The organism is Pedobacter aquatilis, from assembly GCF_032678405.1.
Classification (GTDB): domain Bacteria; phylum Bacteroidota; class Bacteroidia; order Sphingobacteriales; family Sphingobacteriaceae; genus Pedobacter; species Pedobacter aquatilis_A.
Window position 1 is genome coordinate 230,687 of sequence record NZ_JAVTSJ010000007.1, and the last position, 57,671, is coordinate 288,357.

At 39.9% G+C, this 57,671-nt stretch carries 50 protein-coding genes and 2 tRNA genes (2 of these 52 running past the window's edge); 22 read left to right on the top strand and 30 right to left on the bottom strand.

Going from position 1 to position 57,671, the window contains the following annotated elements:
- From R2R71_RS19010 to R2R71_RS19025, 4 genes are all read right to left on the bottom strand, one after another.
- A protein-coding gene (locus R2R71_RS19010; RefSeq protein ID WP_316832868.1) for a TonB-dependent receptor crosses the window boundary here: on the bottom strand, window positions 1-1,150 show its 5' portion. 899 nt of this gene lie to the left of the window's left edge; only the first 1,150 of its 2,049 coding nucleotides appear in the window; it begins with the start codon at window positions 1,148-1,150; its stop codon lies off the left edge, out of view.
- Between the two features lie 274 nt (window positions 1,151-1,424).
- Window positions 1,425-2,756 carry a sorbosone dehydrogenase family protein gene (locus R2R71_RS19015; RefSeq protein WP_316832869.1) on the bottom strand — a complete coding sequence of 444 codons (1,332 nt, stop codon included), beginning with the start codon at window positions 2,754-2,756 and terminating at the stop codon, window positions 1,425-1,427.
- An 88-nt stretch (window positions 2,757-2,844) separates the two neighbouring features.
- Complete coding sequence (locus tag R2R71_RS19020) at window positions 2,845-4,179, bottom strand: ankyrin repeat domain-containing protein (protein WP_316832870.1); 1,335 nt, start codon at window positions 4,177-4,179, stop codon at window positions 2,845-2,847.
- Window positions 4,180-4,188: 9 nt separating this feature from the next.
- Window positions 4,189-5,391, bottom strand: coding sequence for an ankyrin repeat domain-containing protein (locus R2R71_RS19025; RefSeq protein ID WP_316832871.1), 1,203 nt, complete (start codon window positions 5,389-5,391; stop codon window positions 4,189-4,191).
- Window positions 5,392-5,762: 371 nt separating this feature from the next.
- Here R2R71_RS19025 and R2R71_RS19030 point away from each other — a divergent pair, with 371 nt between their 5' ends.
- Complete coding sequence (locus tag R2R71_RS19030) at window positions 5,763-7,982, top strand: NADP-dependent isocitrate dehydrogenase (RefSeq protein WP_316832872.1); 2,220 nt, start codon at window positions 5,763-5,765, stop codon at window positions 7,980-7,982.
- 919 nt (window positions 7,983-8,901) lie between these two features.
- Window positions 8,902-9,309 (top strand): hypothetical protein, encoded by a 408-nt coding sequence (locus R2R71_RS19035; RefSeq protein WP_316832873.1) that lies wholly within the window; start codon window positions 8,902-8,904, stop codon window positions 9,307-9,309.
- Window positions 9,310-9,359: 50 nt separating this feature from the next.
- Here the strand turns inward: R2R71_RS19035 and R2R71_RS19040 are convergent, their stop codons facing one another.
- From R2R71_RS19040 to R2R71_RS19050, 3 genes are all read right to left on the bottom strand, one after another.
- On the bottom strand, window positions 9,360-11,165 hold the full coding sequence (locus R2R71_RS19040; protein WP_316832874.1) for a DNA polymerase III subunit gamma/tau: 1,806 nt from the start codon (window positions 11,163-11,165) through the stop codon (window positions 9,360-9,362).
- Between the two features lie 176 nt (window positions 11,166-11,341).
- The gene (locus R2R71_RS19045; RefSeq protein WP_316832875.1) at window positions 11,342-11,656 is read right to left on the bottom strand and encodes a helix-turn-helix domain-containing protein; all 315 of its coding nucleotides are present in this window, start codon (window positions 11,654-11,656) and stop codon (window positions 11,342-11,344) included.
- 249 nt (window positions 11,657-11,905) lie between these two features.
- Complete coding sequence (locus R2R71_RS19050) at window positions 11,906-12,778, bottom strand: AraC family transcriptional regulator (RefSeq protein ID WP_316832876.1); 873 nt, start codon at window positions 12,776-12,778, stop codon at window positions 11,906-11,908.
- Between the two features lie 172 nt (window positions 12,779-12,950).
- Here R2R71_RS19050 and R2R71_RS19055 point away from each other — a divergent pair, with 172 nt between their 5' ends.
- The 4 genes from R2R71_RS19055 to rplI all read left to right on the top strand — a co-directional run bounded on the left by R2R71_RS19055 (window position 12,951) and on the right by rplI (window position 14,822).
- On the top strand, window positions 12,951-13,544 hold the full coding sequence (locus tag R2R71_RS19055) for a hypothetical protein (protein ID WP_316832877.1): 594 nt from the start codon (window positions 12,951-12,953) through the stop codon (window positions 13,542-13,544).
- A 201-nt stretch (window positions 13,545-13,745) separates the two neighbouring features.
- On the top strand, window positions 13,746-14,102 hold the full coding sequence (rpsF, locus tag R2R71_RS19060; protein WP_188412345.1) for a 30S ribosomal protein S6: 357 nt from the start codon (window positions 13,746-13,748) through the stop codon (window positions 14,100-14,102).
- Window positions 14,102-14,365, top strand: coding sequence for a 30S ribosomal protein S18 (gene rpsR, locus R2R71_RS19065; RefSeq protein WP_056093004.1), 264 nt, complete (start codon window positions 14,102-14,104; stop codon window positions 14,363-14,365). The genes rpsF and rpsR overlap by 1 nt, the downstream gene beginning before the upstream one ends.
- Window positions 14,366-14,378: 13 nt before the next feature.
- Window positions 14,379-14,822, top strand: coding sequence for a 50S ribosomal protein L9 (gene rplI / locus R2R71_RS19070; protein WP_316832878.1), 444 nt, complete (start codon window positions 14,379-14,381; stop codon window positions 14,820-14,822).
- 157 nt (window positions 14,823-14,979) lie between these two features.
- On the opposite strand, the gene R2R71_RS19075 is transcribed toward rplI, so the two are convergent.
- Window positions 14,980-15,684, bottom strand: coding sequence for an SDR family oxidoreductase (locus tag R2R71_RS19075; protein WP_316832879.1), 705 nt, complete (start codon window positions 15,682-15,684; stop codon window positions 14,980-14,982).
- Between the two features lie 220 nt (window positions 15,685-15,904).
- On the opposite strand from R2R71_RS19075, the gene mtgA reads away from it, so the two are divergent.
- Together mtgA and R2R71_RS19085 are read left to right on the top strand one after the other, a co-directional pair.
- On the top strand, window positions 15,905-16,633 hold the full coding sequence (gene mtgA / locus R2R71_RS19080) for a monofunctional biosynthetic peptidoglycan transglycosylase (RefSeq protein ID WP_316832880.1): 729 nt from the start codon (window positions 15,905-15,907) through the stop codon (window positions 16,631-16,633).
- 151 nt (window positions 16,634-16,784) lie between these two features.
- Window positions 16,785-17,177, top strand: coding sequence for a hypothetical protein (locus R2R71_RS19085; protein ID WP_316832881.1), 393 nt, complete (start codon window positions 16,785-16,787; stop codon window positions 17,175-17,177).
- A gap of 2 nt (window positions 17,178-17,179) precedes the next feature.
- Here the strand turns inward: R2R71_RS19085 and R2R71_RS19090 are convergent, their stop codons facing one another.
- The 7 genes from R2R71_RS19090 to R2R71_RS19120 form a co-directional block, all read right to left on the bottom strand.
- A complete protein-coding gene (locus R2R71_RS19090; RefSeq protein WP_316832882.1) occupies window positions 17,180-19,372 on the bottom strand; it encodes a DUF4838 domain-containing protein in 2,193 nt (730 codons plus the stop codon).
- 63 nt (window positions 19,373-19,435) lie between these two features.
- The gene (locus R2R71_RS19095; RefSeq protein WP_316832883.1) at window positions 19,436-21,373 is read right to left on the bottom strand and encodes a YaiO family outer membrane beta-barrel protein; all 1,938 of its coding nucleotides are present in this window, start codon (window positions 21,371-21,373) and stop codon (window positions 19,436-19,438) included.
- The gene (locus tag R2R71_RS19100; protein ID WP_316832884.1) at window positions 21,330-22,790 is read right to left on the bottom strand and encodes a glycosyltransferase; all 1,461 of its coding nucleotides are present in this window, start codon (window positions 22,788-22,790) and stop codon (window positions 21,330-21,332) included. The genes R2R71_RS19095 and R2R71_RS19100 overlap by 44 nt, the downstream gene beginning before the upstream one ends.
- A complete protein-coding gene (locus tag R2R71_RS19105) occupies window positions 22,777-23,826 on the bottom strand; it encodes a hypothetical protein (protein ID WP_316832885.1) in 1,050 nt (349 codons plus the stop codon). The genes R2R71_RS19100 and R2R71_RS19105 overlap by 14 nt, the downstream gene beginning before the upstream one ends.
- A gap of 140 nt (window positions 23,827-23,966) precedes the next feature.
- Complete coding sequence (locus R2R71_RS19110) at window positions 23,967-24,350, bottom strand: response regulator transcription factor (RefSeq protein ID WP_316832886.1); 384 nt, start codon at window positions 24,348-24,350, stop codon at window positions 23,967-23,969.
- Between the two features lie 339 nt (window positions 24,351-24,689).
- Window positions 24,690-27,110, bottom strand: a complete 2,421-nt coding sequence (locus R2R71_RS19115; protein WP_316832887.1) for an AsmA family protein — start codon at window positions 27,108-27,110, stop codon at window positions 24,690-24,692.
- Between the two features lie 98 nt (window positions 27,111-27,208).
- On the bottom strand, window positions 27,209-27,688 hold the full coding sequence (locus R2R71_RS19120) for an ABC transporter ATPase (RefSeq protein ID WP_316832888.1): 480 nt from the start codon (window positions 27,686-27,688) through the stop codon (window positions 27,209-27,211).
- A gap of 51 nt (window positions 27,689-27,739) precedes the next feature.
- On the opposite strand from R2R71_RS19120, the gene R2R71_RS19125 reads away from it, so the two are divergent.
- Window positions 27,740-28,204: a hypothetical protein gene (locus tag R2R71_RS19125; protein ID WP_316832889.1), complete on the top strand. Its 465-nt coding sequence runs from the start codon at window positions 27,740-27,742 to the stop codon at window positions 28,202-28,204.
- Here R2R71_RS19125 and R2R71_RS19130 read toward each other — a convergent pair.
- Both R2R71_RS19130 and R2R71_RS19135 read right to left on the bottom strand, forming a co-directional pair.
- Window positions 28,201-28,989, bottom strand: coding sequence for a (Fe-S)-binding protein (locus tag R2R71_RS19130; RefSeq protein WP_316832890.1), 789 nt, complete (start codon window positions 28,987-28,989; stop codon window positions 28,201-28,203). The two genes, R2R71_RS19125 and R2R71_RS19130, sit on opposite strands and share 4 nt — an antisense overlap.
- Before the next feature lie 130 nt (window positions 28,990-29,119).
- The gene (locus R2R71_RS19135; protein WP_316832891.1) at window positions 29,120-30,415 is read right to left on the bottom strand and encodes a 4Fe-4S dicluster domain-containing protein; all 1,296 of its coding nucleotides are present in this window, start codon (window positions 30,413-30,415) and stop codon (window positions 29,120-29,122) included.
- A 230-nt stretch (window positions 30,416-30,645) separates the two neighbouring features.
- Between R2R71_RS19135 and R2R71_RS19140 the strand changes: the two genes are divergently transcribed.
- Together R2R71_RS19140 and R2R71_RS19145 are read left to right on the top strand one after the other, a co-directional pair.
- A tRNA-Phe gene (locus R2R71_RS19140) sits at window positions 30,646-30,718 on the top strand.
- A 115-nt stretch (window positions 30,719-30,833) separates the two neighbouring features.
- Window positions 30,834-30,906 (top strand) — tRNA-Phe (locus R2R71_RS19145).
- A 43-nt stretch (window positions 30,907-30,949) separates the two neighbouring features.
- Here the strand turns inward: R2R71_RS19145 and R2R71_RS19150 are convergent.
- Window positions 30,950-31,375 carry an SRPBCC domain-containing protein gene (locus R2R71_RS19150; RefSeq protein WP_316832892.1) on the bottom strand — a complete coding sequence of 142 codons (426 nt, stop codon included), beginning with the start codon at window positions 31,373-31,375 and terminating at the stop codon, window positions 30,950-30,952.
- A gap of 280 nt (window positions 31,376-31,655) precedes the next feature.
- Here R2R71_RS19150 and R2R71_RS19155 point away from each other — a divergent pair, with 280 nt between their 5' ends.
- A complete protein-coding gene (locus R2R71_RS19155; protein WP_316832893.1) occupies window positions 31,656-31,847 on the top strand; it encodes a hypothetical protein in 192 nt (63 codons plus the stop codon).
- Between the two features lie 292 nt (window positions 31,848-32,139).
- Entirely contained in the window at window positions 32,140-33,735 is a 1,596-nt protein-coding gene (locus tag R2R71_RS19160) for a S41 family peptidase (protein WP_316832894.1), read from the top strand.
- 40 nt (window positions 33,736-33,775) lie between these two features.
- On the opposite strand, the gene R2R71_RS19165 is transcribed toward R2R71_RS19160, so the two are convergent.
- Together R2R71_RS19165 and R2R71_RS19170 are read right to left on the bottom strand one after the other, a co-directional pair.
- A complete protein-coding gene (locus R2R71_RS19165) occupies window positions 33,776-34,375 on the bottom strand; it encodes a hypothetical protein (protein WP_316832895.1) in 600 nt (199 codons plus the stop codon).
- Between the two features lie 237 nt (window positions 34,376-34,612).
- The gene (locus R2R71_RS19170; RefSeq protein WP_316832896.1) at window positions 34,613-35,254 is read right to left on the bottom strand and encodes a DUF47 domain-containing protein; all 642 of its coding nucleotides are present in this window, start codon (window positions 35,252-35,254) and stop codon (window positions 34,613-34,615) included.
- 22 nt (window positions 35,255-35,276) lie between these two features.
- On the opposite strand from R2R71_RS19170, the gene R2R71_RS19175 reads away from it, so the two are divergent.
- The 7 genes from R2R71_RS19175 (at window position 35,277) to R2R71_RS19205 (ending at window position 44,021) form a co-directional block, all read left to right on the top strand.
- Complete coding sequence (locus R2R71_RS19175; RefSeq protein WP_316832897.1) at window positions 35,277-35,825, top strand: GNAT family N-acetyltransferase; 549 nt, start codon at window positions 35,277-35,279, stop codon at window positions 35,823-35,825.
- Between the two features lie 91 nt (window positions 35,826-35,916).
- On the top strand, window positions 35,917-36,924 hold the full coding sequence (locus tag R2R71_RS19180; protein WP_316832898.1) for a sensor histidine kinase: 1,008 nt from the start codon (window positions 35,917-35,919) through the stop codon (window positions 36,922-36,924).
- Window positions 36,921-37,634 carry a LytTR family DNA-binding domain-containing protein gene (locus tag R2R71_RS19185; RefSeq protein ID WP_316832899.1) on the top strand — a complete coding sequence of 238 codons (714 nt, stop codon included), beginning with the start codon at window positions 36,921-36,923 and terminating at the stop codon, window positions 37,632-37,634. The genes R2R71_RS19180 and R2R71_RS19185 overlap by 4 nt, the downstream gene beginning before the upstream one ends.
- A gap of 74 nt (window positions 37,635-37,708) precedes the next feature.
- Window positions 37,709-38,179, top strand: a complete 471-nt coding sequence (locus R2R71_RS19190; protein ID WP_316832900.1) for a nucleoside triphosphate pyrophosphohydrolase family protein — start codon at window positions 37,709-37,711, stop codon at window positions 38,177-38,179.
- Between the two features lie 11 nt (window positions 38,180-38,190).
- Complete coding sequence (locus tag R2R71_RS19195; RefSeq protein WP_316832901.1) at window positions 38,191-39,051, top strand: alpha/beta hydrolase; 861 nt, start codon at window positions 38,191-38,193, stop codon at window positions 39,049-39,051.
- Window positions 39,052-39,088: 37 nt separating this feature from the next.
- Complete coding sequence (locus tag R2R71_RS19200; RefSeq protein ID WP_316832902.1) at window positions 39,089-42,475, top strand: DEAD/DEAH box helicase; 3,387 nt, start codon at window positions 39,089-39,091, stop codon at window positions 42,473-42,475.
- Between the two features lie 70 nt (window positions 42,476-42,545).
- Complete coding sequence (locus R2R71_RS19205; RefSeq protein ID WP_316832903.1) at window positions 42,546-44,021, top strand: TlpA family protein disulfide reductase; 1,476 nt, start codon at window positions 42,546-42,548, stop codon at window positions 44,019-44,021.
- 40 nt (window positions 44,022-44,061) lie between these two features.
- Here the strand turns inward: R2R71_RS19205 and R2R71_RS19210 are convergent, their stop codons facing one another.
- Entirely contained in the window at window positions 44,062-44,856 is a 795-nt protein-coding gene (locus R2R71_RS19210) for an SDR family oxidoreductase (protein ID WP_316832904.1), read from the bottom strand.
- A gap of 484 nt (window positions 44,857-45,340) precedes the next feature.
- The gene (locus R2R71_RS19215) at window positions 45,341-45,922 is read right to left on the bottom strand and encodes a thymidine kinase (RefSeq protein ID WP_316832905.1); all 582 of its coding nucleotides are present in this window, start codon (window positions 45,920-45,922) and stop codon (window positions 45,341-45,343) included.
- A gap of 302 nt (window positions 45,923-46,224) precedes the next feature.
- Here R2R71_RS19215 and R2R71_RS19220 point away from each other — a divergent pair, with 302 nt between their 5' ends.
- Window positions 46,225-46,476: a hypothetical protein gene (locus R2R71_RS19220; RefSeq protein WP_316832906.1), complete on the top strand. Its 252-nt coding sequence runs from the start codon at window positions 46,225-46,227 to the stop codon at window positions 46,474-46,476.
- A 161-nt stretch (window positions 46,477-46,637) separates the two neighbouring features.
- A complete protein-coding gene (locus R2R71_RS19225; RefSeq protein WP_316832907.1) occupies window positions 46,638-47,804 on the top strand; it encodes a hypothetical protein in 1,167 nt (388 codons plus the stop codon).
- Window positions 47,805-48,019: 215 nt separating this feature from the next.
- Here the strand turns inward: R2R71_RS19225 and R2R71_RS19230 are convergent, their stop codons facing one another.
- From R2R71_RS19230 to purH, 8 genes are all read right to left on the bottom strand, one after another.
- Complete coding sequence (locus R2R71_RS19230) at window positions 48,020-48,250, bottom strand: hypothetical protein (RefSeq protein ID WP_316832908.1); 231 nt, start codon at window positions 48,248-48,250, stop codon at window positions 48,020-48,022.
- Window positions 48,251-49,811: 1,561 nt separating this feature from the next.
- Window positions 49,812-51,074, bottom strand: coding sequence for a rod shape-determining protein RodA (gene rodA, locus R2R71_RS19235; protein ID WP_410478246.1), 1,263 nt, complete (start codon window positions 51,072-51,074; stop codon window positions 49,812-49,814).
- Window positions 51,074-53,077, bottom strand: a complete 2,004-nt coding sequence (mrdA, locus tag R2R71_RS19240) for a penicillin-binding protein 2 (RefSeq protein ID WP_316832910.1) — start codon at window positions 53,075-53,077, stop codon at window positions 51,074-51,076. The genes rodA and mrdA overlap by 1 nt, the downstream gene beginning before the upstream one ends.
- Window positions 53,077-53,592, bottom strand: coding sequence for a rod shape-determining protein MreD (locus R2R71_RS19245; protein ID WP_316832911.1), 516 nt, complete (start codon window positions 53,590-53,592; stop codon window positions 53,077-53,079). Before R2R71_RS19245 ends, mrdA begins: the two co-directional genes overlap by 1 nt.
- A complete protein-coding gene (mreC, locus tag R2R71_RS19250; RefSeq protein ID WP_316832912.1) occupies window positions 53,589-54,428 on the bottom strand; it encodes a rod shape-determining protein MreC in 840 nt (279 codons plus the stop codon). The genes R2R71_RS19245 and mreC overlap by 4 nt, the downstream gene beginning before the upstream one ends.
- Window positions 54,429-54,631: 203 nt before the next feature.
- Window positions 54,632-55,000 (bottom strand): four helix bundle protein, encoded by a 369-nt coding sequence (locus R2R71_RS19255; RefSeq protein WP_316832913.1) that lies wholly within the window; start codon window positions 54,998-55,000, stop codon window positions 54,632-54,634.
- Between the two features lie 37 nt (window positions 55,001-55,037).
- The gene (locus tag R2R71_RS19260) at window positions 55,038-56,060 is read right to left on the bottom strand and encodes a rod shape-determining protein (RefSeq protein ID WP_056092903.1); all 1,023 of its coding nucleotides are present in this window, start codon (window positions 56,058-56,060) and stop codon (window positions 55,038-55,040) included.
- Between the two features lie 190 nt (window positions 56,061-56,250).
- Window positions 56,251-57,671, bottom strand: the 3' portion of a protein-coding gene (gene purH / locus R2R71_RS19265) for a bifunctional phosphoribosylaminoimidazolecarboxamide formyltransferase/IMP cyclohydrolase (RefSeq protein ID WP_316832914.1). The gene runs 106 nt beyond the window's last position; only the last 1,421 of its 1,527 coding nucleotides appear in the window; its start codon lies off the right edge, out of view; its stop codon occupies window positions 56,251-56,253.

Below are 57,671 nucleotides of genomic sequence, written 5' to 3' on the forward strand. Positions count from 1 at the left end.
TAAAACGAAGGAAAGCAAAATTCTGGTTGGCCTTCAAATCATCATAGGCCATCATTGCCGCAGGATTACCGGCATTATTTGCGAAATTTTTTACTTGTGTTCGCGTGCCTGAACTTTCAATTCCGCCCTGCGCATTCCATTTAAAATTTTCGCTTTGCCGGGCATATTCCAGGAAGCTGCGCAGGCCAAGCGTGCTTTCATAACGCTTTTCGTAATTGGTAATAAAGGGGTTTTTAAAATCGGTATAGGTAGTAAATAAAGCAATTACATGCCTGAAATTTTTATTCAGCTGATAAGTATTCGATAAGCCTGCAAAAACGGTTTTATTGTAAATCGCTGCCTGCTGGCTAATGGCACCGGGAATCGTTGGTGTTGCTGGCCGGGCAAGCTTCGGGTCTTGCTCCATTTGTGCGGCTGTTAACCCGCCAGGGGTTTTATAGGCAAGGTCGCTATAGAACACAAATGCCTTTAAGTAACCCGATGGCGTGTAGTTCCACTGCTGCGTACTTTGAAAGTATTTTCTGTCCATCGCACTGTTCTGCCGGTAACCATCGCTTTTCTGGTAGCCCTGGTTAAAACTGAAACGATAATTTTTGAACTGATGCTGCAGACCTGCTGTTTGATGAAATAACCCATATGAACCGGCTGTTAAAGCGGCTTCAACTTTATTTTCAATATCCGGTGTGTTGATCAGGACTGTCCCGCCGGTATTGGCACCAAATACACTTGCTTCCGGGCCTTTATAAATTTCCATGGTGCCTAAAGTACCGGCATCAAGGAGGTTAAGATAGGTGTTTCCCCCCGCATCGGTTAAGGGAAAATCATCCAGGTAAATTTTAATATTCCTGATCCCGAAAGGGGAGCGTAGCAAACTGCCCCTTAACGATAACCGGTAGCTTCCCGGCGAACGCTCCTCCATTCTTACCCCGGCAACTGTATTAAAAGTGCTTACCAGCGAGCTGTTTTGCTGATTTTGGAAAATGCCACTATCGATCAGGCTCACGGCAGATACCGAACGCAGTAAGGGCTGCTTATTGTAATAACCTTTAATTACAACATCACTTAGTTTTTTTATGGTATCTGTTTTTAAATCTTGTGCGTTAACGGATAAAACAAAAAGCGACAGGATAAGGGTAAAAAATGCTTTCAAAAGGAACGGATTAGGAGGAGGATTAAATTAAAAGTAAATTCACTTCTTGCGATAAAATTACAATTAAAATCTGTAAATTAGAGATGATCACGTTAGGGTAGCAAATTCCTGGCCTGCTGCCATAAGTCCACCTCAAGTCCATATCATATCCGTGTCCGGTCCGTGTCAAGTCCACGTCCGCTTCATCTCTAATTCACAGTTATCTCAGTGCTTATTTATCAATACTTTAAGGTTTCTTCAGCTATATTACTGATTAAGCTGCACCGCCGCCCCTTTATTTGGCAGCTACTTTCCAGATAACGCCACTCACATCATCGGCTACCAGTAAAGCCCCGTCAGGGCTTAAAGTTACACCAACCGGACGTCCGTAAACTTCTCCTTTATCTGCATTGGCAATAAACCCCGTCAAAAAATCTTCGGGTTTACCCCTCGGCTTTCCATTTTTAAAAGGTACAAAAGCAACTTTGTAACCGGCCAGCGCCGATCGGTTCCACGAACCATGCTGCCCGATAAATGCGCCACCCTGGTATTTTGCAGGGAATTTTGTGGCTTTGTAAAAGGCAAGCCCTAACGAAGCGGTATGCGAGCCTACTGGTACATCGGGAACAATGGCTTTTTTTACCAGCTCCGGATTTTTACCTTTCATTCTCGGGTCTTCGTTTTGGCCGTAATAAGAAAATGGCCAGCCGTAAAAAGCACCCTCCTTAACGCTGGTAATGTAATCGGGTACCAGCTCATCGCCCAGGCCATCGCGTTCATTAACGGCTGTCCAAAGCATATTCGTACCGGGTGCCCAGTCTACACCCACAGGATTTCTTAATCCGCTTGCATAGATTTTTTCTCCGGTACCATCAGGGTTTATTTCGAGTATATTGGCCCTTCTTCTCTCGTTCTCCATCCCGTTTTCGCCAACATTGCTTCCTGAACCTACAGTGATGTAAATTTTGCTCTTGTCTGCGTTGGCAATCAGGTTACGTGTCCAGTGGTTATTATAGCCGCCTGCAGGAAGACTTAATATTTTCTTCCCCGTTCCGGTAATTTTAGTGTCGCCTGCTTTATATGGATAAACCATGAGGCCATCCGTATTGGCTACATAAAATTTATCACGGATGATAAGCATACCGTAAGGCTGGTTGAGGCCACTCAGGAAAGTGCTTACTGTTTCTGCTTTTCCATCTTTATCCGCATCGCGGTAGAGCAAAATGGTATTAGCGCTTTTTCCCGGAACTTCAGATTTTGCCTTACCCGTAACGGTATTGGCTACTACTTCTGCGGTACTTCTTTCCGAATTGGTAAGCACAACCAATACATCGCCATTTGGTGCAATGTAAGTGTTTCTCGGACTTTTAATCGCCGAGGCAAAACGCGTAACGACAAATCCTTCAGGCGCAATGGGTGTTTTGCCCTCGGGCCAGCCAATTACTTTGCTGAACTTGCTTTTTGCGCCTTTTTCATCAGGAGCTGGCAGGTTTAATTCGGCGGTATAGGTTTCTACGGTGGTGTCACCTGAAATACTATCTTTTTCATTCCGGGTGCTTGAACCCGACTGACAGGCAGTAAATAATACCGGCGATAGGAGCAGGGCATATAAAATCTCTTTTTTCATAGGGTTATAATTGATATTGCTTCTTTAGAACACTATAAAACAGAAATATGTTTGTCCTTATCTGCCCTTGCCCTGAAAAATCATTGTCTCAGCTACTCAATATTTTTGTTTTCTCCGCATCAAATTCACCCTGCGATAAAATACCTGCATCAAGGAGTTCTTTCAAATCAAGTAGTGCTTGTTTCTTTGTGCTGATGTCTTGTTGTGGAGCGGTGCTTTGCTGTGCTGTTTCGCTTGTTTTTTGGGCCGATGTAGCCGGACCAAATTTAAGCAGTAGTTCCGTTATTTCGTTAAAGCCTTTAATGTTCGAATAATCGATGGCTTTTTGCTCTTTAACATTTACCATAGCCGGATCTGCAGCATGTTCCAGTAAAAACTTTACGGCGTCCTTTTTGCCGTTGGCTGCTGCATAATGCAGGGCGGTATTTCCGCTTTCATCCTGAATATTAACACTTGCTCCCTTTTCAAGCAGTAATTTGAGCATACTGAGGTGGCCACTTTTGGCGGCAACATGTAACATGCTTTCACCACCGTAATTGTAATCATTGTTGAAAGAAAAGCTGGCAGAAATGGAAATGTTGTTGGCGCTTTCTACCCATTCCAGGTACGAATACATCGAATCGTCATTACCCGAAAGCGGCTTGGCATAATTCACATCTACACCATGCTGCAAAAATAATTCTACAAGCTCTTTCTGATTGTTTGCGCAGGCATACCATATTGGCGATAGCCCGTTTTTTGAGGATACAAAAACATCAGCCCCCTTTTCAACCAGCGATTTCGTGAGCATCCGGTTCCCGTCATAACAGGCTAGGAGCAAAGCCGATTCCCCATTGTGGTTGATATGGTTGATGCTGGCTCCTTGTGCTAAAAGTAAATCAACCATTGCTGTGTTTTTAGAACGTACCGCAAATAGTAAAGGCGAATCACCCTGTTTGTTTGTGGTGTTAATGTTTGCACCCGAATCCAGCAACTTGTTAACTACCTCTTTATTCCGCCAGGCGGCAGCAATAAGTAACGGGGTTTCGGCTTCATTGTTTTCTAAATCAACTTCCAGTCCCTTATCAAGCAACTTTTCCAGGATTTCAATTTGGCCGCTTTGCGCTGTTAAATGTAACAGACTGTTGCCTTTAAGGTCTTTTATAGCTACACGTGCACCTTGGTCTAACAGGTAAAGTGCAGTTTGCTTTTGCTTTTGTAAACACGCGAAATAAAAAGGTGTTTCACCATCGTGATCCTCGTAATCTAAATCGGCACCGCGTGCTATTAAAATCTTAACCAGGTCAAGGTAGCCATGATGGGCTGCATAATGTAAAGCCGTACGGCCTTTTTCATCTGTATAACCTACTTCAACTTCATTGTTTGCCAGTAATAATTCGGCTATTTTCCTTTTGCCGCTTTCGCATGCAATTATAAAAGACATCGACATATTTTAAGATTGTTTCATTAGAAGTTCTACAGTTTTTATTTTAAGGTTATCATCTGAAGCCAGCATGAGCGCCGTTTTATCCGCATCGTTACTTATAGTGGTATCCGCTCCGTTTTCAATTAACAACTTTACTTTGCGATAAGTTTCTTTGGCTTTGTCAGCTTCGTAGTTGACATTAAAACCGCAAACTTTATGCAGCAAGGTATTTCCCTTATCGTCGGTCCGGTTAATTTCTACCAGCCCGCTTTCTAAAACAGCAGCTAAAATTCCGGCCTGTTTCTCGGCAATTATGTCAAGGGCTGTTACTGCTGCACTGTACCAGCTGCTGGCCTGATACAGATCAGCTCCGTCATCAAGCAGTTTTTTAAGAAAACCAATGCCGCTGTCTCTGTCCGACATCATCCGTACATATTCAAATAATAATGTTGTACCGCTTTTGTTTACCTGATCAAAATGTGGTGTAGCTGCATCACGCAAGGCATCGTAAATATTTTCGCTCTGTGCATGGGCTACTGCATAGAAGAACGCAGAATTCCCTTCCCGGTCGGTCTGGTTAGGATCTGCACCCTTTTCAAGCAGGTGTGGAATTAGGTTTTTCTTATTAAACTTAATCGCTGCAATTAAGGGTGTTTCCTGAATGATGTTTCCTTCATTTATATCAAGGCCTTCATTAACAAGAATATCGATATAAGTTTTCAGAAGTTCAGTGGTTTGTTCATCATTTAGGTTGTACCTTCTGAAACTGCTTTTTACCACCTGGTGCAGGTAATTTTCTTCCGCGTTATTTTTGAAGCTTGCAGAACAGCCCGCATCAATGGCCGCTTTAATTATAGCTGAATCTACACCATTTTCGAGCAGATATCCCAGTAAGGTTTTGGCATTTACTTCATCGTTCAGGTTGTCGAAATGTGTAATGAACGCATTAACGAAAACAAGATCCTCTTCATCATTGCCCAGGTTACGCACTATGCTTTGAAAAATGCTTTTATCAAAATTATCCAGTTCGTAAATGTCTGTTTCAATGGTTTTATCCTTTACCATAAGGTTTATGATTTCGTACTGCTTCTCGCGGATAAGGTTGTCGAAAATTGAAGATTTCTGATGGTCTTGCAGGTTTTTGGAGAGTTTTTCGCCTTGCTGTAACAGGCTTTTAGCTTCATCGAATTTACGGGAGTTTAGCTGTTGATCTAAGGTAGGTTCGGTCATTTCAATTAAAGTTTAAAATAGATATGTGAGCTTAAATGCTAAACAAAAGTTTGGCCAAAAAGCGTTCGTCAAATGAAAAATGTGAGATGTTTTAGCAAACAATAATCCAAGGGCTGCTAAAATTTATAACCTGAAAACTGGGCTAATATTACCGGATAACGAATATATTACCCGATTGCTTTATCGCTTTCCTCACAAAATAGCTTTCGGTATAAATAGTTGAAATAAAAGCGCAATCTGTTTTATAAATAACATTACGGTGTTCCTTAATTCAATCGATTCTTTTATCTTTAGGCGATTTTAAAAAAAGGACCGGTTTTAGCCGAAAATCCTATTGTTTCATTAAATAATCAGTAAAAATCAAATAAAATATGTCAAATACATCAAAAATCATCTATACCAAAACAGATGAAGCGCCAATGCTGGCTACTTATTCGTTGTTACCTATTGTGCAGGCTTTTACCGCATCAGCAGGTATTGATGTAGAAACCAGAGATATTTCTTTAGCGGGAAGAATTTTGGCAAACTTTCCGGAGTATTTAAAAGACGATCAGAAAATTGGCGACGCTTTGGCTGAACTTGGAAGCCTGGCGACAACGCCTGAAGCAAACATTATAAAATTACCAAACATTTCGGCTTCAATACCGCAATTGGTTGGTGCAATTACCGAATTACAGGCACAAGGTTTTGCCGTTCCGAACTATCCGGCTAACGCACAAACTGAAGAAGAAAAAGAGATTAAAGCTAAATATGCTAAAGTTTTAGGTTCTGCTGTAAACCCGGTTTTACGCGAAGGTAACTCAGATAGGAGAGCACCGAAAGCGGTTAAGAATTATGCAAAGGCAAACCCGCACTCAATGGGTAAATGGTCGGCAGATTCTAAAACAAAAGTGGCCAGCATGAGCGAAGGCGATTTTTACGGTTCTGAAAAATCGACAACCATCGAAAGTGCTACACAATTTAAAATTGAGTTTGTAGCTGCTGATGGTACCGTTACTGAATTAAAAGGCTTATCGCCTTTAAAAGCAGGAGAGGTGATTGATAGCTCGGCATTGAGCTTATCAGCATTAAAAACCTTCGTTGCCAAAGAAATTCAGGAAGCAAAGGCAGCGGGCGTTTTATTATCGGCGCACTTAAAAGCAACGATGATGAAGGTTTCTGACCCGATTATTTTCGGTGCCATTGTGGAAGTTTACTTTGCTGATGTTTTTGCAAAATATGCTGATCTGTTTGCTTCATTAAATATCGACACCCGTAATGGTTTAGGCGATGTTTATGCAAAAATTGCAGGAAATGAAAAACAGGCAGAAGTTGAAGCGGCTTTAGCACAAGCTATTGAAAACGGACCAGCTTTAGCAATGGTAAACTCTGATAAAGGAATTACTAACCTGCATGTGCCTAGTGATGTAATTGTTGATGCTTCAATGCCGGCAATGATTCGTACTTCAGGCCAGATGTGGAACAAAGAAGGAAAACCTCAGGATACAATTGCATTGATTCCGGATCGTTCTTACGCAGGTGTTTATACCGCAACGATCGACGATTGTAAAGCACACGGCGCTTTTGATGTAACCACAATGGGCTCAGTGCCAAATGTTGGTTTAATGGCACAAAAAGCTGAAGAGTATGGTTCGCACGATAAAACTTTCCAGGCTACAGGTACTGGCATAATCCGCGTTACGGATGCTGACGGTAAAGTTTTCTTCGATCAGAAAGTAGAGCAGGGCGATATTTTCCGCATGTGCCAGACTAAAGATGCACCAATTCAGGATTGGGTAAAACTTGCTGTAAACAGGGCTCGTTTATCAGAAACACCAGCGGTTTTCTGGTTAGATGAAAACAGGGCACACGATAGCCAGATTATTGCTAAAGTGAAAAAGTATTTGGCAGATCACGATACAACAGGATTGGATATTCGTATTCTGGCACCTGTTGAAGCAACTAAATTTACTTTAGATCGTATCCGTAAAGGTGAAGACACCATTTCGGTAACCGGTAACGTATTGCGTGATTACTTAACAGATTTATTCCCGATTTTAGAACTTGGAACTTCTGCTAAAATGCTTTCTATTGTTCCCTTGATGAATGGCGGCGGTTTATTCGAAACCGGTGCTGGTGGTTCTGCCCCTAAACACATCGAACAGTTTATCGAAGAAGGTTACCTGCGTTGGGATTCTCTTGGTGAGTTCTTAGCACTTCAGGCTTCTTTAGAGCATTTATCGCAAACACAAAACAATGCAAAAGCGCAGGTTTTAGCAGATGCTTTAGACGAGGCTAACGCTAAATTCTTAGCTACAGATAAATCTCCGGGTAGAAAACTAGGTACAATCGATAACCGCGGTTCGCATTTCTATTTGGCTTTATATTGGGCTGAAGCATTAGCTGCACAAACTAAAGATGCTGCATTGCAGGCGAAATTCGCTCCATTGGCAAAGGCTTTAAAAGAAAATGAAGCCAAAATCAATGAAGAATTAATCGGTGCGCAGGGTAAACCACAAGAAATTGGTGGTTACTATAACCCAAGCGATGAATTAGCAGGGCAAGCAATGCGCCCTAGCGGAACATTAAATGCCGCTTTGGCAAGTTTATAAGTTTAACTCTTATTTATAACGAAAAGCGTTCTGATGTAAAAATCAGGGCGCTTTTCTTATTTTGATGACCTCATCTCGACTGGCGTGCAACGAAACGGAGAGATCTTTTCAAATAACTATATATTTATTTAAGGCTGCTTTAAAGGATTTCTCCACTACGGTCGAAATGACGTGCAGTTGAAAATCTTCGTAATCTGCGGGAAATCCTATTGCCCCTGAACTTTACAATAAAACAGGTTCACTAATACAATAGAAATGATCTGCAATTAAAAAATCTGCGTTTATCAGCGAAATTTGCGGGAAATTCTATTGCCCCTGAACTTTATAATAAAATAGGTTCACTAATACAATCGAAGTGATGTGCCATTATAAAATCTGCGCTTATCAGCGTAATCTGCGGGAAATTCTATTGCCCCTGAACTTTATAATAAAACAGGTTCACTAATACAATTGAAATGATGTGCCATTAAAAAATCTGCGTAATCAGCGAAATCTGCGGGAAATCCTATTGCCCCTGAACTTTACAATAAAACAGGTTCACTAACACAATCGAAATGATGTGCAATTAAAAAATCTGCGTAATCTTCGTAATCTGCGGGAAATCCTATTGCCCCTGAACTTTACAATAAAACAGGTTCACTAACACAATCGAAATGATGTGCAATTAAAAAATCTGCGTAATCAGCGAAATCTGCGGGAAATTCTTTTGCCCCCTGAACTTTACAATAAAACAGGTTCACTAACACAATCGAAACGATGTGCTATTAAAAAATCTGCGCTTATCAGCGAAATTTGCGGGAGGAATTTCTTGCCCTGCAATAATACCTAAGATTTCGTTTAATAAAACAGCTCACATTCACAAAAACCATCTTCCAATCCATTTGTTATAACACTATAATTAAAAATAGGAGACACCATTATGGCTACCAACGAAAATAAAGGCTCGCAGGATAAAATACACAGCACAACAGAAAACAGCGAAATAAATAAAGAAAACTTATCATACGATAAGCATAAACAAAGTTACGAGCTCGATGTTAAAGGCACAGATAAAGATTATGATCACCCGATGGGATATGAAACGGTAGCCGCCGGCGCCGTTGATGATGATTCTACTTACGACGAGGCGAACCCTTATGTTGGCGATGAATATGCCCGCAATGATGAAATTGCCGAAGATAATTTGGAAGAGCTGGGCATGCATGTAGATAACGGCGAAAGTGTAAAACTAAATCCGGAGGATGAAATCCTTGCCCGCACACCCGAAGATAACCGCGATGATTTGGATGAAGAAGGTTACCCGGTTAATGATATACCCCAAAAATAGTTTCAGTAAATGTTTTCAGTTTTCAGATGAGAACTGAAAACATAATTTTATTAAGGATTAACATCTAAATTAAACCTTCTGCGCAATTCTTCCAGCTTTGGGTTTTTATTTACCAGGTAATCATATTTCTCCCTGTTGCCATATAGCCTGTTTTCTATCTTACGTTCTACCTGTTTGAAAATAATATCAACCGCATAGTTTTGCAATTCATTTCTCAGGTAGTTCATCAGTTCAACTGATTCCTGGGTAATTAATTGTTCCTGCGTTTTACTTTCAACCGAGATTTCTATTAAAATAGGGCTAACCAGTGTTGGCGCAAAATTATTGAGGATGGTATAAAGGTTAATTCTATCCGTCGATTTCAGGATCTGGATGTAACCGTTCCAGACTTCCAGAAGCCTGTCGTAACTAAAAGTTTCCCTGGCCTCGCCCGTAGCTTTCTTTGGTCCTGAATCTTCTTCCCCATTAGCAAGACGCTCCAGATCGTTTAACGATGGGATAAGTGTACTGGCCGGATTCTTTTTGGGGATATTAATACTGATCGAAGTTGCCGATGGAACAGGGGCGACCCTTGGTAAATCCTTAGGCTTATCTTCTGCAGGCGATGGAACAGGTATTTGACTAATCGGTTGTGGAACTTCGCTTTCCGCTTTCCGTTCTCTGCTTTCCGCTTTTTCAGCTACGACATTAGTTTTTTTTTTATCCTGATCTGCGTCAGTTGCTGTGTTATTAAGGTTTAAAGGCTGTTGGGCTAGGTTTACTACCGACCGTATGTGGCACATCTTAATCAGCGCCAGCTCTACCTGCAAACGTTGATTTTTGGAATTCTTATAGTTTAGATCGCAACTATTCGCCAGGTTTAAGGCCGTAAGCAAAAACGACAGTTCGGTTTGGCGGCATTGCTCCAGGTATTTCTGTTTAATGTTTTCGCTAACCTCTAAAAGCTTTATCGTTGCGGCATCTTTACCAACCAGCAGGTTCCGGAAATGTGAAGCTAAGCCATTGATGAAATTATTTCCGTCAAAACCATTGTTCAGGATCTCATCAAACAAAAGCAAGGTATTACTTACATCAGCTGCGGTTAAATAACCCGTAAGCTTGAAAAAGTAGTCGTAATCTAAAATGTTAAGGTTGTCGATTACGGCCTTGTAAGTGATATTCTTATTGGCATAACTGGCAATCTGGTCAAACATCGAAAGCGCATCACGTAAACCACCATCGGCCTTTTGGGCAATAATATGCAACCCATCCGGTTCAAAGGCAATCTGCTCACGCTGTGCAATAGTAGCCAGGTGACCTGAAATATCTTCAACCTGAATACGATTGAAATCAAAAATCTGACAACGCGATAAAATGGTCGGCAGGATTTTATGCTTTTCGGTTGTGGCAAGAATAAAAATCGCGTACGATGGTGGTTCCTCAAGTGTTTTCAGAAAGGCGTTAAACGCACTTTGCGACAACATGTGAACCTCATCAATAATATAGATTTTATATTTTCCGGCTTGTGGCGGTATTCTAACCTGCTCAATCAGGCTGCGGATATCATCAACAGAGTTGTTTGATGCCGCATCCAATTCGTGAATGTTGAAAGAATGACCTGTTTGAAAAGAAACACAGTTCTCGCATTGTCCGCAGGCTTCCATCTCAGCCGTAGGATTTGTACAGTTGATTGTTTTGGCCAGGATACGGGCACAGGTAGTTTTACCAACCCCACGCGGACCGCAGAACAAAAAGGCCTGCGCCAGCTGGTTGTTTTTAATGGCGTTTTTTAATGTGCCGGTAATGTGCTGCTGACCAACAACGGTTTCGAACGTTGCCGGGCGGTACTTACGGGCTGAAACAATAAAATTTTCCATCGGCACGAAAATAGGAATTTTTTGTTGAGTTGGTAGGTTGTAAAGCCGGAATGTTGAAAAGTTGGTTATCCGCTTTGCCTAACATGTTTACCGTTGTTCGTTTAATGTTTTCAATTATTAAATTTGATTAAACAACTAAGCATCTAAACAATTTTGCCTAAACCCTAAACCCTTATCTACTTAATCACCGCTTTCAATTCCTGCCGGTACTGCGAAGCACTTTTACCCGTAAATTCTTTAAACAGCTTATTAAAATGGCTGAAATTATTAAAACCGCTTTCAAAACAGATATTGGCAATACTGATCGGTTTTTCAGCCAATAGCTTGGAGGCATGTACAATACGGTATTCATTTACAAACCGCGTAAAGGTTTTCTTGGTTATCTTTTTAAAATAGCGGCAGAACGAAGGAACCGTCATGCTTGCCATCTCTGCAACATGTTCTAAGCTGATTTCCTCCAGAAAATGATCTTTAGCATTATCAAACTGCAATGGTCAATTAATATACTCGCCTTGCTAAGCCTTAGTACTAAATCTCCGTTTCACTTAAAACCGGCCTAATAAATTTTTGGGGATCCACTGCTTAAGCCGAAGTAGAAACTTAAATACAAAAATTTTCAGCCGGCAATTTATTAATTAGCTTTTATTATTTTCTTAAAGGCATTAATGAGCTCGCAAATGCTCGGTTTTGTTTCTTTTTGTTGTCAAAAAGAAAAAGCCTGTCTGGCTAAGACAAAAAAATTACTTAATCACCGCTTTCAATTCCTGCCGGTACTGCGAAGCACTTTTACCCGTAAATTCTTTAAACAGCTTATTAAAATGACTGAAATTATTAAAACCGCTTTCAAAACAAATATTGGCAATACTGATCGGTTTTTCAGCCAATAGCTTGGAGGCGTGTACAATACGGTACTCATTTACAAACCGCGTAAAGGTTTTCTTGGTTATCTTTTTAAAATAGCGGCAGAACGAAGGAACCGTCATGCTTGCCATCTCTGCAACATGTTCCAAGCTGATTTCCTCCAGGAAATGATCTTTAACATAATTAAAAATCATGTTGATCCGGTCGTTATCCTGAACCTGCATTTCAAGCGAGAAGTTTTGTGCATTAAGTAGTTTATAATCAGAGGCCTGCTCTAACTCCCGCAAAACACCCAATAAGGCCAGTAGTTTTTCCAGGGGCCAGGCATTATGCATTTTTTCCAATGCCGGGCCAACAAGCTTCATGGTGTCTTTACCAAAGGCAATCCCATATTTGGCCTTTTCAAATAAATTCGCAATCCCCCTGGTTTCTTTAAGCGCTAAAAATTCCGCACCTAAAAAGTCGGGCTTCATTTGGATAACCACCTCTGTTTTATTTCCGGTATGGGTATCGGTAAAACCACAGTGTGGCAGGTTGCTGCCAATTAAAATTAAATCGCCGTCGGTATAATAGGAAACGTGGCTGCCGATTTGGCGTTTGCCGGCACCGCCATTTACAAATACCATTTCAATCTCCGGATGATAGTGCCACACGTGTGCCTTATTGTTCTCGTTTTCGGTATACTTTGAATAGTAAAACGAACTCCCGAAAGAGGGCTCTACAATTTCGAAACTGGGCTTTATTTTTTTCATTTTCTATTCAAAATTACCTTTAAAAATATACTTTATTGTTTGTTTAATATCATAATCAGATTTTTGAGGGTAAAATAGCATATATATTGGAAAATATGCAATCAACTATGTGTATTAAACTGTAGTAATTTAGCATCATCAAATAATTAGCAACCCTATAAAATTATTGATTATGAAAAATCTATTAAAAATCAGCCTGATTGCAGCAACAATGTTTACTGCTTCTGCAACATATGCAAACGACGATGTATACACCTTAAATGTTAAAGGTGATGATAGCAAAACCATCCGTTTTACTATTGATGAAGCATCTGATATCAATTTATCAATTAGAGAATTAAATAGCCAGATCGTTTTCGAAGAAAGCATTCATTCAACAGGAGCTTCGGCAAAAAGTTACGATTTAAGTGCATTACCTGATGGTGAGTACACTTTAAATGTTGCTTCAGACGTACAGTTTTCGGAATATAAAATTGTAATTGCAAACAATAAAGCTGTGGTATCAACACCAAAGGTAACACCTGTTTTAAAACCGGTATTTACACAAGAAAAATCCATCGTTACACTTTCGTTGAATAATACTGATAAAGGACCAATTGAAGTTCAGGTGTTAAACGAATACAATGATGAGCTTTACAGTGAAACTTTTACTGATCAGTCAAAACTGGTAAAGAAATTCAATACAGGAAGAGCTTATGGTAAAGAATTAACTTTCGTTGTTAAATCTAAAAACCAGGAAGTTTTAAAAACTATCGCAATTCGCTAATTCAGTTAAATATTAAATTGATTAAGGCCATCTGAAAAGATGGCCTTTTTTGTGGCTTATAGTGTGTTTGTATAATCCCGCTGGTAATTAGTTAATTAACATCAAACTTTTTCTGATTAAGGGTTTGATTTTAAGAAATATATTATTACTTTTGCATCCCCGTAATATACCTCGGGATTAAAAAAATAAATTTATATAACAATGAATCAGTACGAAACTGTTATCGTTCTAACCCCGTTGTTATCAGAAGAAGTTGCGAAAGAAGCATTAGCTAAATTCAAAGCTATTCTTACTGATGGCGGTGCCGAAATTGTCCACGAAGACAATTGGGGTTTGAGAAAATTAGCGTATCCGATCGCTAAAAAATCTAACGGATTTTTCAATTTAACCGAGTATAGTGCTCCGGGCGACTTGATTGCTAAATTAGAATTACAATTAAAACGTGATGAGCGTGTGCTACGTTTCTTAACCATCAGGTTAGATAAACATGCAGTTGCTTATAACGCTAAAAAACGCAGCGGTGCGTTCAACAAAAAAACTAAGGAGGTTGCAGCGTAATGGCAAGAGAACAAATTCAATACGTTACTGCCCCTAAAGTAGAGGATAACCGTAAAAAATATTGCCGTTTCAGAAAAAACGGTATTAAATACATTGATTACAAAGACGCAAACTTTTTGTTAAAATTCATTAACGATCAAGGTAAATTATTACCACGCCGTTTAACTGGTACTTCGTTAAAATTTCAACGTAAAGTGGCTCAGGCTGTTAAACGTGCTCGTCACATCGGTTTGTTACCATTCGTTGCAGATCAATTAAAATAGGAGGCTCAGAAATATGGAAATTATTTTAAAACAAGATATTAAAGGCCTTGGTGAGAAAGATGATGTAGTTACTGTAAAGCCAGGTTTCGGCCGTAACTATTTAATCCCTCAAGGATTTGCTGCTTTGGCTACTGCTTCTGCTAAAAAAGTTTTAGCTGAGAACTTAAAACAAGCTGCATTTAAACAAGATAAAATTAAGAAAGATGCTGAAGGTATTGCTGAGCGTTTAACTGAAGTTAAACTTTCTATCGGTGCTAAAGCTGGCGAAAGCGGAAAAATCTTCGGAGCGGTTAACACCATCCAGATTGCTGAAGCATTAAAAGCACAAGGCTTTGATGTTGACCGTCGTCGTATTACTTTCGAAACTGAACCAAAATTTGTTGGTGATTATATCGCTAACTTAAACTTACACAAAGAAGTTAAAGTTCAGGTTCCTTTTGAAGTAGTTGCTGAATAAGCATTCTTATAAGAATCATAAAAAAAGTCCTTTCATTAATTTGAAAGGACTTTTTTTATGATGTAAAATGTAATGATGTAAGATGGATGATGGAAAAGTACATCATTGAGTCTACATTTTCCATCTTACATTCCCCATCTTCCATCATCCATCTTTTCTACCCCTTAGGTGTAGTTGGTCTTATCTCTATTTTACTTGGGAGTGTTCTGGCTGGCATGGCAAGCAAATCAACCACTAATTTACCCATGTCTTCAGGTTGTATTTTCCATGCATCTGCTTCAGCATCAGGATGATGCTCGTTAAAATGACTGGCAACCGATCCCGGCATAATGGTACTTACCCTCACGCCATATTTTCTTAAATCAAGCATCACCGATTGGGTAAAGCCGGTAAGGCCAAATTTACTGGCATTATAAGCTGAACCACCGGCAAAGAAATTGGTGCCCGCCAAGCTGGAAATGGTGATGATGGTGCCCTTTACCCGTTTAATTTCTTCAACAGATGCCTTTATGCTGTAAAATACACCGGTTAAATTGGTATCGATAATTTCATTCCAGTGTGTTACATCAAACTCATCAATTGGTGCAAAATAACCAACACCCGCATTGGCAATCAATACATCCAACTGTCCCCATTTTTCAATGATAAGGTTTATGGCATCCTGCTGCGATTTGAAATCTTTAACATCGGCTTCAATAGCCAGTACATCGCCAAACGAAACCAGGCTGGCTGCAGCACTGTTCGCCGCGTCAATTGTTCTGCTCGTAATGGCAACTTTATAACCGTCTTTTAATAAGGCTTCGGCAATGCCATAACCTATTCCTTTACTTCCTCCTGTGATCAGGGCTACTTTAATGCTCATGATTTGTTCTTTTTGATTCAACACTTCGAAGCACAAATATGTTTAACTCAAACCTTATTTTAGTTTTATAATTGTAATTGTTTTCATTTGATTTTTGTGTGAAGCGTTTTTGATTATGGCGTTATAGTAGGTTTAGCGCATAAGGATGGAGACTGGCTTTAGCCAGTAAACCATTTTTAAAACAGAATTCAGGTTTTTAAGATTTTATTAACTTTGCTACATGGCGAAATCCCGGAAATCAAGAAGTAAAACTAAATCGAGGCATCCTTTATTGAAAAAGGTAATAGATATTGCCACAAAGGTATTTATCTACTTTCTGTTGGTATCAGTTCTATGGGTAATTGCCTATCGCTTTATCAATCCGCCAATTACATTGTTAATGGTTTTGCGGAATATCGAACGCAAGACTGATGGTAAACCATTTAAGACTGAAAAAAAGTGGGTTAAGTTTGAAGAGATTTCTGACAACATGAAACGGGCTGCTGTATCTGCTGAAGACCAGTTGTTCTTAAAACACCTGGGTTTCGATTTCAAATCCATAGAAAAAGCTTTTGCCAATAATGCTAAGGGGAAAAAGGTAAAGGGCGGAAGCACCATTTCACAACAAACGGCGAAAAACGTTTTCTTATGGCCGGGACGCTCCTGGATTAGAAAAGGCTTTGAAGCATACTTTACCCTTTTGATTGAATTGTTCTGGAGTAAAGAGCGTATCCTTGAAGTGTATTTAAATGTAATTGAAATGGGAGATGGGATTTATGGTGCAGAGGCTGCCGCTCAGGAATATTATGGTAAATCCTGTACTAACCTAAGCAGAAACCAGGCTGCCTTAATCGCCTCCTGTTTTCCGAATCCCCGCCGCTGGACACCTAAAAATGCTACACCTTACATCAGGCACCGCCAGTATCTTATTTTAAAGAATATGAGGAGATTAGGTCCGCTTGATTTTTAATCTGTTATACATTTCCGGATTTATTTTGGGTTTTGCCTCCACATTAGAGACTGTTTGTGTAAGAAAATGCGGCGCTTCGTGTAAAATAAATGTTATAAAGTACTAAAAGCAGTATCTTTGTTTCATTAATTTTCGCAGCACTAAGGCTTCAATGACAACTTATAATTCATTCATTAAACTGGTTTCTCAGGAAGAAACTGCACCAGAAAACCCAATCTGTTTTTACCTAAGGATGGAACTGGCCCTTTATAAGTTGCAGCTTTGCCGTAGTTTGTTGCATTTTGGATCTCTTAAATCAGCCTATCAGGCTAAATTTCAGGCTTTAACAAATTACGTTATCCTGAGTGCAGAGAAAATGCAGCAGAAGCTTTGTTTAACGATAACTGCTGAGGATCAGCATCTTTTAAATATTATCCTCTCAGATATTCAGCATTGCGATGATGATAAGGACATTCTTGATGGTCTGATAGCTCAGCTGAACCTTATCTTCGTACAATATCAGCCGGAAAAAGCAGATAATATCATTAATTTTCTTTCAGCTTAATATTAGTAAACTTCCAGCTCATCGCAGAATAACCAGGGTTTACGGTTCGGATAATCCCGCCATTCCGGTAGTTTTTTCAGGTTTTCAGCTTTAATTTTTATAAAACGTGCTGTTGCGATCCCTTTTATATCAATGCTAATCCGGTGGGTTTCTTTCTCGTAGTTTTCTTCAGGTAATGACTGGACAGATTCATTTAAGTTCCCAAATGCAATGTTATCTTTTGAAAAGGAAACAGAAATTTTAACCGGTAAAAAGGCCCAGTGTCGCTGGTCTTCCAAAAAGCCGGCTGTAATTTTTTTAATGGCTTGTTCTTTTCCTAAATCGATTACTACTTCCATATCATTTCCAAGCCAGCCTAAATAGTTGTACTGAAAATTGTTATAGCCCCTGGAGCCATCCGTTAAGGTACGTGAACCTTTTGCAGGATAGTCGTTGTTAAATGCACTTATTGTCTTTACTGTTTTTCCAACAGCCAGGTGTAAGGCGGGACCTTCCATAAAAGTTTTTTTCCATTCCGATGCATAGGTTTCAAGGCTAAGGCCATCTTCACTCAGCTGCTTTACACCGTTCGCATTGGCCATTTCGATAAACCTGTTTATTTTTCTTTCGATACCCGGATTTATACGCCAGTTTTTACCGTCCGTCGAGAAAATACCATGCCGCTCAAGTCCATAAAAGCGGGCTTGCTGTAAAACGGCATACTCGAGTGCCAGGCGCTCTGCTACCACATACTCGTGTTGAGGATGCACATTTGAAACGGCCAATTCTGCCGCATCAAGCGTACTGCTATATTGATCGATGTTTTCAGGACTAAGCCAGCTATTCCATTCATTTACCGGATCTCCATAAATATCCAGTACCCTGTTCGATTTGGCCAGCGAAGCTTCCATATCCCCGTTGTATTTTTTTAGCAGTGGCGTAGCCTTACCATAGTAAGCCTGCATAAATTCATCCCTTTCTTTAGACAAATTAGCAGCCGGATTCCAGGATGCTTTCACTAAAAGATAAGATTTTAGTGATGAAAACTCACCTAAATTATTTTCTGTTCCCTGAATAAAAATCCCCGACACCTTATACTGATCAAAATAATTCATATTGGCAGCAAGCGTGTTCAGGTTTGGGAAAGGACTTAGGTAATTGGTAAATTGTACAACGTAATCCCATATCATTAACTGCCCTGTTAATTTTGCCCATCCCTGCAAGTCATTTCTGAAACCATTGGCAGCCGGATTACTTGCAATTGGTTTTGCCCGGTCAACATCAATAGTAGAAAGCATAATGCTTACGTTGTCCGCTGGCTTTATTCCTTTAGGCGGGTGTTTGGTATAAAGATAAGCCAGCGTAGAAATTGTTTTATCAGGAAAATTAGCGGCAACCTTGTTTACAAAGCTGATTAATGAACCTTGTGGGCCGCCGAATTTTAAATCGGTGGCACTACATTTATCACAGGTGCAAAATCCAAAACCATCATTCTGACTAACCGACCAGTATTTTTTTTCAGGATGTGCCGCAATCAGCTCTTTTAAGTTTTTAACCAGGATTCGGTACACGTCCGGATTACTCAGGCATAACTGCGTGGCCTTTCTTTCGCCATTTACTAAGGCAAAATATTCGGGATGTTCATCAAAATAGGTTTTGGCTGGTACCAGTTTATCAAAAGTATGCCCCCATAAACCCCATTCATCTTCCAGCAGCTGTAGCTTATGCCAGTCACGGTATTCTTCATCATACTGATCGGGGTAATATACTTGCCTGAAAGCTAGCTTAGCGTGCTGTACATCATTAATGTTATTAATTTTGATGTTGCTGCTTTTTGGGATAAAATTGACTTTGGCACTAAACTTTCTGCACCCAAGATATTCATCAAGAAAATGATAAACGCCATAAAGTGTCGACTTCCCGTTTTCACCCCAAATCAATAGTTTTTTATCGGCAGTTTTAATTATAAAATCGTCGTTCACCAGTTTTTCTGTGCTGTTTGTCCGGTTGGTTTTTCCGATACAAATCTCTAAAGGCTGTTCAGGTGTACGGTCGGTTATAATCTCAACTGTTGCATTCGATATTTCGCTAATATATTGTTTTAGTACCGATGCAGCTCTGTTTTCTACTGCACTTGCCGCCGAAGGGACAACAATTTTATAAGCCGATTTTGAATCCTGTACCAGGTTAAGCTGGGCATGCGCATTCTTTAACATACAAAACGTAATTAATAACAGAAATAAACCGGTTTTAAAATGCTGGGGAATCATCATCAGGGATTAAAATTTGTGTTGAAAGGAAATCTGTGCATCAAATTCATTTCTTTTCCTGCCCGGAACATATTCCTGATTGTTCCAGGTGCCAAAAAGGCCAACAATATTTCGTTTCCATAAAGTGCGCTGATAACCCAAAGTAAACCTTACCGATTGGAGATTTAACCTTTCGGTAATTTCAAAATTTCTACCACGGTCGTCGGGAGAGAATCCATAGCCGGCAATGGCCGTAAAATAATCATCAGGAGATCCGTTAATCAAGTATCTTCCAGATAAAATATACGAACCCGCAACTTTTTCTCCGTTTGGGGTAATAAAAGTTTTTCCGTTTAACCAGAAGTTACCAAAATACTTGCCTAAACCTGCAGTTATGCTGTAGTAATTTAGGTAACTGTTTAAATAACGTACACCCATTTCTGCCTCCCAACTATTGTTAAAGGGGAGAAAATAAGAATAGCCAAATTTAAATCTCGGAAAGATTAATGCATTCGAATAAGCAAGGTTGATGTATGAATATCCTGTGTTATGCTTAGGGTAGGCTTCAACTTCAAACTGGTAACCTTTGGCATCACGTCTGTCAGCATAATTTAACCTTGCCACTAAAGCACCACCTTCTTCCGAACGCATATACCAGGCACTATAGAGATTCCATGGTTTTCTGCCTTGCTGGTCAAAGGCTGTGATTCCATAATTTAAGCCTATTCTGTTTTGCCTGGTTAACAGAAAAAGATCATTATTTATTGTTCTTATTTTTTCACTTTCAGGATATTGCGCTGCCAGTGATTTCGAATACTGATAAGCCGTTTTTTTATCCTCCGAATCTTGAAGGATGCCTAACTTTTTCAATTGAATTGATTCTTTGTCTGCATAATACTGCTGGCCCTCATCAATTAATAGCAATGCATTATTTCGCTCGCCTTTTGCTACAGAAAGGTTGATGAGCTGATTTCTTGAAAAAGTATCAGCCGGATATGCTTTTAAAACACTTCGATAACTTTTGCTGGCATTTAGTGTATCTTTTTGCTCCAGGTCTTTTTTTGCACTGCTAAAATGGATATCCCGATATAAGGACGCCACTTTTTCATCATTCGGATTTTGATTTTTCAACTGCTCTGCCAGAATTTGCGCTTCAGCAAAACGATTCATGCTGCTTAATAAATCAGCCTTCCTCATTGCAATAGAAGTGTTCCCGCTACGCTCGAGTAAAGTAGCATAGCTTAGGGCCTTTTCTTTATCGCCCCTTTGAATTTCAAGATTGTAAAGGGCTTCCAGGCTTTCCTGATCTGTTGGTCGCAGGGCTAGTATTTTTTCATATTCCGCTACTGCTGCTGGCAAATCTTTATTGTCACGATAGTATTTTGCTGCTATGGTATGCGAATCGATATACAAATTTTTAACATCCTGATCTGCAGGGAATTTTTCGTAAAGATTTGCTAATGCAGGCGCTCCATTTGTAAAATCCTTTATCTGGTAAAGCATAGCAATCCTTTTTTGCTGCATACTTTTATCATCAGGGAAATATTTTAGGTAAGCTTGAGCATACGAAATGGCTTTTGGCAAATTGTTTTGCTCATAGTATAGGTTAAGGAGATAATTTAAAGCATCTTTCTGGCCTGGCTTGGTACGCAGTACCTCATTAAGCGTTTTAGCCGCGGCCTCATTTTGATTAGTTAAAATGTATAGCCTGCCCAATAAAAGTTTAATATCAACATAACCCGGGCTCAGGGCCAGGCCTTTTTTGGCCAGTTGAATTGCCTTAACATAGTTCTTAGAGATATTGGTTTCTTTAACTGCCTGTTTCAAAAGTTCATCGGATGATACTTTCTGGGCAAGTGCAAATCTGCTGAACAGGCACATAAATAATATGAGCCCGATCGTTTTAATTCTTGATCTGTACATATTATAATTTCCGTTGTTCGTAATCTGATATTTTACTTTTTTCATTTTTGAAACCATTTCTGGTCATAATTCCCCAATCTAATTTCCGCCCGGTTAAGAAAAACCAGTTGCCGCGTATGGAAAAAAATAATACTAAAGGGTGGTAAACAAATGGCTCAACAATTGCAGCCAGGCATAGTTTCAGTACCTCAGATTTTTTCTGGTATTTCATGCCCGATATTTCATCCCATAACACAGAAATAATTGTGATCATCACTGAGAAGGAATAAATAAATATCAGCAGAAGTATGGCGTATTGCCAGGTAATTTGCCCGGTTACAATGATGTAGATATAATAGATAATACCACCAAATTCGATAATAGGGGCAAGCCATTCGAAAAACACCCAATATGGGAATGATATTAAACCAAATACTTTATACTTGGGGTTTAAGAATACTTTTTTATGAAACCATAGGGTTTGTGCCAGCCCTTTTGTCCATCGCGTTCTTTGCTGCGAAAAAACACTCAGCGTTGATGGTACTTCGGTATAGCATAAAGACTCGGGAATGTACCTGACCTTATATTTCTGTTTCTGATCATCCATGTAAACGCGCATCCGGGTTACCAGTTCTAAATCTTCGCCAAAAGATTCATGGCTGTAACCACCGGCTTTAAGTACTATTTCTTTGTCAAAAAGACCTAAACCGCCCGATACCAGCATAAGGCCATTGATTTTTGACCAGGCCATTCTACCCATTAAAAAAGCCCTGATGTATTTCAGCTCCTGAAAAAGTGGTAAAAACTGCTTTGGTACTTTAACTTTCTTCAGAAAACCATTCTCCACTTCACAGGAATTACTGATTCTGATAACTGCACCCGTAGCAATTACCCTCGTCTTTTCCTCAACAAAAGGTTTTACCATTTTGAGCAATGTATCTTTGTGAAGGATACAATCCATGTCAGTGCATAGAAATAGTGGATAAGTTGCAGCATTTATACCTGCATTTGAGGCATCAGCTTTGCTTTTACCATTCTCTTTATCAATGACCATTAATTTGGCATAAACCGGGTTTGTAGATTTATAAATAGTTTTTACCGGCTGCGTTACAATTTCCTCATGATAAGCAAAACTTACCGGAACCAGTTCATACTCATCAATAAGCTGTTGAAGCGAATCGTCGGTACTTCCATCATTAATAATAATGACTTCGAATTTCGGATAGTTAAGTGATAACAGGGTGTGCACGCCCGTCCTGATAATTTCGCCTTCATTGTAGGCAGGAGCAATTACCGTTATGCCGGGTGTAAACTGCGATGCCAGCAATGAATCGTAACTGATAAAGCTGTTTTTTCGGCTATACTTAATGATTTCGCTGATACTAAAGATAATCAGCGTTAAATAAGTAGCCATTACCAGCAAGCCATAGTAAAAAATACCATGTTCAAAGGTGAATCTGATGCCCTCTTTAATGTATTCCATGCAGTTTAATTAAAGGGTCTTCGAAATGTTTAATCATTGCTTTTTGTTCTTCATCAAGGTTGTTAAGGCTTTCGAGAATACGATCTCTTATGGCTACCGGGTGCGACATGATTGCTGCTGCCGCACTTTTTAAAATGGTGTAGTGGTCGGCCTTTAAGAACTTATCACTTAGAAAACTTAACGCCTTCCCACTAGCAATACCTCCAATGGCTAAAAGAATCTGCGATTTGTTTTTATTATGCTCAGTTGGATAGATCGAAATAAGCTTTTGCTCGGCATCTTCGGCATCAAGTTCACCTAAAGCACAAATTGCCTGATTCCTGATCGTTTCATCGCTGTTATCTAATAGACGCATCAGCTCAGGTATAGCATCAAACTGCTTATAATACAATAATAACTTGATGGAAAGCTGTATAATGCTTTTATTATTGACTTTCAAAAACGATCCGAATTCAGGTACTTCTCTATGTTCCGTTTTGGTTACGGCATCGAAAAGTACGATCTGGTGCCAGCTGCTCAAAGCTTCCTGTTCTTCCTCCAGAAAAGCAAACGATTGGGGTGTTTGGAGTTTAATCAATGCTGCATAGGCTTCAACCCTTACATCCAGATTACCGCTGTTTAACAGGGGAATAATGTAGTGCTCAGCATCATTGTAATTTATATCCTGCAATTCTTTAAGCCCCTGGGCCTTAGTGAACCAGAACCGGCTTTTTAACTTGTTAATCGTTAGCTCATTAAGTCTTAGCCTGAAATAAGTAGCAGTAATCAGGCTTGAAATATTACCTGTTAAATTATGCTTGAAATAGATAAACAACCTGATCATTACTTGTCTGAAAACAGGGTTTTCATTCCTAATGCCTTCAAGGTTTTTAACGGTAGTGTTCAGCTCGCTTTCAGGTATATCTTCTGAGGAATCGTACATTAAAATATGCTCGTTTAATTCGTCAAGAATAATGGCTTCAGCCGAGTGTGCAGCTTTAAGCTGCTGCTGTTTTATTATCCTGTTGAAAAAAATAAAAGCCAGTGTAAATAACACTACACCTATGGCTACAATACTTACAATTATGGCAAGCTGTATAATCAGGGGGTAGCCGGAAGGAATTATGCCATTAAAAATCAGGCATAGTCTTCACGGCAGAACGAAATTGATCTGCATAAAATTTAAAGTTTAAAGGTTTAAGCTGCTGATCTTTTCAGCTGAATCAGTTGTTTAATTTTTGCCAGTACAACATTTATTGAAAAGGGTTTCACGATATAATCCTGTGCACCAATGGCAAGCACATCTACTATGATATCCTCGGCAGATAAAGATGAAAGTACGATTATAGGGGTTTGTGAATTGTGTGCAGATTTCTTGATTTTCATGATTAATTCTACACCTGCAACATATGGCAGAATTAAATCGGTTAAGATGAGGTCGTATTCACGCTCATTAATTTTCTTTTCAGCCTCAATTCCATCAAAGGCAATATCAACATCCAGTTCTTCTTTAGTTAGTCTCGATTCTAAAAATTTGTTGATCAAGGTTTCGCTGTCAACAATTAAAACGCTGTCTTTCATATTAATTAATTTAGGAGATTGTGGGAGCGCTAAAAGAAGATGACTTGTCTGAAAAAAGACAATTGCTGTGCCTAAAAAGAATATTTTGTTAAATTTTAACATTTAAAAAAAGTGTTTTATTTTTTTAAATGATTGTTTTTTAGTGATTTGAGTTTTTTGAAATAAGAATACTATGGTAATCCATTGAACTAGTAGCTGTATGGGATAAGACTGAAAAATGTATAGAAATTTAATCTCTTTAGCTGTTTTTATGCTTGTGCCACTTTTTAGAATTATTCAAAATAGCTATACTTTTTGGAAAAAAAACAAAATGATGAATTCGCTAAAAGAAAAAATCCTTTAATCATGGTCTTTATTCCACCTGATTTTTATGCCGCCTTTTTCATCATCTATTGCCTTTAAATGCAGTACAATGCCCCGCATACGGGCTTCACGGCGCTCTTTGTTTGTTAAGTTTTCATCACCCTTCGGATTTCTTAAGGGAATATCCATCTCCACATTGGTGCCGGTGTTCAAAGCATAAATGCCTTTAACATTAAAATTCAGTGCACTAGAATTTACCTGCATTGGCATTATTTCTACTTTATCTCCTTTTACTAAAAGTGTCCCATCCAGATTATTAATTTTTACATCTGATAGGTTACGGTTTGCAAAGGCAAATTTACCCACCTTAACTATAGGCTCAAAGTTTACCAGGGCAGCATTTTTGAGGTTAAATACTACTTTCCCATTTATAGAACGGGGAAGGATTTTTCCGGAATGCGAAATCCTTCCTGAAATGTTAACCAATGAAGAAAGATATCCCTGAAGGTTTTTGTTGGTGATTGTCGCTTGCCCAAAATTATCAAATGAATAGAAAAAATCTTTCACACTTACATGGCTGATTTTTGAATTGATTTTAAAAAGGTTTGAGCCTGTTTCCTGAATGATATTTCCATTTAACGATAATAAACCACCTGCATGAGCTACGCTGATTTTGTTGAGATAGATGCCTGCACCGCGAAGTGAAATATCTGCATCTAAATTTTTGGCCATAAACTTATCATATATTGCTTTATCAACAGTTAAGCGGATATTCATCTTCGAAACTTCCAGGACATTGCTGAGTTCTTTGGATGCAGTTTTTATCGAACTTGTCGATTTGGCCTTTTTCCTCGTTGTCCTGGGACCCAGAAATGGTAAAAATTCATTCAGGTAAAGCTGAGGGCTGTGCATTTTCAGGTTTACCAGAATCTTATCAGGATCGGTATAATATAAATTAGCAAAATTGGCGATGCTGCAATCAACATTCAGGATGCTTTTTCCCAGTTGAAAATGCCCGTTTTGTATGGATAAATCATTTTGGTTAAAATTGATGTTCAAAGCACTTTTTACCAGGTGAAGTTTACGTGGTACATAAAGGATATCGGCATTGGCAACCTGAATTTTTCCCGAAACAACAGGTTTGGTAAACCTGAAGTTATCAATATCTGCTTTACAATATAAGCTTAAGTTTGCCGTCCCGTTTTTAAACTCAAAGTCGTTCGTACCAATGGAATTATTCAGGTTGGTTAATGGGAATTGCGAGGTAACCAGTCCGGTAGCAATAGGACGCGAAAGGTTATTAACCGTAAAAGTGTCTATTTTTAATGGTGCATTAAAATACTTTGCTGTTAGCCTGTGGAACTTTATTGATGAATTTTCATCACCTATGATGCCCCCAACCGTATCCTGATTGGTAAAGGAACCATCGAAATTCGCTTCAGTAAGTGTGCCTGCAGGAATGCGCACCACATTGTCTCTAACCTTAATGCCAACTTTTATGAGCGGGTCGCTAAATTTACCTGATCCATCATCAATGATATTTCCCCTGATATCAATTGGTTTTTCAATGCCGAATTTTAAAAGTTTCGATGAGATATTTGGGGATAATAACAGGGCAACTTCTTTAAATAAAACCTGATCAACGGCAATACTGATATTAAAACCTGATTTGGCCAAATCTATCTTTGCACCGATTTTAAATGGATGTTCACCAATGTTCAGTATTTCCGGATCTAAAATTACGGCTTCCTGTGCTTTACTGTAATGTGCGGAGAGTGTTCCTTCAAGCATTTTATCTTTTAAAAAGCTCCCTTTCCTGGTGTTGAAGGCAAAACTGTTTACAAGAGTTTTCAGTTTGATCTTGCCAGTCCAGCCACTATCTGGGTATTTTAATCTTCCCTGAACCTGATCGATGTTGAAATTAAAAAGCTTAAACCTTTTTTTATTGTCAACAACAAGGTTCACCCGGTTAAAATCTATTTTCTTTACGGCAAAATCACTTTTTGATTTAGCCTCTGCCTTCGCTGGTTTCTGCGATTTACTTTTGAAAATGCTGGTATTGCTATAACCGCTGGAGTCAGTATAAATATAGATGGAAGCATCATTAAGTGTAATCTGGTTAATATTTACCGATCCCAGAATAAGCGATAGCACGTTTAATGATACATCGATATCCTTTGCTTTCAGTAAATCGTGTTGATGCCTTGACCATAAGCTATCCCTCAGCAAAACGCCATTTAGTGATACTGAAACACCCGGAAAACCTTTAAGCAGGGTAGGCTCCATGCTCGTGGCGGTGATTTCGCCATTCAGGTTCTTGTTTAACTGAGATAGTATGGAGTTTAATACTTCTTTTTTATTTCTGCTGATGTAGAATGCACCCGCAAGCCAGGTTAAAAGGATCAGGATAACAAATGCCGCAACTACTTTTAAGGATATTTTTAACCAACGTGCCATAGAGATCGTTTTATATTAGGTAATATAAAGCTTTTCCCGGCAAATTTGTTTTGCTTATGGCAATAAATTTAAGAGATAAAAAGGGTAGGGTGAGGCAACTAGAGCAGGTGGGCAAATACAGTAGAATGCCAGCTATCTTTAAAAGGCACTTCCCATTTGCTTTCCAATTCCTGTAAGTTTTGAACCATATTATTAAAAACGATGGTTTCTGGCGTTACGTTTTTAATGTTCACCAGTGTTTCGAAATCTTCTTTACCCTGTACATGAACTTCTCCATCAGCAATATAAGCAATGTTAAAGCGATTGAATAAATCAACATGGTAAGTTTGCTCAATATCTTTAATTATCCTCACCGAGCTATCAATAGAACAGCCGGTAACACCTGCTTGGCTTTCATCAACTGTTAAGATAATAAAGAAACCATAACGGATTTCAGCTTTCGCCATCAATTCATTCCCATGGGCTTTCCATTGACTGGTAAAAGCCTCAAGCTTTTTCAGGATTGCTGTTTCTTCTGCTGAAGTGAACTTCCTGTTGCTTTGGTAGATCCAAACTCTTGATTGTGGAGAAAAATTCATATTACAAATTTATCATTTTAATTAACTTGGTCTAATCAAAACGCTAACCTTATGAAAAAGTTTACATTCTGCTTGAAATTAGCCCTAATTCCTGCCTTTTGTCTACTTTTAACCGCTTTTTCCCTGAAAGATTCGCTCGAAGAATATGTTGTTTTTCTTCAGAAAAGTCTTACTGAACACTATGATTCCAGCCAGGAAAATACACAAATAAAAAAGTACGAACTGAATGTTACTAACAATGGCTTTTGCCGTTATAAGCGCTATTTTAATAACGGCAAAATTGAATATTTCGCATTTAAGCTCGCTAAATTTAAAGATTTAGATTATTATGGAACCACCGCTTCCGGCCTCCTTTATCTGAGAACCAAAAACGATGATGTAATTGTGCAAACTTACAACGACAAGAAAGGTGATGTAGACTCTATGGGCACAGCTATGATTATTCCGCTCAAAAATATCGAAGCCGAAGATTTAAACCGCATCAGGGAAAGCCTCACTAAAATTACACTGCCTTAAAGCCCATTAGCCCTTGCAGTAATTTCTGCGATGTCCAATACCTTAACTTCCTGTTCTTTATCTTTAAGTTTAACGCCATCGCTAAGCATCGTCATACAGAAAGGGCATCCTGCAGCAATAACCTGTGGATTGGTTTGTAAAGCCTCGTCAACACGTTCTACGTTAATGTCTTTGTTGCCTTTTTCCGGTTCTTTAAACATTTGTGCACCACCAGCTCCGCAGCATAATCCGTTACTTTTACAACGTTTCATTTCTACCAGTTGCGCATCTAAAACTTCAAGTGCTTTTCTTGGTGCTTCGTATATACCGTTTGCCCTGCCCAGGTAGCATGGGTCGTGATAAGTTATTTTACGGCCTTTAAAGCTCTCGCCACCTTCGGCTTTAAGTTTGCCCTCGTTAATTAAATCCTGGATAAGCTGGGTATGGTGAATCACTTCGTAAGTGCCGCCTAAGCCAGGGTATTCATTTTTTATGGTATTAAAGCAGTGCGGGCACCCAGTTACTATTTTTTTAATGTTGTAGGCATTTAACACCTCGATATTGGTCATTGCCTGCATCTGGAATAGAAATTCGTTTCCGGCACGTTTTGCAGGATCACCGGTACAGCTTTCTTCAGTACCCAACACGGCATATTTCATACCTACATGGTGAAGGATTTTACAAATATCGCGGGTTATTTTTTGCGCCCGCTCATCATAACTCCCAGCACAGCCAACCCAAAACAATATTTCTGGTTCTTCTCCTGCAGCCATTAGTTCTGCCATTGTAGGTACTTTAAATTCCATATTTTTGTATTAAGTGTTAAGTGTAAGGAGTCAGGTGTTAATTATTAGTATCGAGTATCGAGTATCGAGTATCAAGTGTCAAGTATCAAGGCTGTGGAACTACAAACTGTAAACTGCCAGCTTAAAACCCTTAGCCCTCATCTGCCCAGTTAAAACGGTCGGCAGGCGAATATTTCCAGGGTGCCTGGTTATTTTCAATATTGCCCATCATCGCGTTAATGCTTGCCGGTGCCTGCGATTCTTCCATTACGGCAAAACGGCGTAGCTCTACAATGATCTGTAGGGGGTCGATATTTACCGGACAAGCCTCAACACAGGCATTACAGCTGGTACAGGCCCAGATTTCTTCTCTTGTAATGTAATCGTCTAACAGTGATTTTCCATCCTGATGCTCCGCTCCATGTTTGTCGATGTTTTTACCCACCTCGGTAATCCTGTCGCGGGTATCCATCATTATCTTTCTTGGCGATAATAATTTACCTGTGATATTTGCAGGGCATACCGATGTGCATCTTCCACATTCAGTGCAAGTGTACGCATTCATCAGGTTAACCCAGGTCAAATCAGTCACATCTTTTGCCCCAAATTTTCCTGGTTCAGTTTCAGCAGGAATAAACGAAGGATCAAGCATTGCTTTAACCTCATTGGTAACCGAAGCCATATTGGTGAATTCCCCTTTCGGCTCGAGGTTTGAAAAGTAAGTATTCGGAAAGGCAAAAAGAATATGAAAATGTTTCGAATATGGCAGGTAATTCAAAAAAGCCAGAATCCCGATAATATGAAACCACCAGCAGCCTCTTTCCAGTATAATCAATGCATTTTCACCTTCAGGTAACAGGTTTAATAAAAACTGGCTTACCGGAAAAGCACCGGCACTAACATAATGACCTGCACCCAAAGCCTGTAATTTTGCATCAGCAGCATTCATTAAAAGAAATGCCGACATTAATAATATTTCTGTGATCAGGATATAGTTGGCATCTGATTTTGGCCAGCTGCTCATTTCAACGCCGCTGAAACGCTTAAGCTTTAAAATGTTCCTCCGGATCAAAAAGATGGCACATGAAAGCCATACCGTTAAAGCCAGGATTTCGAATGAGCCGATTAGGAAATTATATAAGCCGCCCAGGCCATGAAAAATACGATGTGTACCAAAAAGACCGTCGATCATAATTTCGAGTACCTCGATGTTAATGATTACAAAGCCAACATAAACGAAAAAGTGCAGGAAAGCTGGGATAGGACGGACAACCATTTTCGATTGACCAAAAGCTACACGCAACATGGTTATCAACCTTTTTTGAGGCTGATCGTTGCGGTTTACTGCTTTTCCCAGGCGAATGTTACGTATAATCTTGCGAAAATTAATCGTAAACAGCGCTACTGCCGCCAGTGTAAGTAGAAGAAAAAGAATTTGACTTACCATGTGTTTTACGTTTGTAGCGCTAAATTATGATATTTAATTCAAATAAATTACTATGCATGCATAAAAAAATAACTAAATAACTTAGTTTGTAACGATTCTAAATTCTCTGTTTCAATACGATGAAAAAAGGCTGTAAAATTAATTCGTTGATAATCAGCTGGTGAAAGGCTTTTTTGAAAAAAAGTTTTGCTTTTGAAAAAAGAACACTACATTTGCAATCCCAAACGGGAGGTGCCATAGCTCAGTCGGTAGAGCAAAGGACTGAAAATCCTTGTGTCCCTGGTTCGAATCCAGGTGGCACCACTTCCAGAAGCCTTTCAGAAATGAAAGGCTTTTTGTTTGAGAAACGGGAATATTTTTTTTAAAAGCCTTCTTGCATTTGAAAAAAAGAATACTACATTTGCAATCCCAAACGGGAGGTGCCATAGCTCAGTCGGTAGAGCAAAGGACTGAAAATCCTTGTGTCCCTGGTTCGAATCCAGGTGGCACCACTTCCAAAAAAGCCTTTCAGTAATGAAAGGCTTTTTGTTTTTATTATTCTTCAGCAAGCGCCGCTACTTTATCTAAAGCCTGTGGCCAGGTTTTATCCATAAACTCAACCCAGTCTTTTATAATACTCAGGTTTATGCTTAGTGTTGTAACGTTATCATGCTCCTCAAGGGTATAGTTTTCAAAGGCATCGCCCCAGTTTTTATTTAAATCTTCTTTGCCATTTTTAATTTCACCAAGGTGTTTTATCGATAAGAATTGATGAGGAATATTTTCTTCTATTCTCGAAACCATACCATTGCCCGTTCCGTCGTGGAATATGGCTTTACTTCCTTTTTGCCAGTCGGTATCGGCAGCAGAGTTTTCCGCAAAAACAGCAGTCCACTCTGGGTAAGTGTCTTTTCCTAATAAAATAGCCCACACCTTTTGTGCAGGGGCTTTAATGTTTTTTTTGAATGTTAAGTTTTCCATAGTTATCATTTTTTACAACGCTAATATGCACTAAAATAACCGGCGTATTCAGGGGCGTAAGCGACAAATTACAGGGTAAAAGAAGCAGCTGTTTCAGTTTTTGTTTATTAAAACAAACGTTTGATTAGTGCTTTAAACAAAGATTTTATATATTTGAAGAAATATTGATGATGCATATCTTCGTGAGGGCTTGCTACTTCGACTAAACAAGGTGTTTCATCTACTTTATAAAGAGAACCTGGGCTAATTAGCTATTTTTATTTCATAAACAAACTAGCTTATGATTAACGTCAATTACACCACGCCATCCAGAAAATTGAATAAAGTTAAAGTGGGCGATGAGATCGCCGATGATTATGAAAATCAAGGCAAGGTGGTTAAAATAAATAAAACCAAATCGAAAACAGGTAGCGAGTACTTGTTTTTACTGGATAACAGACAAATGATTTACATTTTAAGCGAAGCAATTTAATCCTCAATTGATATTATATAACGCTCCCTATAAAAACAATTCAGTTAGTAGAAGGACTGGATTCAAACTGTAGCATCACATCCCTGTAAGTTACAGCAAAAGCCTTTCAGAAATGGAGGGCTTTTTTGTTCATTGATCGTTAAATTTTTCCTGTTTAACGATTCATTTATGCTAATTCGGATAATATCACTTACATTAGTTTATCTGTATTATGTAAAGTTCTTTTTGAGCGAACTTTTAAGCTTAAATTAACGTATATATAGTATTGCATAATTTTGATTATCAATTTACTATGAAAAAAAACTTATTTAAATCAGTTTTTATAATCGCGATTGTGGCCGTTACATTTTTAAATGCATGTAAAAAAGCCAGCACAACGCCAGAAGTTACCCCAACAACACCAACTACAACTGCCACGGGCACCCGTGATGAATTAACTAAAGATTCGATTTTCCTTTATGCCAAGGAGTTGTATTACTGGAATACCTCATTGCCAACTTACGATGCTTTCAAGCCACGTAGTTTTAGTTCAAATGAAACTGAATTGTTTGCCTTAACGCAATATTCAAATAATCCGGAAACCGGCAAACCTTACGAATATGTGAGCAGTACGGCTACCTCCCCGAAATATTCTTTCTTTGATTATGGCACAACCGGTAAAACAGCCTCGCTAAAGGCCGATGTAAATGGCACGGAGAACGATTATGGTTTTTCAGTACTATATAATACCACTACAGATTTACGCGTAAAGTATGTTTATGCCAACTCACCGGCAAGCCAGCAAGGCTTAACCCGCGGTTGCCGTTTAACAGCCGTAAACGGAAGAACCAGCTTAACCTATACTTCTGCCAATGTTACTTTTTTAAATGATGCCTTATTCGGTACCAATGCCTCAGTAAGTTTAACTTTTGTCGATTTGGCTGGCGCAACTAAAACGGTAACTGTTACCCGGGCAACTTATACCGTTAACCCAATTCTTTTTACCAATGTGTATACCGCCGGAACCAAAAAGGTTGGTTATATCGTGTTCAACAGTTTTACCAATAATGCTTCGGCTGCCATAAGCACTGCATTTTCAAACTTCGCAACGCAAGGTGTAACAGAAGTTGTTGTCGACTTAAGGTACAATGGTGGTGGTTATGTAAGTACAGCTACGCAAATTATAAATATCCTGAGTCCTTCCGCACAAACCGGAAACACCATGTTTACCAGCTATTATAATGCTTACCTGCAAGGTTTAACAACTGCTCAAAGAAAAGCTTCTGTTTTAGCCCATCAGCCTTTATTGGATGGTAGCGGTAAGCTGCAGACTTTTACCACAGGGGTTAATGGTAAATATGCTACTTACGCCGATCTCGATTACTCGGCTAGCTCATCTGATAATATTGAGAAATTTGCTAAGTCGGGTTCACTGAACTTAAGCAGGGTTTATTTTATCGTAACCGGTTCAACAGCGTCTGCAAGTGAGCTTACGGTAAATAGCTTAAAGCCGGTAATGGATGTTAAATTAATAGGTACTACAACCTATGGCAAGCCTGTTGGATTCTTCCCGATCAGGATTGATAAAGTTGATATGTACATTCCGGAGTTTGAAACGAAAAACCAGGCTGGTACAGGTGGCTACTACTCGGGTTTAACTGTTGATAAAGAAGCTTACGAAGATTTAACAAAAGCCTGGGGCGATGAAAGTGAAACGTTGCTGGCCTATGCTTTACTGTATGCAAAAACAGGAAGCTTTGTAACCTCGGCCGCCAAAACATCAAGCTTGAGCGCCCAATCTACCACCATGCCCGAAAGGTTATCGGTTGCAGAAATTAAGCTTGTTTCCGATCAGCTCGATCAGAACAGTTTTAAAGGAATGGTCTTCGAACCACATAAAAAGTTTTAACAAAAAAGGCTCCGGTTAATCAACCGGAGCCTTTTGTATTTTACAATAAAATTTTACTGCTGATATCTTTATTAATGGTAATATAACCCGGATATTTTACCGGAGTGTTACCGATCATAATGGTAGGTTTTATTTTAATCGTTAGCAATCCGAGCTTTTCATCACTTTTCGAACCTTTTTGTGCAGCCTTAATTACATCATTTAAAACATTTCCATTCGATATTAAACTGTAAATGTTACTACCCATTTGTACAGGAACAGTTACGGTTTGCCCTTGCGGGATACTCACCGCCTGGTTAACAAGCCCCTCCGCCAGGTCGGTATTGTTCACCAGAATTTTATATTCAAACTGGTTTATGGCTGCCAGGTTGCCTGATGGATTGGTAATCTCGAGGTTCAGGTTAGCCCTTAAAGGGATATCTTTTCTAAGCAAGCCCAGGGCAACACCCGGTAAGCTGGCCAGGTTAAAATCCTGTTGGTTAATCAGCTTGGCTAAGTCTGCCCCGGCCAAAGTAATCTGATTTACGTTTTTAACTTTATAGGTACATGCTTCAAGTGCCTTAATCTGCTGCGCCTGCTGGTTAATGCCACAACCCGTAATAGATAGGGCTAACAGGCAAAATAGAAATATTTTTTTCATGCTTATCATAACGCCAAAATATAAATTCTATTTCAGCATGTTTTTTAATTTAAGATAAGCTTAACAATTATGAGGCCACAGTTTCAATTTTATCACCCGCATCATCATTTTTATCTTCCCGGTCTTTATCCGCTATTTCCGGTGTTTCTGCTTCATCTGCAGCTTTAGCGGTTTCGGTTACTGGTTATTTAACTTTTGTTCTGAATCTGAAATTTTAAAGAAATGCCCGGTAAATGATCAGGCGTTTTTAAGAAATATGGTTTCGATTATATTGGCCAGGTCATCACATTTATCGGTTGCTTTTTCCAGCTGGCTTAAAATTTCCGATTGCCTGATTAAGGATATCGCATCAAGCTCACTTTCAAATAATATCGATATAAACTGCTCATATAACCTGTCGGCCTTGCTTTCCAGCTGCCCAACTTCTTTGCAGATGTCGATAATAAGCTGCTTGTTTTTAAAGTGTTTGATTTCTTTAATGGCAATGCAAAGCCTGTTACACATTTTCGAAACGATTTCACTTAGTTTTATGATTGCTTCACTGGCAGTGTCGAGCTGATATAATTCCATATTAAGCACAATGGCAAGAATATCATCTGCAATATCATCGATCTTGGTCGCCAGTGAATGAACGTCCTGCCTGTCGAATGGAACAATGAAACTCTTATTCAATTCTTCATAAATCGTATCCGTTGCTTTATCACCAATCAGCTCAAGGTCTTTAATCTCCTTCGCCATACGGGCTTTTTCCTGCTGATCGGTTGATCGGATGAAAAGTACTAGGGCCTCAGAAATATTCGATAAGTTTTCTGCGCCTTTTTCAAACAGGGGCTGAAATGTTTTGTCCTTTGGTATAAATAAACTAAATATTTGATTCATGCTTTCTTTAAAATATTAGTAAATGTACCTTTGGTATATTAACACAACATCAAATATGTATTATGATGTTAAATTTTTGCAAAAGGATATGAGCATTACCATTCGTAAAATAGAAGAAAAAGATAACGCAGAACTGGCCGAGTTGATTAGGGTTGTTTTCAGGGAATTTAAGATCGATAAACCCGGAACAGTATATACCGACCCAACTACCGATCATTTATCGGAAGTGTTTAAGCAGGAAGGTGCTGTTTACTGGCTGGCAGAAGAAGATGGCGTTTTACTGGGTGGCTGCGGTATTTATCCAACCGATGGGTTACCTGAGGGATGTGTAGAGCTGGTTAAATTCTATTTATCTGCCAATGCAAGGGGTAAGGGATTGGGCAAAATGTTAATGGAAAAGAGTATTGAATCGGCACAGCATTTTGGTTATAATGAGGTTTACCTTGAATCCTTTCCCGAGCTTTCTACGGCCATCTGGCTTTATGAACGTGCGGGATTTAAGAAACTTGAGGCCGCGATTGGTAATTCCGGTCATTATGCCTGCAATGTATGGATGCTCCTGGTGCTGTAACTAAAACTTTAAAATACACCGTTGGGATAATTTATCGGGCAGTTGGCATAAGAAAATGTGCGTCCGGTACAACATTCCTTAGTTTTAGCCTATGAAAAAAACCAAAACTGTATTTATACACCTGATTTGCTGGATAGCTTTACTGACTTATTTCTATGGCGGGGCATTAATAAGGGGCGTTACCTTTAAGCAGGCCGCATTTGATATTTCGATGAACTTCATTCAGATAGTAGAATTTTACATTTGCTACCTATGGCTTTATCCATCATTTCTAAAAAGGGAGAAAGCATTTCAGCTGATCATTGGCGCCCTGTTTGTCATTGCCCTTTTTATCGGCATGCGCTACCTGATTGAGCAAATCCTTTTCCTCCATTGGTTTGGAATTAAAAACTACCCTGACGAAACACTTAATATGCGTTATGTTTCGGATAATATTTATTACAGTATTTCCTTTCTGGTTATCCCTGCGGCAATTTACGGGGCACAGCAGAGCTTTAAAGCTGAACAGGCAAACCGTAAGCTGAAAGAGGAAGTGGTTAAGGCAGAGCTGGCATTTTTAAAATCGCAGATTAACCCACATTTCTTATACAATACCTTAAACTATGTGTATTCACTGGCCATTCCGGTTTCCGATAAACTGGCCAACGCCGTTTTAAGGTTATCCGACTTAATGCGCTACACCTTAAATGAGAGTCCTGACGGCATGGTTAACCTCGAAAAGGAAATAGAATACCTCGAAAGTTTTATCGAACTCTTTAAAATGCGTTTTGAACCGAATTTCTATGTCGATTTTACCGCCGATGGGGTATTGGATCAAAAAATTGCAGCCCTCGTATTAATCCCCTTTGTAGAAAATGCCTTTAAGCATGGTGTGGTAAATGATGATACTCACCCGGTGCGCATCCGCTTAAAAGTGCAGCAAAAAAGACTAAGCTTTGAAGTGAGTAATAAAATCAGCCATGCACAGAAAGACCACTCAAGCGGTGTTGGTCTGGTAAACGTGCATCGCAGGCTGGATTTAATCTATCCCGACAGACACGAGCTTTTGATTTCGAATAACGGTAATACCTATAAAACAACCTTAATCTTAAATTTATGATCCGCTGTTTAGCTGTTGACGATGAAGCCTACGCTTCGGATATTATTGCTGCTTTTATTAATAAAACACCTTTTTTAGAACTGGTTGGAACCACAACAAATGCTTTCGAGGCTTTGAACATGGTTCAGGAAGGGAAGGTCGACCTTGTTTTTCTGGATATACAAATGCCCGAACTTACCGGTATTCAGTTCCTTAAAATCTGTGGCGATAAATGCCGGGTAATTTTAACTACTGCCTATCCCGAATATGCATTGGATGGCTTCGACTTAAACGTTGTTGATTACCTTTTGAAGCCAATCTCCTACGAACGTTTTTATAAGGCAGCTGAAAAAGCGCAGCAGATCATTTCACCGGCACAATATGAAGTGGTGAATGCCCCAAATCCTGCCAACGACTTTATCTTCATTAAAGGCGATACTAAAAATAAATTCATCAAGGTAAAATACGATGAGATTTTATACATCGAAGGCTTAAAAAATTACGTTTCGGTTTACACGGCAAACCAGCGTATTATTACGTATCAGGCTTTGCGTGAACTGGAAACACAATTGCCACAGCCACCTTTTTACCGGGTGCATAAATCCTATATCGTGTCTATCAGCCACATTAAAATGATTGATGGCAACACGCTTTACATTAACGACCAGTCGATCCCGGTAGGCGATACCTATAAGGAAGAATTCTTTAAAATGATCAGGGAAAAGAAATAAGGTGTTTATAAGTTTTCACGATATTTTAAGCCGATTTTTTTAAGTTTGCTCACAATAAATAATCGAACAAAATCATGCAAGAAACCAACTCGCTAAACCAGGTTGCTGAATTCCATACCACCTTTAAACATCCTATTTTAGAATCACCTGTTATTCCTTCAAAACAAAGGGCTAATTTGCGTATTTCGCTATTGGCTGAAGAACTGAAAGAACTTCAGGAAGCGGTTGAAAACGATGATTTAATAGAAGTTGCCGATGCACTTTGCGATTTGCAGTATGTGCTTGCAGGTGCTATTCACGAATTCGGTTTAGGCGGAAAGTTTAAAACCCTGTTTGATGAGGTACATCGTTCGAACATGAGCAAAGCCTGCAAAACGGTTGAGGAAGCAGAAAAAACCATTCAGTTTTACCTTGATAAAGACGGAACGGAATCTTACTACAAAGAAATCGATGGCTTGTTCCTGGTATTCAGAAAAGGCGATGATAAAACCTTAAAATCGATTAATTATTCGCCAGCCGATTTAAAAGGCTTGCTGGCACAATAAAAGGCTAAAGGTTGAAAAGGCTTAAGGAAATTGTAAATGCGCTCAAAATCTCAGCGGAAAACCAACATCAGGATGCCGAGAAATTAATACGCGAATTTATTTTTTATTCACCGAAAATGCCCTTGCGCCTGCACCAGGAGCAACTTCTTGCCGAAGCTAAAAGGTTCAGTTTGCCCGTTTTTGATACTTATTTCACCGCTAAAGCATTAACCATTAATTGCTTTAGCTGGGGTACAGGAGCGGTAAAAGTGTTGCTTACACATGGCTGGGCATCTAAAGCGGCCGATTTTTACGAGCTCATCACTGCACTCCGCAATATAGATGACCTGGAAATCATTGCCTTCGATGCGCCCGGAAACGGAAGTTCGGTTTCCGAATTTTCTAACCTGATGCTATATGCCGATTCGGTTAAAGCGATTGCCGCCGATTATGCAAAGCCCGATTTTTATGTAGGTCACTCGCTAGGCGGTATGGCAAACGTTATCGCCATTCAGGAAGCTGGGCTTAAGCCTAAACAGTTAATCAGTATTGCGCCGCTCATCAGGCTAAAGGAAAATTTCGAACAAAGCATGCAGTCTGTAAATATTGGTGTTGAGGCACAGGCAAACTTCTTTCACAATTTCAGTAAAGAGTTTCCCGTAAAAGCCGATCATTTTAACCTCAGCAGCCTGTATCACCTTAATCCGGCGATACAACATTTTCTCGCTTACGATGTTGAAGACCATATTTCGCCTTACGCTTACCTCAACACATTTCTGGAACAAAACCCGCAAATAAAGGCAAAAGCTTATCCTGATGCCGGGCACTATAAAATACTCAAATCGCCTGAAGTAATTGAAGACGTAGTGGCGCTGATAAAATCTGCACTTTAAAAATTGCCTGATTTATTTTCTTGTTATATTGCATTAAATGAATGACCAAAACTCAAGTTCGGCAGGGGCGAATAATCCTTTTGATTATGTTATAAAGGATTTCAACCTCAAAAACCTGAGCAATCTGTTTATTTTAAAGCACCTTAACGGGCAGGTAGATACACAGGTAAAAGGATTTTTCAACATCTTCCCCGAGCAGATTGAAATCGATTATGCTGCCTTTAGTCATGAAGCTGCTATAACGCCTTTTCCACTTGTTCTGCTGCAGCAAAATGAAAATGAGGTAAAACTTTCCTGTCGCTGTGCAGCACCAAAAAATAAACTTTGCGCTCATCAGGCACAGGTTTTATACAATCTCTTACATCGCCAGGATTTGCTTATTTTCTTTGATGAAAACCTGCGTAGCCAAAGGCTTTCGAAAATTGCCCTTGATTACGGACTAGAAAAGGAAGAAAACCTTGATGCACTTTTTATGCTTAGCCTGACCGATGACCAGCTAAGCATAAAACCAAAAATGGCTAACCTGCAGGCCTTTGACAAGGAAGCACAGCAACAGCTGGAAGCAGTATTGCTTCCGGTAGCCAGAAAGGTTCCTTCATCAGTTAAGCAGGTGCAGCATCAGGAAAATATGGTGCTGGTTCTCGGAAAGCACCGTTATTATAGCAACCTGAACATCGAACTTTTTCATGCAGGCTTCAGTAAAGGGGATAAAATTAAAAACCCTTTCAAAGCCATTGCCGTAGAAGATTTGATTTTTAAATCGGACGACAATAGCGAGCTGAAGTACTTTAGCGGGATTAGCAGGTTTCAAAATAATTATACCCCAGGTGATGTTGAAGCAGAACTTGAAGCTTTAAGGGCCGTTGTTAAAAATCCGCTGGCTATTCCGGTTTACCTGCATGAGGGTAATCAACAGGCCAATATCCAGGCAGCTACGGTAACACCTGTCGTGCTTAGCCTGCTGGATACCGACCTGCGCTTATCGGTTAACCAAAAAAATGATTTTTTCGAAATCAACGGCCGACTGATCATCAATGGCCATACTTATGCCTTAGATAACCTCCTTATCCGCTTTAACTATTTTATCCAGCTTAAAAATCAGTTGTATCTGATCGGAAATGCTGATTTGGTTAAAGTAATTGGCTTTTTTATTAAGCAGAGTAACAGGCTCGTTATCCATAAAAGTAAGTACCCTGAATTTCAGAAAAATATCCTGATCCAGCTGGAAAAGTACATCCATGTCGATTACTCTTTCCTGAAACCCGCTACGCCAAGGCAGATAGAGGAAAAAGGTTTCGATCTGGAAATTGAGAAGTTGGTTTACCTTTCAGAATCGGAAGATTATATTTTAATTACCCCGGTGATGCGTTATGGAAACCTCGAAATTCCGGTACTCTCCAAGAAGAAGATCCAGGCCCAGGATAAATTCGGGAATCTTTTTACACTACACCGTGATGAGGAGGCCGAGCTGCAGTTTACCTCCGAAATTCTGCGCCAACACCCATACTTTTATGATCAGGAAACCAATGATGCCTATTACCTGCACCGTAAAAGGTTTCTCGAAGAGCTATGGTTTTTAGATGCTTTTGAAGCCTGGCGTAGTAAGGACATCCATATTTTAGGCTTCAATCAGCTTAAAAACAATAAGCTTAATCCACACAAAGCCGATATTAATATTGAGGTTTTAAGTGGTACTGACTGGTTCGAAACCAAGCTGGAAGTAAAATTTGGTAAACAGCAGGTGGCACTTAAACACCTGCACAAATCCATCCGTAACAAGAGCAAATTTGTTACGCTCGATGATGGTACCGTGGGGATCTTACCCGAAGAATGGATACAAAAGTTCATCGGATACTTTAGCGCCGGTGAGATTGTTGATGATACCCTGCTTACCCACAAGATAAAATATGCTTCGATAAGTGATTTGTACGAAGATGCACTGCTGGATGGTGAAGTAAAGAATGAACTTAAAAGTTTCAAACAACAATTTGAGGGTGATGATTTTGTGCAGGATGTTGTTATTCCGAAAGGATTAAAGGCCACGCTTCGCCATTACCAGAAAGATGGCTTAAACCGCCTCAACTTCCTCGATGATTTTAACTTTGGCTCGATACTGGCCGATGACATGGGGCTTGGAAAAACCATTCAGATCATAGCCTTTATCTTGTCGCAACGCGAGAAAGTAAAACACAATACAAACCTTGTTGTTGTTCCGGCCTCCCTTATTTTTAACTGGCGGGAGGAGCTGAAGAAATTCGCACCCTCTGTAAAGGTAAAAACGATATATGGCGCAGAACGGATCAAGGATACCGCCGATTTCGATGCCTTTGAAGTGATTTTAACTTCTTACGGAACGCTGCTCTCCGACATCAGGTACCTGAAAAATTACCGCTTCAATTATATTTTCCTGGATGAGTCGCAACTCATTAAAAATCCCGAATCGCAGCGGTATAAAACCGTCAGGATGCTGCAATCGAGGAATAAGGTTGCCCTTACGGGAACACCGATAGAAAACAACACTTTCGATTTATACGGGCAGCTGTCTTTTGCCTGCCCTGGCCTTTTTGGTACCAAGCAGCAGTTTGCCGATTTGTATTCCACACCCATCGACCAGTTTAAAGACCGTAAGCGTGCGGCTGAATTGCAGCAGAAAATCCGTCCTTTCATTTTACGCCGAACCAAAGAACAGGTTGCCAGGGAACTGCCTGATAAAACTGAGATTACGCTATACTGCGAAATGGGAGCGGAGCAGCGTGAAGTGTATGAAGCAAACAAGAAGGAAATCCAGGACTATATTTTGGGTAAAACAGAGGATGAGCTACCTAAAAGTTCTATGCATGTGTTAAAAAGCATTACCCGTTTAAGGCAGATATGTAATTCAGCAGCCTTGCTGGCCGATGGGAAATCTTACCTGCAGGCTTCCTCAAAAATCGATGTGCTGATTGAGCAGATAGAAGCAAAAGCCAGTGGGCATAAAATCCTGGTGTTCTCTCAATTTGTAAGCATGCTGGAGCTGATTAAAAAACAACTCGATGCCAGAGGTATCGGTTATGCCTTTTTAACCGGGCAAACCAGAAACCGGGAAGAAACGGTAAAATCCTTTCAGAATAATACGGATATACCTGTTTTTCTGATCAGCTTAAAAGCCGGGGGAACCGGCTTAAACTTAACACAGGCAGATTACGTTTACCTCGTCGACCCATGGTGGAACCCAGCGGTTGAAAACCAGGCCATCGACCGTGCTTACCGCATCGGGCAGCATAAAAATGTAATGGCAGTAAGGTTAATTTGCCCCGATACCATTGAAGAGAAGATCATCAAACTCCAGTCTGTTAAAAAGGACCTCGTGAAGGATTTAATTCAGAACGAAAGTAACCTGTTTAAAAATCTGACTAAAAAAGAGTTGTTGGGCTTGTTGAGTTAGTCTTTTGTTAAAAATGGTTAACGTTTTTCTTTGCCGGGATAACTTAACTATCTTCAACAAAAGGAAAACAATGAAATGCTATCTTACGCTCTATCTCTTACTATTTATCAACTATAGCTACGCACATGCACAGCGTACTTTTGATGTGAAGGATTCTACGACGATTTATGGAAAAGTGGTCGACTTCAATCCTTTGCGAAATGATAAACTAATAAATTTTTATGTAAATGATATTCTAGGGACTGAAAATGTCCAGTCTGTTCAAATCAAAAATGATGGTTCTTACCGATTCACTTTTTTTAGGCCATTTGACAGCGATATGCAGATTGAATATAACAACGAGATCTACATTATATATGCCTCATCGAAAGAGCCTCTACAGTTGAATATATCAGCAAATTTGCCCATTCCAAGTGTTCAAGCGATTGGAAATAATGCAACTTCAGTGCTTAGTAATTTAATTACAACTTATTCGGTAGAATTTTACAAACATGATTTTGAAATTAAAAATATTTTAGGGAATAAGGAGCTGACAGACAGTTCGTTTAATAAAAAGAGAATAGCGTTATACCAGGAGCAAGTTAAATTTGCTGAACAATTCAATGCCGAATATTCCGTTTCAGACAAAAATTTTCTAAACTGGCAAAAAAACAATCTTATTTTTTCGCTGGCTGAAGATTTAGCAGCTAACCCCTTTTATGGCCGTATTAATACGAGAATTGATTTTCCAGAACTATTTGTCGAACTCGATAAACTTAAACTGAATAGCTTTACTAGCAATGTCAATCGTAATTATTATAAGTTTTTAAGATCTTTAGAAGGGGCTTTTGAGATAATTGTTAACATAAATCCAAATTACGAAAGTGAAAAGTTAAAAAATGGAAAGAACCCTTTGCCGGTTTACTTAGGCCAAGTTGATAAATACCTTAGCGGAGTGTTGAAACAGCTTTTATATTATCATTTGTGTTATGTAAATTCTGCTGATATTGACTTAGATAACAGCGATTTTAAACATATAAAAGCGATTTTAATAAATGATTATTTAATTAATTCCATTACCAACAAGATAAAAAGTATCAAAAGTAACTTTCAAAGTTTTGATGTTCTCGAAAAAATCAAAAGCTTAAAATTTGAGGACAGCCTAAAAGTCAAGATTTTAACTTTATTTGAAAAGTATAGTGGCAATAATATTTATTTAGACTTTTGGGGCGATTGGTGCGGCCCATGTATGAGTGAAATGCCACATTATAAAAATTTAATCAGCAGGTTAAAGCCCGAAAAGATTATAAATATGTTTATTTCTGCTTATACTAAAGACGAAAGTGTACAGGATATAAAAAAGAAGTTTGCCATTGATGGTGTTTTCTATAATCTTTCTAGAGATGAGATTTCTATTTTACAAAACGTTTTTAGTTTTCACTCCTATCCAAAACACTTCCTGATTAAGGACAATCGAGTTTTTTCCGAAGCAGGTGGGATAGGTGGAAATAACATTGAAGCTATTTCTAATGAGATAATAAAGAAATTTAATAGCATTGGTAAATAAAATCGTTTGCCATAAGAATTCTCTTTGGTTAGGAGGTTTGTTAAATGTACACTACAAATTGGTAATCTAAATACCTTGGTACATTAATACTCTCCACTACTTTCCAGCTTGTTTTTTCTGCGATAAACTCTGGTGGTTGCAAACCAGAAACTTCGGCGGCTTTGGTATAGAATTGCATTTTATCAGGGTGCTGCGGCGCACAGGCATGGTAAATGTGCCCGAAGGCCTGTTTTTCCAGCAAGCGGATGGTAAGGCCTACGGCATCAGTCTGGTGGATTAGGTTCACCGGAGCCAGTCCGTTTGGGATTGCCGTTTTACCAGCAAAGAAACGTCCGGGGTTACGCTCCGGGCCAATTAAACCCGAAAAGCGGATAATCGTATAAGCGGAAGGCTGTGCGCTCATAAAAACCTGTTCTGCTTCCAGCATCACTTTGCCCGATGAGGTGTCGGGCCGTGTTTCACTGCTTTCGTTTACCGCCTTATTTTCATCGCTGAAAACACTGGTGGAGCTAATTAAAATAACCTTAGCCTGACCTTGTGCAGCGGTATCCAGTATAGCCTTAATCTTGGTTGGGAAATCGTTTAATTCAGCTGAATTCCTTTTCGGTGGAATACAAATCAGCAACACGTCTGTATCGAAGAATTTTTTATCCGCTTTTATTCCTTCGCCTGTAAAGTTGATGAGGTAAGCATCGATGCCTTCAGCAGTCAACGTTTCCAGCTTTTCCGGCGTTGTGGTCGAGCCTTTTACCCGATAACCCTTGGTAATCAGTTGCTTCGCCAAAGCAAAGCCAAACCAGCCACAGCCTAATATAGAAACGGTTTTTATATTCATGTGCTAAATTAAAGGGATTAATATTTAATAACCAAAATATTCAATAACCAATGCTCAATAACCAATTATCAAAAATGTTAACGAAGAGATTATTAACGTCAAACGTCATGCTGAATTTATTTCAGCATCTTATGAACGAGAGACCCTGAAACAAGTTCAGGGTGACGGACTGGAGTGGTGTTTTGCTCTGAAGGAATCGTCCCTACTCAATCTGTCATACTGAGCCTAGTCGAAGGACTAACGCATTCGTCATTGCGAAGCCGGGAATGAGCGAGCTGAAGCAATCTATATCAATCAGTGGTATAATTAGAGATTGCTTCGTACCTCGCAATGACGACTTGTGGAGACTAATGAACCAATCAAGAAATGTTCAATAACCAATAACCAATTTTCAATGAAGTTAATGAGGAGATTGCTTCGTACCTCGCAATGACGACTTGTGGAGACTAATGACTAATGAACTAATGACAAATGAACCAAATGATTAGCCCTTATCAATATTATAACAAGCCCTGCATCGCGGTTCATAGCTTTCCTTTTCACCCAGCAGCACGGTTGCTTCATCGGCGACGGTTCTGTAGCTGTATAAGGCCGGATTACCACAACAAACGCATACCGCATTTACCTTGGTAACGTGCTCCGCTATGGCCATGAGTGCCGGCATTGGCCCGAATGGCTTACCGGTAAAGTCCATGTCCAGACCGGCAACAATTACCCTGATGCCCCGCATGGCGAGTTTATTGCATACATCAGGCAGTTCATTATCGAAAAACTGGGCTTCATCTATACCTACCACCTGGGTGTTGGTACCTAAAAGTAAAATTGCCGAAGCACTGTCGACAGGTGTAGAATTTATTGAATTTAAATCGTGCGATACGACAGCACTTTCGTGGTAACGCGTATCGGTACGGGGCTTAAAGATCTCGACATTTAATTTAGCAATCTGTGCCCTTTTTAATCTGCGAATCAACTCTTCGGTTTTTCCCGAAAACATAGAGCCACATACAACCTCTATACTACCTGAAAATTCCCCTCTTCTTCTAAAATTTTGTTCGCTGAATAACATTTTACAATAATTCTTTAGCTGTTTGCGCCGTGGTTTAGTGAGTGCCAAAGGTATTAAAATATCTGATTGGAAAGGTTATCTGCCTTGCTCAAAATATCAACACCTAAAGTTTTTACAGCGTGTTGTTTTATTTTTTCTTCCTGATATTTAGTGATTTGCAGAAAATAATTATTCCTAAAAAATCTAAACTTAAAATACTTACGTATTTATAGCCAACACTTGTTAAAAGTGTTTTAAGCCTATATTTAATCATTGCCGTAATTAAAAAAGACTGCTTGCCGGTTTATTTTAATTAATATTTTATGAAAAAGCACGAAAAAATTAAAACACTGGATAGTTTTCTTGCCAGGGTTAAACAACTCCGCGGTTATGGAGATATGAATTCTTATACTTTAGTGAAGGAACTGAAAAACCTGGAGGGGATTTCTGAAGCTTCTGAGAATGAACTTATTGAAAATCTCGCTTCGCCGGAAACCTGGAAGGCCGCCAAAAGAAGCCTGGTGCAAAATGTACAAAGTGCCATACACGATGTACAGGAAGATCAGGCGAAATAAGTGCACACCCGGTTATTTCCCATCTGTTAAAACAATAAATGGTTTCTGATTGTGTTTAAAACGTTAGCTCTTTTTTGCCGATAGCGTTTAATTATCATTTATTAAGTGTTATTTTTGAAAAGCGCTAACAACATAAACCGCTAAAAAATCGTTTAACACTTATGATGAATCAACAGGATATTTTCAGAAAAATAGGCAGTATTTTAACCGAACTGAACGAGCAATACCAATTCTTAGCTCAACACCCTGAAAAACTCAATGAACTGGAGGTAGAACTTTTTCTGGCCAATGCCGACTTCCTTTCTGATCATGTTAGAATTGCACAAAAGTTAAACTCTTTAAATGGCGAAAACCATCCGGCAGAAACGGATACCGGTTTATTGCTTGAAGAACAAAATACGATCATTTTACCCGAACAAAGTTATACACAGGAAGAAGCTGCTGTAGCAGAAACGCCTGAGCTTGAAGAAATCGCTACAGCGGAAGAAGAGGAAGAGCGTGTTGATATTATCCCTGAAACAGAAGCAATCGAAAATGAAAGCATTTATGAAGAAACAAGTGAAGAAGTTTTAGCACGCGATTTCTTTAAACCTGACCAGGAGTCGAACTCTTTTGAATTTGTTTTGGGTAACCACAGCGATGATGATAAGTTTGATTATGAAGAGAAATCAGTTGATGAAATATTCGACAGGCCTTTAAGTAAGGAGGAAGAAGAAATCCTTGCCCAAAAGAAAAGAATACACGAAAAAGAGCAGCAGCCTGTACCGAACGAAGCGGTAGCTACTGAAGATGATGAAATCGGACCTGAACCTTTCCTGATTCCGCACGAAGAGGAGCAGGAAGAAAAGCCAACGCAGGAGGAAACGTTATTTACCCAGGCGAAAAGCGAACCTATTGAAGCATTAAAAGACACTAAACTCGACGAGCCTATTATTTCTCCGCCGGTAGCGGATGAACGTCCGGCTTTCGTTCCTCATGCCATACCTGTGAAGCCTGTTGAGCAACCCGTTTCATCAAAGCCTGCACCTTCCTTGAATGATTTGCTTGCCAAAACAAACAGCAGTCCTGAGGAGCCCGCTAAGGCACCTATTGCCGATTTAAAGCAGTCCATCAGTCTGAATGAAAAGCTTTTGTTCATAAAAGACCTCTTTAGCGGTTATAACATGGCTTATTCTGAAGCACTGGACATTGTAAACAAAATGCCAAACTTTGAATCCGCTGACAGCTTTCTGCAGAATAATTATGCCGTTAAAAATAACTGGGCGAATAAACAAAGCTCTGTTGATCAGTTTTACGAATTGCTGAACAGAAGGTTTAGTAGTAAGTAGTTGGCAGTTTTCAGTTGGCGGTTTGCAGTTTTCAATGACTAATGAACTAATGACCAATGACTAATGAACTATTGAATTGTTGGCGGTTAACACCGGCTTCGCAATGACGGTGTTAACTGAAAACTGATTATTTGCTCGCCGCCGCAAGGGCTCTTTCTTTTGGCTTGATCCAAAAGAAACAAAAGATCAAGGCTTGCCCCACTTGTTGCATAAAGCTAAGGGAATACCAATGGCGGTAATTTGAGGCCTGGCTTACGCACATTCCCCCCTAGGGCTGCAAATTCCCTTGGGTTGTGGGGAAATGAAAGGGAGTTCAAATATTCCCTTGCTTTCTGCTTTCTCGATGGGCTAGGCCGGATAGCAGGGTGCAGGGGTGTTGTGGAGAGCAATAAATTATTTGTCCTACTCAACCTGTCATCCTGAGCGTAGTCGAAGGATTGACTCATTCGTCTTTGCGAAGCCGGATTAGTGTGAGCTGAAGCAATCTATATATGTAAGTGGTATAATTTAAGAAGAGATTGCTTCGTCGTTCCTCCTCGCAATGACGACTTGGGGAGAGCAGTGAACTATTTCGTCCAACTCAAACTGTCATCCTGAGCGTAGTCGAAGGATCTTTTTCATCTTACAACAGCTCCAAAGATCCCTCTATTCCGCTGCGCTCCAATCGGGATGACGACTTGTGGAGAGCAGTGAACAGTTTTCAGTTGGTAGTTTTCAGTTGGCAGTTCCCAATGACTAATGACCAATGTTCAATAACCAATTATCAAAAATGTTAACGAAGTGATTATTAACTCCAAACGTCATGCTGAATTTATTTCAGCATCTACTGGAAAGGAGACCCTGAAACAAGTTCAGGGTGACGGACTGGAGTGACATTTCGACCGTAGCGGAGAAATCTTTTCGAAGCGAATGCCGAGTTGAGGAATCGTCCAACTCAACCCTGTCATCCTGAGCGTAGTCGAAGGATTGACTCATTTGTCTTTGCGAAGCTGGGTTAGTGCGAGCTGAAGCAATCTATATATGTAAATGGTATAATTTAAGAAGAGATTGCTTCGTACCTCGCAATGACGACTTTTGGAGACCAATGAACAGTTTTCAGTTGGCAGTTTTCAGTTGGCAGTTCCCAATGACTAATGACCAATGTTCAATAACCAATGTTCAATAACCAATTATCAAAAATGTTAACGAAGTGATTATTAACTCCAAACGTCATGCTGAATTTATTTCAGCATCTACTGGAAAGAAGACCCTGAAACAAGTTCAGGGTGACGGACTGGAGTGTCATTTCGACCGTAGCGGAGAAATCTTTTCAAAGCGGAGTGCCGAGTTGAGGAATCGTCCTACTCAACCTGTCATCCTGAGCGTAGTCGAAGGATTGACTCATTCGTCTTTGCGAAGCCGGGTTAGTGCGAGCTGAAGCAATCTATATATGTAAGTGGTATAATTTAAGAAGAGATTGCTTTGTCGTTCCTCCTCGCAATGACGACTTGGGGAGAGCAGTGAACTATTTCGTCCAACTCAAACTGTCATCCTGAGCGTAGTCGAAGGACCCTTTTCATCCTACAACAGCTTCGAAGATCCCTCTATTCCGCTGCGCTCCAATCGGGATGACGAGTTGTTGAGACTAATGAACTAATGACAAATGAACTATTGAACAGTTGGCGGTTGGCAGTTTTCAGTTAACACCGTCATTGCAAAGCTGGGTTAGTGCGAGCTGAAGCAATCTATATATGTAAGTGGTATAATTTAAGAAGAGATTGCTTCGTCGTTCCTCCTCGCAATAACGACTTTTGGAGAGCAGTGAACTATTTCGTCCAACTCAAACTGTCATCCTGAGCGTAGTCGAAGGATCTTTTTTATCTTAAAACAGCTCCAAAGATCCCTCTATTCCGCTGCGCTCCAATCGGGATGACGACTTGTGGAGAGCAGTGAACAGTTCTCAGTTGGCAGTTTTCAGTTGGCAGTTCCCAATGATCAATGAACTAATGACCAATGAACTACTGAACCCTAAATAAATCCCATCCGGTTCGAATCCAGTTTCAGGAATATAAACAGCAACATGGTAAAACTCCAGAGCGAGGAACCCCCGTAGCTGATAAAAGGAAGCGGAATGCCGATTACGGGAATAATACCGATCGTCATTCCAATATTAATGAATACGTGGAAGAATAAAATACAGGCCACGCAATAGCCATAAACCCTTGAAAAGGTCGAACGCTGCCGCTCGGCAAGGTTAATGATCCTTAAGAGCAGGAAGATAAACAAACCAATAATTACCGAACAGCCTACAAAGCCCCATTCTTCTCCAACCGTAGAGAAAATAAAGTCGGTACTCTGCGCCGGTACATAACCATATTTCGTTTGTGTACCCTGCAAAAAGCCTCTGCCCGTGGCCTGTCCGGAGCCAATGGCAATCTGCGACTGGATTACATTGTAACCCGCACCACGGTTATCTGTTTTTAAGCCCAGCATCAGTTCAATACGGCTTCGCTGGTGTGGCTGAAGTACTTTCTCATAAGCAACTTTAACCAGGAAGAGATAAGCTATGGCTACCAGGGTAACGAATACCGTGGTGATAATGAGCTTCTGCTTGCGTTTGTTGGCATAGATAAACAAGGCACAAATGCTCACCAGGATAACGATCAATACCGATGTCGGTACAAGGAAGTCGGCGACAAAGAGCACAATCATCCCTAAAAATATCAGCAGGAAATAACCTGATAAACCCTCGCGGTATAGGGGGAACATGAAGGCCAGGAATACCAGCGCCGAACCCGTATCGGGCTGCATCATGATTAATAGGAGTGGTGCAGCAACAATAATACCCGCAATGAAAATCGATTTAAAGTCCCTGAACTTTGGATTGAAAGTACTTACATACCTGGCCAGGAGCAGGGCGGTTCCAAACTTTGCAAACTCAGAGGGTTGCAATCGGAAAGAACCAATAGGAATCCAGGCCTGGTTACCACCAACATTACGGCCTACAAACAACACGCTGACCAGCAGGACCAGGGTTGCGCCGTAAATAAAAGGTGCAAAAACGTTAAAGAGGCGGCCATCAAACAGCAATATCGATAAGCCAAGTATCAAACCGGTGATAATGTAGATCAACTGTTTTCCATAACTGCTGGTGAAATCGAAAGCTGCCGAATTCTCCGGGTGTGGAATGGATGCATAGATGTTGGTAAAACCAATGGCACAAAGTGCGATATAGATTAATACCGTAATCCAATCGACATTAAAGAAGAACCTGTTGCCTTGCTGTTGCATCATTTTTTAGTTTGATCGGGATTTAAAGTGCCAGCCGTTTTATTTAATAACTGTGCCGTAAGCGGCTTTTTTGCCGTTGCAGCTTTTATTTTTAAACTATCGTTAACCCTTTTCATCGAATCTGTTTTTTTGATAATCAGGCTATCTGCTTTGCTAAGCTTAAGCTTTTTGCTTTTATCGATGAGTACGGGAAGCAGGTTCTGGTTTTTCATCCATTCTACCTGATTGGCCCTGGCACCGGTTACGCTACCTTTAATATACTTTTCTACCATATAACTGGCGATTGGGGCGGCATAGGTACTTCCGAAACCTGCGTTTTCTACGATTACCGCAATGGCAATTTTCGGATTATCGCGAGGGGCAAAGCCGATAAATACGGAGTGGTTTTTCCCGTGCGGGTTCTGCACCGTTCCGGTTTTACCGCATAATAACAAATCGGGAATCCGAGAAAGTGTTGCTGTTCCCCAGGCACTGTTTACACAATCCTGCATTCCATCAATTACCGGCTCAAAATACTTTGCATCAACACCAACATAGTTTTTGTCTTTATATTCCTTCTTAATTTTATCGCCCATGGCTTTTATTAAGTGCGGTTTAATGTAATAACCACGGTTGGCAATAATGGCCATGGCATTGGCAATCTGCAATGGTGTTGCCGTAATCTCTCCCTGGCCAATTGCCTGAGAGATTACTGTGGTATAACCCCAACGCTTGCCATATATTTTATCATAATGATCGGCATTATAGAAATAGCCCTGCTTCTCGAAAGGGAGATCGATATCCAGTTTCTGCCCAAAACCAAATTTGGCAATTTTATCACGCCAGTCCTGATAAGTTGCACGCTGGTTTTTCATGCCGTTTTTGGTAATTAACTTTTGAAAAACGTGGCAGAAGTAGGTATTGCAGCTGCGGGCAATGCCCCTGCGCATGCTGATGTTGCCATCTACGTGCTCACATTTAACTTTATGGTTTCCCGCCATATAATAACCCGGGCAATTGAAAGTTGTATTCACATCAATAACGCCTTCCTGTAAAGCCAGTAAGGCATCAATTGGTTTAAAAGAAGAGCCCGGAGGGTATTTACCCTGAATGGGGCGTACAATGGATGGCTTATAAGGGTTACCAATAATCTGGTCCATGTAGTTGTTCGTGAAACCTTTCCCCACAAGAATGTTGGGGTCATAGCCAGGGCTGCTCACAAAGGCTAATATTTCACCCGATGAAGGTTCGATGGCCACAATTGCACCCACCTTGTTTTTCATCAGTTCCTCGCCAAGCTTTTGTATGCGGATATCAAGTCCGGAGATCAATCTTTCGCCGGCTACTGCATTCACATCATATTTACCATTGGCATAACTGCCCTGTGGGGTGTTTTTAGCATCGTATACGGTATTAACCACGCCCTTTTCGCCCCTTAATGTTTCTTCGTAAGAGAATTCGAGCCCGCTTTTTCCCTTGTAATCACCGGGACGGTAAAAACCTTCCGATTTTTCGATGTCAGCTTCACTTACTTCCTTTACATAACCAAAAAGCTGGCCGCCAACACTATCGGGATAATGGCGAACGGTACGGTCTTGGGTAGAGAAACCCGGGAATCGGTACATTACTTCCTGTAGCCTGGCATAACTCTGTACCGAAATCTGCTTTGAAAAAGGTGTTGCCTGGTAGTTCGATTTCAGTCTTGCCTTGCGCAGGTTTTTTCTAACATCTTCAATAGAAATCTCCAGGGCATTGGCCAGCGCAAGTGTATCGAAAGGCTTTACCTCATTGGGGATAACCATTAAATCGTACACGGGTTCGTTCTGCACAATTACCTTCATGTTACGATCGAGGATGGCGCCCCTGGCCGGATATTTATATTTCTTTTTCAGTACATTACTTTCGGCAGCAACAAAGGCCTTATCACTGATAATCTGGATGTAAAAGAGCTTGGCAAGTAAGATCAGGGCGATTACGATAAATAAACCCTGTACGATGTATTTCCGGTTAAATAATTGCTCCATTAGCGGGATGTTCTTTTATAGAAGATAAACTCTACCAGTAAAATAATAAGTAGCGTAAAGATACAACTTAAGCCGCATCTCATTAAGGTATAACCAATTTCTGTTAACCTGAATGTTTCTAAAAAGAATAATACCAGGTGATGCGTAATTACACAAAGGAAAGCGTAAAGCAAAAACCACTGGAAACCCATATAGCTTAATGATGGTTCAGGATCGTCGATAGCATCCTTATTTAAGCTGATGGAAATAAATGATATCCGCACAAAGGCCATTACCACACAGGCTGTAGCATGTACGCCCATGGTATCGTAAAAGGCATCGAGTGTTAAACCCGTGCCGAAAGCAAGCAGGTATAATACTATATTCGGGATGCCAAAGGGTAGCAAAAGTAAAAACAGCACGTAAATAAAAGGTGTGGAGAGATCATAAAAGCCCATGTTTTTGAGCAAAAATATCTGCACAAAAAGCAGGACAAACCACCTGATGATATTTACAATTATTATTCTGCTGTTCATTTTTTCGGTTTAACCGGGTTTTCTAAAAGTTCCTGTTCTTCTGCCAGCTTGTTTTTCACCACGTATACATATTGCAGGCTTGAGAAATCGTTAAATAAATTCAGCTCTGCCGATAAAAAATTATCGTTTGTAGCAACGTTGGTTTTACTTAACCTCCCGACTAAAATCCCAGCCGGAAATTCTCCGTAGCCTGAAGTTACAACAGTATCGCCTACAATCATTTTTATATGATTGGGCACTTCCTTTATCAGCGCTTTACGAATATCGAAGTTATTATCTCCCCAAACCAGTGAACCCAAAGCATTATTTTTTTTGATTACCACACTGATTTTGGTGTCTTTATGTAAAAGCGACTGAATGGTTGCCAGGTGCTCCGATACATCGCGGATAAAGCCTACAACGCCTTTTTGCGGCGATATTACAGCCATTCCGCTTTTTATACCATCAAGTGTACCCTTATTAACCGTCATTACATTATTACGTAAGGTAACGGAGTTTTTAACCACTTTGGCAGCGAGGTAAGTAAATTGCTGTTTGGTTAGGGTATCAACCACCTTAATATCTTTAGCCGAATCGATGGTGCTTAATGCCAGTAAGGTTGTTTTGAGCTTTGCATTTTCTGCAGCCAGACTATCGTTTACCTTCCCTAAGTTCAGGTATCTTTTTAAAACATTCAGCCTTTCATAAGCGGTACCCACCACTTCGTTTGTCGAGTTCAGGGTAATGCTGCGCTGATACGCATTGTTCTTAACCGTTAAATAAATCCCGATAAAGAAAAAGATAATGAACAGGAAAAATGCGTTGTATCTGCTTATAAAAATCCAAAGGTTACGCATATTGATTTACGATTTTAGATTTACGATTTAGGATTGCCTGCAAAGTTCCATTAAAACTAAATGCATATTGATTTACGATTTTAGATTTACGATTTAGGATTGCCTGCAAAGTTCCATTAAAACTAAGTGCATATTGATTTACGATTTTAGATTTACGATTTACGATTGCCTGCATGGTTTCAATAAAACTACCTGTTTTAGGACTACGATTTACGGTCTTGCTCTTTTTTACGAACTGTGATAATTGAGGCAACAACAATAGCTAGTAATTCATTGCCCTCTTTCCAGTTTGAGAGAATATCATCCTTCATTTGGATATTAAATTCTTCAAGCAATTCTAAAAAGAACATCGATTCGTCCAATTCTTCCTCTACAATCTTTAATTTGTTCAAAAAATCAGCAGTCGATTTTGCCCTGCAGGCCGCTCTATAGTTTGCACCAACTGAACTCGAACTCCTGATTAATTGATTAGCATAATTCTTGTTAACGATATTGACAGGTAATTTATTAATTAAGCTGGCAACGGCTATTGAAAAAGCTTTTGTCCTGTTTTTTAATAGCTCGCTGTTCATCAATCGTCAATCAACTATCTAAAATCGTAATTCCGGCTTATTGCATTAAGAATTTATACGTTCCGATGTTTTTAAGGGCGATACCGGTTCCGCGAACTACTGCACGTAACGGATCTTCAGCTACATGTACCGGAAGTTTTGTTTTCGCAGCTACACGTTTATCTAAACCTCTTAACAATGCACCACCTCCGGTTAGGTAAATACCCGTCTGGTAAATATCTGCCGAAAGCTCAGGAGGTGTAATCTCCAGTGCTTTTAAAATCGCCTCTTCAATTTTCGAAATCGATTTATCTAAACAGTGTGCAATTTCAGTGTAAGAAACCGTAATCTGTTTTGGAACACCCGTCATTAAATCACGCCCTTGTACAGCGAAATCGGCAGGGGCGTCCTGTAACTCAGGTAAAGCGGCACCCACTTCAATTTTAATTTTCTCGGCAGTACGATCACCAATCATGATGTTATGCTGACGGCGGATGTAATTCACAATATCAGAGTCGAAGTTGTCTCCCGCAACGCGGATGGACTGGTCGCAAACAATACCCGATAAGGCAATAACCGCAATCTCGGTAGTACCACCACCGATATCGATAATCATGTTACCCATAGGTTCTTCCACATCGATACCGATACCTACGGCTGCTGCCATTGGCTCGTGGATAAGGTACACTTCTTTGGCACCAGCAATCTCCGCCGAATCGCGTACAGCACGTTTCTCCACTTCGGTAATACCCGAAGGGATACAGATTACCATACGTAATGAGGGGAACATCCAGCCTTTACCGCCGTTAAGCATGCGGATCATGCCTTTGATCATTGCCTCAGCAGCATTGAAATCGGCAATTACACCATCCTTTAAAGGGCGAACGGTTTTAATGTTATCGTGGGTTTTACCCTCCATTTGCATCGCCTGACGACCAATGGCGATAACTTTGTTTGTTGTGCGGTCGAAAGCAACGATTGATGGTTCATCTACAACCACTTTATCGTTATGTATAATCAGGGTATTCGCGGTTCCCAAATCAATGGCAACTTCCTGCGTAAACCAGTTAAATAATCCCATGTAAAAGGTTTTTTTTCTATGTTTTTAAAAATCTATACTATAGCTAATGTAAAAATAGCTTTTTTATTGTTTTAAGTGTTATTTTCTTTATGAAGAAAGTGAAAAGCTGAAAGCTAAAAGACTAAAGCTAAAAGCTTAAAGCGGAAAGCTATTTGCAATGCGCTTTAGTCTTTCTCCGCTGAGCTTAAAACTAGTGCTTAAAGTGTCTAACGCCGGTGGTAACCATTGCGATGCCTTTTTCATTTGCCTTAGCAACCGAATCAGCATCTTTAATTGAGCCTCCAGGTTGTAATACCGCTGTAATTCCGGCATCGGCAGCAATTTCAACACAATCAGGGAAAGGGAAGAAGGCATCAGATGCCATGGCACTTCCTTTAACGCTGAAACCGAATGAAGCTGCTTTTTCAATCGCCTGTCTTAAGGCATCAACTCTTGAAGTCTGACCAACACCGCTTGCAATCAATACATCATCTTTAACCAATACAATGGTGTTCGATTTAGTATGTTTAACAATTTTATTCGCGAAGTGTAAATCTTTCAGCTCCTGTGCAGTTGGTGCTTTTTCCGTTACGGTTGTCATTTGTTCAGGACCTTCGATAATTAAATCTTTATCCTGCTCAATTACGCCGTTTAATAAGGTTTTGAATTGTTTTTTGCTCAGTTCAACCTCGTTGCGTTGTAAAATCACGCGGTTTTTCTTTTTGCTGAACAATTCAACGGCTTCAGGCTGGTATGCAGGTGCAATTAAAACCTCGAAAAACAGGTTGTTAATTTCTTCAGCGGTTTCCAGGTCGACAGTTACGTTGGTGATCAGTACACCACCGAAAGCTGAAACCGGATCGCAGGCCAATGCATCTATCCAGGCTTGTTTAACCGTTGGACGTGAAGCGATTCCGCAGGCATTGGTATGTTTTAAGATGGCGAAAGTAGGCTCTTCGAACTCATCGATTAAAGCTACTGCTGCATCAACATCTACTAAATTGTTATATGAAAGTTCCTTGCCGTTCAGTTTGGTAAACATGGCATCTAAATCGCCATAGAATACAGCGCCCTGGTGTGGGTTTTCGCCGTAACGCAAGGTCTTTGCTTCGGTTACACTTTGTTTGAAAACCTCCAGCGGTTCTTCCTGATTGAAGTAATTAAAAATAGCTGTATCGTAGTGTGAAGAGGTATGGAAAGCTTTCTTTGCATAAGCTTTACGCTGTGCCAGCGTTGTTTCGCCATTTTGTTCTTCGAGTTGTGCCTGAAGGGTAGGGTAATCGTTTTTCGAAGCGATGATCACCACATCGTTGAAGTTTTTCGCTGCGGCACGGATTAAAGAGATACCGCCAATGTCGATTTTCTCGATAATTTCTTCCGGTGTTCCACCAGCTTTTACAGTTTCTTCGAAAGGATATAAATCAACAATTACCAGGTCGATTTCAGGGATTTCGTATTCTGCAATCTGCTGCTGGTCGCCTTCCAGTCCCCTGCGGTTTAAAATACCACCGAAAACTTTCGGGTGAAGGGTTTTAACCCGTCCGCCTAAGATAGAAGGGTATCCGGTTAAATCTTCAACTGCTGTAACTGGCAGGTTTAAATCTTTAATAAACTGTTCGGTACCACCTGTTG

What these genes read in the sequence shown, in the direction of transcription:
- R2R71_RS19015 (WP_316832869.1), bottom strand. Translation starts at nt 2,756, where the DNA reads ATGAAAAAAGAGATTTTATATGCCCTGCTCCTATCGCCGGTATTATTT.
- R2R71_RS19020 (WP_316832870.1), bottom strand. Translation starts at nt 4,179, where the DNA reads ATGTCTTTTATAATTGCATGCGAAAGCGGCAAAAGGAAAATAGCCGAA.
- R2R71_RS19025 (WP_316832871.1), bottom strand. Translation starts at nt 5,391, where the DNA reads ATGACCGAACCTACCTTAGATCAACAGCTAAACTCCCGTAAATTCGAT.
- R2R71_RS19030 (WP_316832872.1), top strand. Translation starts at nt 5,763, where the DNA reads ATGTCAAATACATCAAAAATCATCTATACCAAAACAGATGAAGCGCCA.
- R2R71_RS19035 (WP_316832873.1), top strand. Translation starts at nt 8,902, where the DNA reads ATGGCTACCAACGAAAATAAAGGCTCGCAGGATAAAATACACAGCACA.
- R2R71_RS19040 (WP_316832874.1), bottom strand. Translation starts at nt 11,165, where the DNA reads ATGGAAAATTTTATTGTTTCAGCCCGTAAGTACCGCCCGGCAACGTTC.
- R2R71_RS19050 (WP_316832876.1), bottom strand. Translation starts at nt 12,778, where the DNA reads ATGAAAAAAATAAAGCCCAGTTTCGAAATTGTAGAGCCCTCTTTCGGG.
- R2R71_RS19055 (WP_316832877.1), top strand. Translation starts at nt 12,951, where the DNA reads ATGAAAAATCTATTAAAAATCAGCCTGATTGCAGCAACAATGTTTACT.
- rpsF (WP_188412345.1), top strand. Translation starts at nt 13,746, where the DNA reads ATGAATCAGTACGAAACTGTTATCGTTCTAACCCCGTTGTTATCAGAA.
- rpsR (WP_056093004.1), top strand. Translation starts at nt 14,102, where the DNA reads ATGGCAAGAGAACAAATTCAATACGTTACTGCCCCTAAAGTAGAGGAT.
- rplI (WP_316832878.1), top strand. Translation starts at nt 14,379, where the DNA reads ATGGAAATTATTTTAAAACAAGATATTAAAGGCCTTGGTGAGAAAGAT.
- R2R71_RS19075 (WP_316832879.1), bottom strand. Translation starts at nt 15,684, where the DNA reads ATGAGCATTAAAGTAGCCCTGATCACAGGAGGAAGTAAAGGAATAGGT.
- mtgA (WP_316832880.1), top strand. Translation starts at nt 15,905, where the DNA reads ATGGCGAAATCCCGGAAATCAAGAAGTAAAACTAAATCGAGGCATCCT.
- R2R71_RS19085 (WP_316832881.1), top strand. Translation starts at nt 16,785, where the DNA reads ATGACAACTTATAATTCATTCATTAAACTGGTTTCTCAGGAAGAAACT.
- R2R71_RS19090 (WP_316832882.1), bottom strand. Translation starts at nt 19,372, where the DNA reads ATGTTAAAGAATGCGCATGCCCAGCTTAACCTGGTACAGGATTCAAAA.
- R2R71_RS19095 (WP_316832883.1), bottom strand. Translation starts at nt 21,373, where the DNA reads ATGAAAAAAGTAAAATATCAGATTACGAACAACGGAAATTATAATATG.
- R2R71_RS19100 (WP_316832884.1), bottom strand. Translation starts at nt 22,790, where the DNA reads ATGGAATACATTAAAGAGGGCATCAGATTCACCTTTGAACATGGTATT.
- R2R71_RS19110 (WP_316832886.1), bottom strand. Translation starts at nt 24,350, where the DNA reads ATGAAAGACAGCGTTTTAATTGTTGACAGCGAAACCTTGATCAACAAA.
- R2R71_RS19115 (WP_316832887.1), bottom strand. Translation starts at nt 27,110, where the DNA reads ATGGCACGTTGGTTAAAAATATCCTTAAAAGTAGTTGCGGCATTTGTT.
- R2R71_RS19120 (WP_316832888.1), bottom strand. Translation starts at nt 27,688, where the DNA reads ATGAATTTTTCTCCACAATCAAGAGTTTGGATCTACCAAAGCAACAGG.
- R2R71_RS19125 (WP_316832889.1), top strand. Translation starts at nt 27,740, where the DNA reads ATGAAAAAGTTTACATTCTGCTTGAAATTAGCCCTAATTCCTGCCTTT.
- R2R71_RS19130 (WP_316832890.1), bottom strand. Translation starts at nt 28,989, where the DNA reads ATGGAATTTAAAGTACCTACAATGGCAGAACTAATGGCTGCAGGAGAA.
- R2R71_RS19135 (WP_316832891.1), bottom strand. Translation starts at nt 30,415, where the DNA reads ATGGTAAGTCAAATTCTTTTTCTTCTACTTACACTGGCGGCAGTAGCG.
- R2R71_RS19150 (WP_316832892.1), bottom strand. Translation starts at nt 31,375, where the DNA reads ATGGAAAACTTAACATTCAAAAAAAACATTAAAGCCCCTGCACAAAAG.
- R2R71_RS19155 (WP_316832893.1), top strand. Translation starts at nt 31,656, where the DNA reads ATGATTAACGTCAATTACACCACGCCATCCAGAAAATTGAATAAAGTT.
- R2R71_RS19160 (WP_316832894.1), top strand. Translation starts at nt 32,140, where the DNA reads ATGAAAAAAAACTTATTTAAATCAGTTTTTATAATCGCGATTGTGGCC.
- R2R71_RS19165 (WP_316832895.1), bottom strand. Translation starts at nt 34,375, where the DNA reads ATGAAAAAAATATTTCTATTTTGCCTGTTAGCCCTATCTATTACGGGT.
- R2R71_RS19170 (WP_316832896.1), bottom strand. Translation starts at nt 35,254, where the DNA reads ATGAATCAAATATTTAGTTTATTTATACCAAAGGACAAAACATTTCAG.
- R2R71_RS19175 (WP_316832897.1), top strand. Translation starts at nt 35,277, where the DNA reads ATGTACCTTTGGTATATTAACACAACATCAAATATGTATTATGATGTT.
- R2R71_RS19180 (WP_316832898.1), top strand. Translation starts at nt 35,917, where the DNA reads ATGAAAAAAACCAAAACTGTATTTATACACCTGATTTGCTGGATAGCT.
- R2R71_RS19185 (WP_316832899.1), top strand. Translation starts at nt 36,921, where the DNA reads ATGATCCGCTGTTTAGCTGTTGACGATGAAGCCTACGCTTCGGATATT.
- R2R71_RS19190 (WP_316832900.1), top strand. Translation starts at nt 37,709, where the DNA reads ATGCAAGAAACCAACTCGCTAAACCAGGTTGCTGAATTCCATACCACC.
- R2R71_RS19200 (WP_316832902.1), top strand. Translation starts at nt 39,089, where the DNA reads ATGAATGACCAAAACTCAAGTTCGGCAGGGGCGAATAATCCTTTTGAT.
- R2R71_RS19205 (WP_316832903.1), top strand. Translation starts at nt 42,546, where the DNA reads ATGAAATGCTATCTTACGCTCTATCTCTTACTATTTATCAACTATAGC.
- R2R71_RS19210 (WP_316832904.1), bottom strand. Translation starts at nt 44,856, where the DNA reads ATGAATATAAAAACCGTTTCTATATTAGGCTGTGGCTGGTTTGGCTTT.
- R2R71_RS19215 (WP_316832905.1), bottom strand. Translation starts at nt 45,922, where the DNA reads ATGTTATTCAGCGAACAAAATTTTAGAAGAAGAGGGGAATTTTCAGGT.
- R2R71_RS19220 (WP_316832906.1), top strand. Translation starts at nt 46,225, where the DNA reads ATGAAAAAGCACGAAAAAATTAAAACACTGGATAGTTTTCTTGCCAGG.
- R2R71_RS19225 (WP_316832907.1), top strand. Translation starts at nt 46,638, where the DNA reads ATGATGAATCAACAGGATATTTTCAGAAAAATAGGCAGTATTTTAACC.
- R2R71_RS19230 (WP_316832908.1), bottom strand. Translation starts at nt 48,250, where the DNA reads ATGAGTCAATCCTTCGACTACGCTCAGGATGACAGGTTGAGTAGGACA.
- rodA (WP_410478246.1), bottom strand. Translation starts at nt 51,074, where the DNA reads ATGCAACAGCAAGGCAACAGGTTCTTCTTTAATGTCGATTGGATTACG.
- mrdA (WP_316832910.1), bottom strand. Translation starts at nt 53,077, where the DNA reads ATGGAGCAATTATTTAACCGGAAATACATCGTACAGGGTTTATTTATC.
- R2R71_RS19245 (WP_316832911.1), bottom strand. Translation starts at nt 53,592, where the DNA reads ATGAACAGCAGAATAATAATTGTAAATATCATCAGGTGGTTTGTCCTG.
- mreC (WP_316832912.1), bottom strand. Translation starts at nt 54,428, where the DNA reads ATGCGTAACCTTTGGATTTTTATAAGCAGATACAACGCATTTTTCCTG.
- R2R71_RS19255 (WP_316832913.1), bottom strand. Translation starts at nt 55,000, where the DNA reads ATGAACAGCGAGCTATTAAAAAACAGGACAAAAGCTTTTTCAATAGCC.
- R2R71_RS19260 (WP_056092903.1), bottom strand. Translation starts at nt 56,060, where the DNA reads ATGGGATTATTTAACTGGTTTACGCAGGAAGTTGCCATTGATTTGGGA.